The following is a 57671-nucleotide window of genomic DNA, read 5'->3' as shown; positions in this document are numbered from 1 at the left end:
GCTGGCCAGGCCCCTGGGGGCTGTGTTGCGATTCGGAAGGTGCACCCGTACGGCGGCAGAAGTTGCCACGAACGCGGCGGCCGGACTACTCCATCCGGACCGCCGGTTGCCTACGGTTGCCACATCGTCACTGCTCGTTATGGCGGCGGCCGGCCCCGTGTCGTCGCTGGAACACCGGCCCGGCGCGTCGGTTCCGCTCGCCGCCCACCCGCCCGGCGCCGTTGCCGGGGCGCGTGTGTTTCGCCGGGTGAGTGGTTCCCGGCCCACGCTCATCCCGTTCTCGACTGGCCACCGCGAAATGATCTTCATCGGCCCGATCGCCGATTTCACTTCGCTGACCGTCGCGCGGGAAGGCGCGCTCGGGACCATAGGCTGCGTGGTAGCAGGCTTCGTCTGGCATCAGGGGAGGTCGGCGGTCCCGAAGGAGGCGGTGGCATGACGGAAGATCAGTACTCGCGGTTGCGCATCGCGGCTTCCTCCTCGGGAGTGCGGATTGCTGAAAAATCAACGACCGGCGTGAGCGCCCCGGCCATTCGGCTCAGTACTCGCGGTTCCGCACGGGGGTACCTCTCTCTCGGGTCCGGGGGGATCGGACTCGGCCACGGTTACCTGGAACATATTCAGTTTCCCCTTTGCCGTGAAGGGGGACAATGCCCAGTCTGACAAGTCCCCGACCCGGCCGCCTCGTGGGCGTGCCCCTCGGCGAGCGGCTGCGGTCGCTCGACCTGTTCATGCACACCACCCGCGCGGGCATCGGGTGGATCCTCGCCAGCGAGATCGCGATCTTCGTCTGGGCCTGTGTCGGAGTCCTGGCAGGCGGATTTCCCGACGCCTTGTCGCTTCGGCTGTTCGCATTGCTGACCGGTTTCGCGATCTTGCACATGGAAGCCACCCGGCCCGCGGAAGAACGCCGCCGCGCCGCCCACTTGGCGGGCGAGCATATCGACCACACCGGAGTGTGGACATGCGCGGGCGCGTTCGTGCTTCCGGTGCCACTGGTGGTCGCGCTGGTGTTGATCATCCGATTGCGCCGCTATTTCATCGCGCGTAAGCCTCCTGGCCGCTATTTGTTCACCACATTCGCCATTACGTCCTCAGCGCTGGCCGCCCAAGCGCTGGCCACCGCGACTCCGGTGCACGACTGGATTCGCGGCGCGCCGATCGCCGCGGACCAAGTGCTCGGCGCGGCCTTGGCCGTGGGCGGCGCCTTCGCGGCGTACTACGCGGCGCAGACGATCGTCATCGGCGTGGCGCGCGGCCTGCGCGGCGACTGGTCGTGGGTGTCGATCCTGGGCAACCGCAAGGAGAACGTCGACCTCGCCATCACCCTGTGCCTCGGCCTGATCGCGGCGTGGGGCGCGGGCGTCGCTTACGGACTGCTGCTTGCCGCGCTGTCGGTAGTCGTCGTCGGCTACACCCGGCACACGCAGCGCATCGAGCAGTTGGAGCAGGAACGCGACCGGTTGGAAGTCGACGCGCTGCACGACCCGCTGACCGGGCTGGCCAACCAGCGCGCGTTCAACCCAGCCGCGACGCTCGCCCTGGTCGCCGACCAGGCGCGGCGGCGGCCGACCGCGGTGATGATGTTCGACCTGGACCGGTTCAAACAGGTCAACTCCCGCCTCGGCCACCTGGGCGCGAACGAGGTTCTCAAAGCGCTCGCGGGGGTCTTGCGCGCCTGTGTCCGACGCGACGACCTGGTGTGCCGGTGGGGCGGCGAGGAGTTCTCGGTGCTGCTGCCCAGCACGACCCGCGCCGACGCGTGGACGATCGCCGAGCGCATCCGGGTCGCCGTCGAGTCCATGACCGTCGAGTTGACCAAGGCCGCGGGCGGTCGCACGGAACTCGCGGGCGACTTCACCATCTCCGGCGGCATCGCGCTGTCGCCCGAGCACGGCACCGATCTGGCGACCCTGCAAGAGCACGCCGATCAGGCGCTGGCGCAAGCCAAAGACGGCGGTCGCAACCAGGTCAGGCTCACTCCGCCCGCCGCGGTTTCCGCGAGCAGGACCGTGCGGGAGCGGACCTACGACCCGAGTTAGGCGCGCAGTTTCCCGAGGAGCCGGTCGCGCACGGCAGGCCACTCCGGCGCGGTTACCGAGTAGCAGACAGTGTCGCGAAGAGTCCCGTCTGGACGGATTCGGTGCGCGCGGAGCACGCCCTCTTGTCGCGCGCCAAGGCGTTCGATCGCCCGCCGCGACCGTTCGTTGCGGACATCGGTGTGCCACCCGACCCGCAGCGCGCCGAACTCGTCGAACGCGCGCGCCATGAGCAGCAGCTTCGACTCCGTGTTGAGCGCCGTCCGCTGCCACCGGGTGCCGATCCACGTGTGTCCGATCCAGACAGCGCGATGGCGTTGGTCCACGTCGTAGTAAGAGGTGGTTCCCGCGATCTCACCGTTCGCGTCGAACTGGACAAAGGGGAACCGGGCGGGGTCGGCGAGCGCGGCGGCCACCTGGGCGCGCATGTCGGCGAGGCCGCGTGGCCTGCCCGCGCTGAGCCACGTCCAGACGTCCGGGTCCTTGCCCGCTTCGTGCAGCCCGGCCACGTGCTCCTCGGCCAGCGGCTCCAGCCGGACGAACCGGCCCTCCATCGTTCCCAGCGGCTTCCACTCGCTCACCCCGACGACGGTAAACCGAAAGTGGCCTTGCGTTGAGGGCCACTACTGAGCAGTTCGAGAAGGCCACTTCGCTGCCGGGTACTGTCCGCGAGGTGACCGATCCGCTGGCCCCGCTGCTCGACCTCCCCGGCGTCGGCGACGCCGTGGCCACCGCCCGGGACTCGGTGGCCGAGGTCCACCGGCATCCCACCAACCGCCGCGGCTGGCCCGCCACCTCGGCGGAGGCCTCGGTTCGCGCCGCCCGCGCCTCAGCCGTCCTCGACGGCGGCGACCCGGAGATTCCCGAGGTCGGCGAGGTCTCCGACCCGGTCCTCGCGGGCGCGCTGCGGGTCGCAGAAGCCCTCGGCCCGCTGCTGCCGACCTGGGAGCGCGCGCCCATGCAGGCCCTGGCCAAGCTGCACGTCCTGGCCGCCGCGGACCTGACCGACGAGGATTCCCTGGGCAGGCCCCGCGCCGGAACGGATGTCACCAGCAGGCTCGACCTGCTCGCGAGCCTGGTCGCGGGCGGCACCAAGGCGCCCGGTCCGGTGATCGCCGCCGTCGTCCACGGCGAACTGCTGGCCCTGGCTCCCTTCGGCACCGCGGACGGCGTCGTGGCCCGCGCGGCGGCCCGGCTCACCCTCATCGGCACCGGTCTGGACCCCAAGGGCCTCGCGGTCCCCGAGGTTTCCTTCATGCGCCGCCAGGACCAGTACCGCACCGCCGCGGCGGCCTTCGCCTCCGGCGACCGTGACGGCGTGACGGCGTGGATCATCTTCTGCTGCGAGGCCATCGAAGCGGGCGCTCGGGAAGCCGCCAGCATCGCCGACGCCGCCACCGCCTCTTAACTCTCTTAGGCCAAGAGCCGCGTAGTGCTCTTAGGACAAGACATGCTTAGACGGCGTGCACGTTGAGCAGTCCGAGCGCGCGCCGCACGTGTCCGCTGGTCTCGGCGAGCGCCTTCGCCGCGGCCCGGGCGTCCACCCCGGACAGCAGGTGCACCATGGCCACCTTGAGGTCGCCGTGCGCGTCCATCAGCGCCGCGGCGCACTCCTGGTGCCCCAGGCCGGTCGCCTCGCGCAGGATGCGCAGGCTGCGGCCGCGCAGCTTCGCGTTGGTCGCGCGCATGCTGACCATCAGGTTCGAGTACGTGCGGCCCATCTTGACCATCACGGCTGTCGAGAACGCGGTAAGCACGATCTTCTGGGCCGTGCCCGCCTTCATCCGGGTCGACCCGGAGATCACCTCCGGCCCGGTGTCGAGCGCGATGAGCAGGTCGACCCCGGGCGCGCGCGCCGCGTCGGGGTTGTTCGACACCAGCGCGGTGGTCGCGCCGAGGTCGTGCGCCGCGGCCAGCGCCCCCAGGACGTACGGGGTGCGGCCGGAGGCGGTCAGGCCGAGCACGAAGTCCCCGGACCGGGCGTCACGGGTCAGTTCGGCCGCGCCCGCCAGCCGGTCGTCCTCCGCGCCCTCCGCCGCGTTGCGCAGCGCGGCCGCGCCGCCAGCGTGGTGCACGAGGAACCAGTCGTCGGGCACGTTGTAGGTCGGGGACAACTCGGCCGCGTCGAGCGTGGCGAGCCTGCCGGAGGTGCCCGCGCCGACGTAGTGCACGCGGTGGCCGGTCCGCAGTGCCTCGGTCGCCACGTCCACGGCCCGGCTGAGCTGCGGCAACACGGCGGCCACCGCGCCGGGGACCACCTGGTCCTCAGTGTTGATCACGCGCAGGATGTCCAGGGTGGACATCCGGTCGATCTCCGTGGTGCGCGGATTCCGCCCTTCGGTGGGGGAGTCCACGTGTGCTGACTGTTGTGGCACGGTCATCCGATGTTCCCCTCCCTGGAGTGGCGGAACCGCGCACCCCTGGTCACTTCCCGGTCTCCCGAGGCTTGCGCCTGCCGTCGTGCCTGGTCTCCAGCCGGTGCGGGCCGACCGCGTCGCGGGTGGAGTCCAGTGCCCGGATCGACTGGTCGAGGTGCTGCTGCGCGACGCCGATGAACAGGCAGTCGACCACCGTGAGCTGCGCGATCCGGCTCGCCGTCGCCCCCGAGCGGAACGTGGTCTCCCTGGCCGCCGTGGTGAGCACGTGGTCGGCGACCTCCGCGATCGGCGAGGTCGGGTAGTTCGTCAGCGCCACCGTGGTCGCGCCGTGCTCGCGGGCGACGCGCAGGGCCTCGACGGTGTCCGCCGTGGCGCCGGTGTGCGAGATGCCGACCGCGACATCGCCGGGGTTGAGCACCGCGGCCGAGGTCAGCATGATGTGCGTGTCGTTCCACGCGAAGCTCACCCGGCCGATGCGGTGCAGCTTCTGCTGCAGGTCGGCGGCCACGAACGCGCTGGCGCCGACCCCGTAGACGTCGACCCGGCCCGCGGTGGCCACCGCCTCGACCACCTTGCCGAGCACCTCGATGTCGACCTGCTCGGCGGTCTCCTCGACGGCGCGGGCGTCGGCGAAGGTGACCTTGCCGACCACGGTCTTGAGGTCGTCCTCCGGGGCGATCTCGCCGCCGAGGTCCCGGTCGGCCCTGGCTTCGGAGCGCGCGGTGTCCGCGGCAAGCGCGATGCGCAGCTCGGGGTAGCCCCCGACGCCGATCGCCTTGCAGAACCTGGTCACCGTGGTCTCACTGGTGCCCGCGGCCTCGGCCACCTCGGTGATGCTGCGGCGGGCGACGGTATGCGGGCTCTCCAGGACGACCTTGGCGACCCGCTGCTCCGCGCGGGCCAGGCCCGGCAGGAGCGAGCGAATGCGGACCAACGGGCTTGACTCGCTGTGTTCTGCTGTCATTTGACTCGCACTCACGTGGGAAACTTACTAACAGTTAAGGGGTAGTACAAGGTGGCGCATCACATCCGGCAGCAACGCTACCCAAATGTGTCCGCGACCGCCGTCGCCCCTGGTGGGGGCTTGCTCACCGAATCGTCGCCCGACCGCACATTGTTAGCGTCTGATCGTCAACGAGTTCTGACTTCCCACCCTTGTGGTCGTAGCAGGTGGGGTTCTTTCTCACCGCTGAGCAACAAATGGCTACCGTCTGTAACCGTGATTCCGTCGAGGTAGATCCCTCTTCCGGCGTAGCGACTATCTGTAGTTGATCTCCACCGCAACGTGATTCGTCCGCTTGCCGGTACCCAAGCGTTGATCTTCCACCAACCACGGTGGCCAAACCCCGACAACAGCGGCTGTTCGCCCGCCGGAGCGCCGGGGCCGTGCGCCCGAACGGGCACGGTTCGCCACGTCGAGCCGTCGGCGCTCGCCTCCAGGACAAGCGGGTCGGTCGCCTCGGTGTCGATGAAGGCGTCGAAGTCGACCCGCAGCGTGCCCGAGCCCGCCAGCGGCGGCGTGCCCAGCGTCGCCGTCGCCCCGTTGCCGAACCCGGCGTGCCAGGCGTCGCCGCCGTGCCGCGGCCGGACGGCCAGGGACCGCGCCAGCCCGGTCGCCAGCGTCTCGCGCGCCACGTTGACCGAACCCCACGACCGCGACGGGTGCACCCTGTTGGTCAACAGGATCGCGATAGACCGGGACGCCGGGTCGAGGACAAGAGAGGTGCCGGTAAACCCCGTGTGTCCCGCTGTCCGCGGGCCGGTTAGCGCGCCCATGTACCAGCGTTGAGACAGCTCGAACCCGAGACCGTGGTCGTTGCCCGGGAACTCGGTGTTGTAGTTCGTCAGCATCTCGCGCACGGTGTCCGGCCGCAGGATGCGCGCGCGCCCGTAACCGCCGCCGTTGAGGATCGCCTGCCCCAGCACCGCGAGGTCCGCCGCGGTGGAGAAGACCCCCGCGTGCCCGGCGACGCCGCCGAGCGACCAGGCGTTCTCGTCGTGCACCTGCCCGCGCACCATGCCGCGCGCGGGCACGGCCTGGTACTCCGTGGCCGCGATCCGGTCGAGCTTGCTCGCGGGCGGGTTGTAGCCGGTGTCGCCCATGCCCAACGGCTTGGTTATGCGCTCGGCGGTAAACGCGTCTAACGGCTGACCGCTTAGCCGCTCTACCAGCACTCCGAGAGTGATCAGGTTGAGATCGGAGTAGACGTACTTCGTCCCCGGCGTGCTCACCGGGGCCCGGTCCATCACGGCCTTGACCCGCGCGGGCCGGTCCGGCCAGTCCCGCCATAGCGGGATGAACGGCTCCAGACCCGAGGTGTGGGTCAGCAGCTGCTCGACGGTGATGGCCGCTTTGCCGTTCACCCCGAACTCCGGCAGGTAGGCGGCCACCCGCTCCTCGACCCGGACCAGCCCGTCCTCGACCAGGCACATCACCGCCAGCGAGGTGAACAGCTTGCTGACCGACGCCAGGTCGAAGATCGTGTCCGCCCGCATCGGCGTCTGCTGGTCCTCGGGCAGTTCGGCCCCCGCCGCGTCCGCGTAGCGCACGGCCTGCCCCGCGACGCCCCGGTGGACCACCACGCCATCGTGCGCGAGCAGGCTGACCGCGCCCGCGAACAACGGCCTGCCCGTGGCCGGATCCGGCCGCGTCCACCGCGTGATCGCCTCGTCGGCGGCCTGGATCGGCGCGGCGTCCAGCCCCACGGACTCCGGGGCGCCGGGGCGCAGCACCGTCGTCGGCGGGGCGAACCCGACCCTCGGCCGGTCGAACCGACCTGAGGCGGACCCGTCTACCTGGGCCACGGCTACCGCGCTTCCCGCCACCGACACCGCGACGGCCAAGAGCGCGGCGGACAGTCGGACTCTCCTGGCCATCGTCCCCACCTCACCGGTACAGCAGATACGGCTGCCGCCGCCCGCGGAAGTCGCCCAGCTCCTGGGCCCACGCCCCGACCACCTCGGCCACACCGGCGCCCGCGTCCACCATGCGGCGCAGCCGGGCGGAGCCGGAGAGCTTGTCGATGAACAGGTCCGACCGCCAGCCGAACACCGCCGGATGCGTCCGCCGGACCGAGACGATCATCGCTACGGCCGTGCGGATCGCCTCGAACCGGCGCTCGTCGGTGATGTGCGCCTGCACCCCGCCGCAGGCCACACCCGCGAACTTCCCGAACGTCGGCACGACGTAGTGCTCCCGGAACCGCACGCCCGGCAGGCCGAGCCCGTTCAGCTCCTCGGCCCAGCGCCAGTCGACGCCGGGAGCGGCGACGATCTCGAACGGCCGCGTTGTGCCCCGCCCCTCCGAGAGGACTGTTCCCTCGAACAGGCACGTGCCGGGGTAAGCGAGTGCGGTCTGCGCTGTCGGCATGTTCGGGCTCGGCAGCACCCAGTGCAGACCGGTCTCGCTGAACAGCGCGTCGCGCCGCCAGCCGCGGACCTGGATCACCTCCAAGCTCGGCAAGCGCTTGCCCCCGGTGTCGGCGGGCAGGAACTCGGCGTCGAACAGCCTGGCCAGCTCGCCGACGGTCATGCCGTGCTGCTGCGCTATCGCCTTCCGCCCCACCCCGGACGCGTAAGCCGGGTCCAGCGTGGGGCCGAACGCCTCGCCGCCGACCGGGTTCGGCCGGTCCAGCACGACGAACGCCGCCCCGGTCAGGACGGCAGCGTGCATGGCCGTGTACATGGTCCAGATGTAGGTGTAAAACCGCGCGCCGACGTCGGCGATGTCGAACACCACCGTGTTCACGCCCGCCTTGGCCAGTTGCCCGGCCAGCTTCTCCGCTGTCGCGCCGTAGGCGTCATAGACCGGGAGTCGGGTGCGCGGGTCGAGGTAGTCGCCCTCGGAGCCGCCTGCCTGGGCCGTGCCCCGGAAGCCGTGTTCGGGCCCGAACACCGCGACCGGCGCCACCCCGGCCGCCACCATCGAGTCCACGATGTGCGTGCCGTCGCGCAGCACCCCGGTCGGGTTGGACACCACGCCCACCCTGCGGCCTGCCAGAACCTGCCAGCCCTGGCCAGCGAGCACGTCCGCCCCCGGCGTCACCGAACTTCGCCGTGTATCCGGCTGGGCGGCCACGGGAACCGCGGCCGCGGTGGTCAGCAGTGGGGCAGCCAGCGCCGACGCGGTGAGGAACCGTCTCCTGTCCATCGCTCTACCAGGTCAGGCCGTGGTCGAACGGGTACTGGATGGTGCTCGGGTCACTGCCCAGCGGCACGTCGACCGGCAGCTTGCCCTGGGGCGCGATCTCACCGAAGAGGACCTTGGTGAGCGATTCCAGCGAGACCGCCCGCCAGGAGTACGTGGCCACCCAGGTCGGCGCGTCCACGAATCCCGCGTCGTAGGGCACTTGGGCGGCGACCGCGACTACCGGTTTGCCGGTCTCCAGCAACCTGGTCAGCAGGGTCCGTTGGGCGGTGTTGGCGGAGAGGTTGTTGGTAAGCAGCACGACAAGATCCGTGTCCTGGGCTGCGGTCACCGCCTGCGCGATAGTCGCCTCGGTGGGCTTCAGGCCGGTCGGTAGCGCTGTCACGGTCGAACCGCGAGCCGTGATGCTTGCCGCGAGCGCGTTAGGCGAGTTGGCCTGCGTGACCGTGTCGCCAACCCCCGCGACCAGCACCTTCCCGGGGGTGGACGCCAACGGCAGGATGTTCGCGTCGTTGCGGAGGACGGTCACCGTGTGGTCGGTGAGGTTCTGGATCGCCTCTTTGTGCGCGGCCGTGCCGACTCGCGCGGGCACCGCTCGCTCATCGACGTACGGCCGCGTGAGGATGCCGCGCTTCCACTTCAACGCCAGGATTCGCCGGACGCTCTCATCTATCCGCTGCTCGGTAAGCCTGCCCGCGCGCACGGCCGCGAGGACCGACTCCTTCGCCAGGTTCAGGTCGGGCGGCATCAGCAGCTGGTCGACCCCCGCCTCCAGCGCCAGCACGGGGACCTCGGCGTCGCCGAACATCTCCCGCACACCCTGCATGCCCAGCGAGTCGGTCACGATCACGCCCTGGTAGCCGAGCTCCTCGCGCAGCAGCCCGGTCATGATCGGTTTGGAGACCGTGGCCGGAACGCCGGACGGGTCGAGGCTGGGGAACTGGATGTGCGCGGTCATGATCGAGTCGATGCCCGCGTCGATCGCCGCGGCGAACGGCGGCAGGTCTATGGCGCGCCACTGTTCGGCGGTGCGTGTGATCGCGGGCAGGCCGGTGTGGCTGTCGGTAGCCGCGTCACCGTGGCCCGGGAAGTGCTTCGCCGACGACGAGACAGTCTCGGTAGGCCTACCGCTTGCCTGGTAACCGCGCACCTCGGCGGCGACCAAGGAACTGACCAGGTCGGGCCGCGCGGAGAACGAGCGGGCGGCGATCACCGGGTTCAGCGGGTTGGAGTTCACGTCGGCGACCGGCGCGAAGTTCTGGTTGACGCCCATCGCGCGCAACTCGCGGCCGCTGATCGTGGCCAGCGTGCGGGCGTCGGTGGCGCTGCGGCTCGCGCCGACGGCCATGCTGCTCGGGTACTCGGTGGCGGGCGCCTCCACCCGGGTGACGTTGCCGCCCTCCTGGTCGATCGAGATCACCAGCGGCAGGTGCGGCGCCACGGCCTTGGCCGCGCGCTGCAACCCGTTGGAGAACGCGGCGAGCTGCGCGGGACTGTCCACATTGTCGGTGCCGCTGTTGTTGAAGTAGATCGCGCCGCCGACCTGGTAGCGCTGGATCACCTGGGCCGGGGTGTCGACGCCGTAGCGGAGGCGGTTGGTGGGGTGGGCCTTGTCGGCGGACTTGCCCCACACGGTGGCCACGAACAACTGGCCGACCTTCTGCTCAAGGGGCATCTCGCGCAGGACGCTCTCGGTCCAGGCCCGCAGAGCGGCGTCGACGCTGGGCGGCGCGGGCGCCGTGGCTTCCGGCCGGGCGAGAGCGGGCAGGGCCAGCGCGGCGATCGCCACGGTGGCGATGGTAGCCACCGTGACGGTCAACGTGCGGTGGATGGAGTGGAGAGCGGGCACCACGGCCTCCCTCGTTGACCAGGTGGGTTCTTCACCGAAAATCAGTGTCACTAGGGAAGTTACCCACGTCACTCTGCGCGGTCAACGCGGCCGGTCGGGGCTGTGGACAACCGCTGTGGACAAGTCCCGGACATGGATTGGGCGGTTCCGCTCCGAAGAGCTGAACCGCCCAAAACCATCGGCGCGAGTCACTCGGGTTACCAAGCGTGCAACTTGAGTCGTACCTACCTGGCCTCGGCGTCCGGCGTCCCGGTACGCAGTCCCTTGACGACAAGCCTCCCGCGGCGCGCTGCGCGTGGGTGCCCGGTGCTTCGCGCACGGAGTTCGCTCGGGGTGAACTGGAGCTTCTCTTCGCTCCGTCCCTGGCCGACTCGAAGTCCGCACCTCCTTTCTACTCAGTGATGAAGGTCACTTCAAGGGCACGTTCGGGTGCACCGTTCAAGTCCTCGGATGGGGGCGGTCGCGACGAGTAGTGAGCGTCCGGCGCGGCCGGTTACGCGAACCGGCCGGATCCCGGCACCACCCGTCAGGGCTACGCGCTCTTCCTTATGGGGTAAGAAGTCCCGGTCACTTACGGCGCTTGCGGTGCAGCCCGTACCAAGCCGCCCCCGCCGTCGCCACCGCGCCCAACCCGATGGCGGTGACCGCGACGGTGGTCCCGGACGGCGCGTTGAACCGCGACCGCAGCGACACCGGCTTGGAAAAGGTCAGCACCGGCCAGTCCCGCTCGGCCGCGAGCTTGCGCAGACTCTTGTCCGGGTTCACCACGGACGGCCTGCCCACGGCCTCCAGCATCGGCAGATCGGTGCTTGAGTCGGAGTAAGCGTGACTCGCCGTGAGGTCGTAGCCGTGCTGGTCGGCCAGTTCGCGGATCGCGACCGCCTTGTTCACCCCATAGCAGTAAAAGTCGATTTCACCCGTGTAGCGGCCCTCGACGGACACCATCCGGGTGCCGACGCTGCGCGTGGCGCCGATCATCTCCGCGATCGGGGCCACGATCTCCTCGCCGGACGCGGAGATGACCACCACGTCGTGCCCGTCGGCCTTGTGCTCGGCCACCAGCTCGGCGGCCTCGGCGTAGACCAGCGGGTCAACGATGTCGTGCAGGGTCTCCTCGACGATCGAGCGAACCTGCCCGACGTCCCATCCCGCGCAGAGCGAGGTCAGGTGCGCGCGCATCCGCTCCACCTGGTCGGCGTCGGCGCCGGAGGAGGCGAAGACGAACTGGGCGTAGGCGCTCTTGAGCACGCCACGCCGGTTGATCAGCCCGCTCTGGAAGAACGGCCTGCTGAACGCCAGCGTGCTGGACTTGGCGATGACCGTCTTGTCCAAGTCGAAGAAGGCCGCGACCCGACCGGGAGCGGCCGGGTCGATGGGTCTGCCAGAGTCGGTCACTCGGCCAGCATAGGAGCGTCGAGTGGACCGTATGGCGCAGGGCGGCGGCCGACGTACGGAGCACGGTAGAACTCGGCAGGGGTGTCTTCAGCTGTATGTAGCCAAGTAACCGCTCGGAGGGGATACAGTATCCATACCCGGCCTCGCGCCGGGACGGTTCAGTCCGACCCCCCGGGACTGAACCTCTGACGACCCCCGCCCCTCCCCCCTGGCGGGGGTCGTCCCTTTCCCGGGAAAGCGCAGCCCCCTCCAGCTTGCACCAGGGCACCGACAATCTCCGCGCCCCACCCGCGATCTGACCCCAAGTTGTCCACAATCGCCGGATTCATCCACAGTCTGACCAGCGCTCTTTCGGCGGCCCGCCCACCGGCAGATCCTGATCACAGCACCACTCGCTGCGATCCGAAGGAGCCCGCCCGCCATGCCCCGCCCGCTGATCTGCGTCCACGACGACGCCCTGCTCGATGACGTGCTCCGCCTCGCGGCCGCCGCGGGAGCCGAGGTCCACCGCGCCGCCGACGCGACCGAAATCCGCGCCCAACTGGCACGACGCCCCCTTGATCCTGCTCGACGCCCAGGCCGCCGCGGCCTGTCAGGCGGCGGCCCTGCCCCGCCGCGACTCGGTGGTCCTGGCCACCGCGGGCCCACCTCCGCCCGCCCTGTGGGAACGCGCCGTCGCCCTCGGCGCGGAACACGTTGTGGCCCTGCCCGACGCGGAAACCTGGTTGATCGGCGCCCTGGCCGACGCCACCGAAGCCCCCGCCACCACCACCGGCAACGTCCTCGCCGTCATCGGCGGCCGCGGCGGCGCGGGCGCGTCGATCTTCGCCGCGGCTGTGGCCCTGACCGCGCTGGACCTGGGCCACAACGCCCTGCTGGTCGACTGCGATCCCCTCAGCGGCGGCCTGGACCTTGTTCTCGGCGCGGAAGACCACCCCGGCCTCCGCTGGCCAGATCTGCGACTCAAGGCGGGCCGCGTCCCTATCTCCAGCCTCCACGCGTCCCTCCCGGGCCGCACCAAGGCCGCCACCCGCCTAACCCTGCTCTCCACCTCCCGCGACGGCGAAGGCCCAACCCCCGAGGCCGTCGCCGCCATCCTCGACGCGGGCAAACGAGCAGGCGAAACCGTCGTCTGCGACCTCCCCCGCACTCCCGACCCGGCCACCCGGGCCGCCCTGGACCGCGCCGACCTCACCGTCATCGTCGTCCCCGCCGAACTCCGAGCCGCCGCGGCCACGAAACGCGTGGCCACCCACCTCACCACCCGAGGCATCCGCACCGCCCTGGTGGTGCGCGGCCCTTCCCCGGCCCGCCTGCGCCCCCAGGACATCGCCGCCGCCGTAGGGCTCCCACTCGTGGCCACCCTCCGCTCCGACCCGTCCCTGGCCCAGGCCCTCGACCACGGCGCCTTCCACCTCCGCCCCCGCAGCCCCCTGACCCGCGCCGCCCGCACCGTCCTCCGCGCCTTGGCCCACCCCACCCTCCCCGAACCCGCACCGCCTGCTCGCCCACCCGCTCTTTCGCCTGCCCACTCCGCACCTCGACCTGCGCCGCCCGCTTCCCCGGACCCACAGCAGGCACTTCGACCCGCGCTGGCCGAGCTTCCACGCGCTGAGCAGGCGCCTCCGCCCGATTCGCTGCCCGCGCGATCCGCGTCTTCGCTCGGGCTGTTCGGTTCCCTGGTTCACCGGTCGACGCCCCCGCGCCCGTTGCTGCCCGCGCAGCGTGCTTCTTCACCTGCGCGGTCTGTTTTTTCGCATACCCGGCTAGCACTCGGGTCTGTGCGACTCAAATCCTCGCCCGCGCGGCCTGCTGCCCCCTGTCCTGGATGACAGCACGGTCTTCACATTCCGCATGACCGCGCCAGAGCCACCGCGCATCACTATCCCAATAGGACGTTCCTGGCTCGCAGACCACCCGCACATCCCTCTCATCCAAGGAGAGTCCAATGACAGCTGACTTGGTCGAGCGCGTCCGCAAGCGCCTCGCCGGTGGTGACGGTGAGATCACCGCCGCTCTTGTCGCCAATGCGGTTCGGGACGAGGCCGGTGGCGTCGTGGGTCACGCTGACGTGCTGTCCGCGCTGACGCTGCTGCGTCAGGAGTTCGTCGGCGCCGGTCCGCTCGATCCATTGCTTCGCGATCCCGGGACCACCGACGTGCTCGTGACCGCTCCAGACCAGGTTTGGGTCGACGGTGAGCGCGGGCTCAGCCGCACCGGCATCCGCTTCCCCGACGAGGACGCGGTGCGCCGCCTCGCCGCGCGCCTGGCCATGTCCGGTGGGCGACGGCTGGACGACGCCCAGCCCTATGTGGACGGTTGGCTGCCCGGCACGTCATCCGGCCGCGTCCGCTTGCACGCCGTTCTGCCGCCGCTGGTGGAGAACACATGCCTGTCCCTGCGGGTGCTGCGCCCGGCCGCCCATGGTCTGGACGACCTCCGCGCGCTGGAGACCTTCGATGACCGCGTCCACGACCTGCTGTCCGCGATCGTCAACGCCCGCTTGGCTTTCCTGGTCTCGGGAGGAACGGGTTCAGGCAAGACAACCCTCCTGGCCGCGTTGCTTGGCCAGGTCCCGCCCACCGAGCGCATCGTCTGCGTCGAGGACGCGGGCGAACTGCAACCCGACCATCCGCAGTTCGTGCGCCTGGTGGCCCGGCCGCCCAACATCGAGGGCGCGGGCGAGGTCACCCTGCGCGACCTGGTTCGCCAGGGGTTGCGGATGCGCCCTGACCGCATCGTGGTGGGTGAGGTCCGCGGCGCGGAGGTGTGCGAGCTGCTGTCGTCCCTCAACACCGGCCACGACGGTGGCGCGGGCACCGTCCACGCCAACTCGCCCGCGGAGGTCCCGGCGCGTCTGGAGGCACTGGCGGCCCTGGGCGGACTGGAGCGGGACGCGCTGCGGAGCCAGCTCGCCGCCGCCATCCACATTGTCCTGCACATGCGGCGCACGCCAACAGGTTCCCGCCGTCTTCACCAGGTAGCCGTGCTGACTGGCACGTCCAAGGACCTGGCGATAACCCCCGCCTGGATCGACGGCGAGTGGACCCCTGCCCAAACCGTCCTGTCCGACCTCATCCGAAGCCGAGGTGTCGAACCCCCATGTTGATTCCCTTCCTTCTCGCCGTCGCGGTGATCGCCCTCGTCCGGAAGGCATCGGCCCCAGGCGGTAAGCCACGACACCGAGCGAGCCCGGGCAGACACCGGCAGATCCACCACGCCACTCGCGCCGCTCGCAAGCGAGGTGTCCGGCCATGGTGACGCTGCTTGTTCTCGCCGCCGCACTGGTGGCCTGGCCCCAGGGAACCGCCGCCCGGCGGCTGCGCGTGCTGGGGAACGGCGGGCGACGCCGCATCCGGCCGCGCCTGCGGCCGCACACGGTCCTGGTGATCGTGGCCGCCGCGGTGCCGGGCTGGTTCACGCTCGGAATCGGCGGCGCTCTCGCCGCCGCGCTGGCGGCCGTCACCGCGTGGCGCCGCAGGCAATCCAGGCGCGAGCTACGGGACACCTTCACCGCGGTCGACGGACTCGTAGAGGCCCTGCGGTCCCTGGTCGCGGAATTGGCCGCGGGCGCCCACCCCGCCGACGCCGCCGAGCGCGCGGCGGCCGACGCCGACCCAGCGGCGGCCCGTGTCCTGCGCGCCGCGGCAGGCGCCGTTCGGCTGGGCGGTGACGTCGCCGCCACACTCAGCCGCGGCGGGCGGGCCCCAGCGCTGGCCGACGCCGCGCATCAATTGGGCCGGGCCTGGCAGTTGGCTGCGCGACACGGCCTTCCGCTGGCCGACGTCCTCGATGCCGTCGCCCACGACCTCGACCAGCGCTCCCGGTTCAGCCGCCGGGTCCTCGCCCGCATGGCAGGCCCCCGCGCCAGCGCCACGGTCCTGGCCGGTCTGCCGGCGCTCGGAATCCTGCTCGGCGAAGCCATGGGCGCGCACCCCCTGGCAGTGCTGTCCGACGGCATGGCAGGCCAGGCCCTATTGGTTCTTGGCGTCGCCCTCATCTGCGCGGGCCTAGCCTGGGCCGCCCGCCTGACCGGCCAAGCGGTGCTCCGATGACCCCACCCCGAACCGCCCGCCCGCCCAGCCACGATCGCGACGCGCCCCGCGCCCCCACTGCCCGCGAAAGCCGAACGGAGAGCCAAACCACCACCACAATCCTCGGCCTCCTGCGGCCCGGAAGCTCACTGACGGCCACCGCCAGCCGGGAGAGTGGCCAGTGCTCCCGCTGGAAGCTGGCCCTCCGGCAACCGCTCGACCATGCCCGACTCGCTCGGAAACCGGCAAAGCCTCCTGTCCGGGAACGTCTGCCGAGAGAACCAGACAACGCACCTGGCCATCAACGTTCAGCGGCCACGTTCGCACCGCTCGGGCATGCCCGACTCACAGGGAAAGTGAACGCCCTTGGCGGGGAGAGTCTGCTGGGAGGACCGGGCGCTTCACTTAGTGACCGGCGTGCTGTTGCCATGCCCGGGTATGCCGGACTGGCCTGGAAACTGGCGAAGGCTCCTGGCCATGGCAGCTCACCGGGAGGGGCAGACAGTCCACCTGATGATCGGTGTGCTGTGGTCGGGCTCGTATCGCTTGGGTGTGCCCGGCTTGCGTGGTTGCTGGCGAACGTTCCTGGCGGGGGGAGTCTGCTGGGAGGACTAGGCGTTCCACTTGGTGACCGGCGTGTTGTTGTCATGTTCGGGTGTGCCGGGCGTGCTTGGAAGCTGGCGAAGCCTCCTAGCCGGGGGAGTTCTCCACCTGGTGATCGGTGTGCTGTGGTCGCGCTCGTACCGCTTGGGCGTGCCCGGCTTGCGTGGTTACTGGCGGGCGTTCCCGGTGGGGAGAGTCTGCCGGGAGGACCGGGCGTTTCACTTGGTGACTGGCGTGCTGTTGTCATGCTCGGGCACGCCGGGCTTGCCAGAAAACTGGCGAAGGCTCCTGGCCAAAGGGGTTCGCTGGGACGAGCAGGCATTCCACTTGGTGGTGGGAGTGCCGTGGTCGGGCTTGTATCGCTTGGGTGTGCCGGGTCTGCTTGGTTGCTGGCGGGTGTTCCTGGCGGGGGGAGTCCGCTGGGAGGAGCAGGTGCTCCACTTGGTGGTGGGTGTGCAGTGGTTGCGCTCGTGCGGCCTCGGGGTGCTCGACTCGGTTGGCTGCTGGCGAAGGCGCCTGGTGGGGAGAGGCTGCCGAGAGAACCAGGCACTCCGCCCGGTGACTGGCGTCCGGCGGTCACGCGGGTGCGGCGGGCGGTGCTGCGATGACGGTGTCCCTGCTCTTGACCGCACTGGCGTTGGTGATCGGGTTTCCGCACCCTCGTGGACCGACTCGCCTGGCCAACCTGGTTGAGGTCGTGCCCACCACACGTCGTCGGGTTCGTTGTGCGCCGGTGTTGATCGCGTTGGCCGTCGCGGCGGTGGTCGGGGTTCTCGGGGGTGTTGTGGCCGGGGTGATGGTCGGTGGCGGGGCCTGGTGGGTGGCCACCAAAGGGGTTCGGCCTCGGCGGCCTGCGGTCGATCACCTGGGGCTCGCCGCGAGTTGGGATCTGCTCGCCGCCTGCTTGCAGTCCGGGATGCCGGTTCCGGACGCGATTCGGGCCGTGGCGGGTGATCTGCCCGACCGGGCAGGCGCGGCTCTGCGCGACACGGCTGACCTGTTGGCTCTAGGCAGCGATCCGGTGCAGGCGTGGAGTGTCGCACTGGACTGTCCTGAGACGGCTGGTCTCGCGCGTGGCGCCCGGCGGACCGCGCGCTCCGGGGCCGCGTTAGCCGGGGTGGCCAGGTCCCTGGCGGCAGGGGTGCGCGAGCGCGCCGAGGACGCCGCCGAGGTCAGGGCTCAGCGGGCCGCGGTGGTGATCGCCGGGCCGCTGGGGCTCTGTTTCCTGCCCGCCTTCCTCTGCTTGGGCGTCTTGCCGGTCGTCATCGGCATGGCGACCCGGATGGCCAGCCAATTTTGATCAATGACTACGAAATCCGGAGGCTCACATGTTCATCCACTCCAAGATCCACGACTTGGCCGACCGCGACGACGGTATGAGTACCGTCGAATACGCCCTCTGCACGATCGCCGCTGCCGCCTTTGCCGCGCTTCTGTACGCCATCGTGAACAGTCCAGCGGTAATGAACGCGCTTACGGCGCTTATTGAACGCGCGCTCTCCTCGGGTTCGTGATGCGGCCGCCACGTGATCGTGGGGCCGTGACCGTCGAGGCCGCCGTCGCGATCGGCGTGCTTGCCCTGGTGATCGCGATGGGAATCGCGGGCGTGGGGGCCGTGGCCGACCAGATCCGATGTGTCGACGCGGCGCGGGAAGCCGCTCGGCTCGCGGCGCGCGGCGAGTCGGAGCGCGGGCGGGCCGCGGCGGTGGCGATCGCGCCACGCGGTGCGGCCGTCGACATCCAGATGGCGGGAGACACCGTGTCGGTCGTGGTGCGTGCCGAGCCAGTCGGCGGGCTCTTACCCGGCATCGAGGTAAGCGCCGACGCCTACGCGGTGGCCGAACCCGGAGTCGTGCCTTGACCGGGAAGACCAGCACGGCGGTTGGAACAGCGACCAATACGGCAACCGGCATGGCGGTTGGAACAGCGACCAATACGGCAACCGGCATGGCGGTTGGAACAGCGACCAATACGGCAACCGGCATGGCGGTTGGGACGGCGGCCAATACGGCGATTGGGACGGCGGTCAGCGCGGCGGTTGGGACGGCGGCCGGCACAGCGATCAGCGCGGCGGTTGGGACGACGTTCAATACGGTGACCAGCACGGCAACCGGCGCGGCGGTTGGGACGGTGACCGATACGGCGACCAGTTCGACGGCTAGGACGACCGGGACCACCGGCGATAGTGGATTCGCCACGGTGTGGACCGCGGTCGCGATGGCCGCGTTGGTGGTCGTCGCTGGCCTGGTGATGGCGTTGGGCTCGGCGGTGGTGGCCAGGCACCGGGCGGAGAGCGCCGCCGACCTAGCGGCGCTCTCCGCCGCCGCGCACGCGTTGGCGGGCGAGGCGCACGCCTGCGGCCGGGCGCGGTGGGTGGCCGAGCGCATGCGCGTCGACCTCATCGCCTGCGCGCTCACGGGATGGGAAGTCACCGTGGCGGTCACCGGTCGTCCGCTGGTCACGGTGGCCGGTCTCGGCGTCGTACGGGCGACGGCACGCGCGGGGCCGGTCGTGGACGGTCCAGCGGTCGGCGTCGCACGGTGAACGGCATCACGCCTGCCGATCACCGCGACCGGGGGAATCGGTGGTCACGCTCTGTGGAACCGCCCGTTTCCGCAGGTAGTTACCCATGATTGGGGTTTGGAAAGGAGGTTTTGCGGCCGGTCGGAGTTGGCTTGGCGGGTACGGCGGTAGCCGGCGGTGACCGGTTCGTGTGGATTCGCCCCGCCGTCCAGTAGACCCGTCACTTGTCTCGCGGAATCGACCAGTTGTCGACAGCAAGTTACGAAGGACCGGGCTCATGCCGTTAAGTCTGTTGTAGGCCGCCGAACCCGGCGCCCGCTCAGCGAGGAGGCATTACCCGAGATGTTGGAAACCGAAAGGTCGGATAGCTGGCGACGAGCGTTCCGCGTCGAGCTTCGGGCCGAGGCGATCGGCCTCGCGTACCGCGGTTGGCCGGTTCTGCCTGGCACCTATCCGGCGGGCGCCCAGTGGGCAGGCCGCGACGGCATCGAGGACACCGGACCGGTTCCCGTGCACCAGGATTGGCGCGAGCGCGTCGGCACCAAGGCCGAGCAGGTCGCCACGTGGTGGACCGGTCGCCCCTACAGCCTGCTCCTCGCGACGGGCGCCGGGTACGACGCGATCGAGGTGGACGACGACCTCGGCCGCCGCACCGCCCGGGTGCTGCGCTCGGTCGGCATCCCCGTGCCGATCATCGCGACCCCGGACAGCCGCTGGCTTTTCCTTGTCCACTCGGGAACCCCGCTCGCCGCCGACCTCGCGGGCAACGCTGACGTCACCCTGCACGGCGAAGGCGGCTGGATCATCCTGCCGCCCAGCCCGTTCGGCCACGGCGTCGTGCACTGGCGGGTCAAGCCCGAGGTGTGCGGCTGGCACATTCCGCACTCCCACACCGTCCAGGACGCGATCCTCGACGCGGTGGAAACACCCGCGACCGACGAGCTGGTCAGCCAGCTGGTCGCTGCGGACTAACTGAAAATCCACTGTGGACGGCCGAGCCCGACGGGTCCGGCCACCACACAACCCGCCCGTCCCCGCGGCGCCGACACCGACCTCCCGCCCGAGAGGTGTCGCCCGCGAGGACAGGCAGCCAGCCGAGCATCGCTGGAGGCGTCGGTCTCCCGCAACCGCTCACGGACAGGGACAGCGGCCCGGCCGCAGTCGACGATTCCCGCCCCGGGATGACCACCCTGCCGACATCGGCCGCCTCCCCGGTGTCGACCAGCAGGTCGAGGTACTCCCCGTCGACTGGTCCCGGCAAGTCTCCGTGACGGCACAGCGGTAGCAGACCACGCCGCGAAAGCTCGGCGGCCAGCAGCGCGCCGGGATGCGCGCCGGCACTCCACCGGCGCCCCCGGCGCGCTGCCACATACGCACCCCTTGCCCCGCGCGGCTGGACGAGTGAATCACCGTCAGCGCACGGCTGGAGGAGAGTCGCCGACGCACCGGGGTTGGAAGAGTGAGTCGCTGGTGCACCGGGGTTGGAGGAGAGAGTCGCTGGTGCACCGGGGTTGGAGGAGAGAGTCGCTGGTGCACCGGGGTTGGAGGAGAGAGTCGCTGGTGCACCGGGGTTGAAGGGGAGAGTCGCTGGTGCACCGGGGTTGAAGGAGTGAGTCGCTGGCGCAGCGGAGTTGGAGGAGTGAGTCACCGACGCGGCGCGCTTGGACGAGTAAGTGACCGACTCAGCACGACGTTGACGCCACCGCGTTTGTGCCCGGCCCACCCACCCGCGGAGGCAGCCCGCCAGGAATCGGCCAACACCGCCAACCGTCTTGGCCAATGTGCGGGGTGGGGTTGCGGGCGGCATTGGTGTTCCACCGGGGTCGGGGCATGGCGCCGCGTTGTCGAACACCTTGGTGTTGAACCAGCCCGGGGTGAAGAACCCGAGCACCCGGCCCAACGCTGCCACCGAAGTCGGGAAATCCGCCACCGACAACCGGCCCGCCCACCGGTCCTCAGCGGCCGCGGCTCACCCATCGGGTCCAGCCCCGGGTCGACGCTGGAACGGGTCGAGATCGAACGTCAACTCGGCGGCGAATCACTGACCGGGCCTGTGGCCAGATTGCGGTGACAGCCAAGGGAAAGCGCCGGGCAGGAACCGCAGCGGGCGCGCCGCGAAGTGGACACCGAGCAGGGGCTGAGCCAGCGTGGTTCGGCGTCGGTCAGCTTGGCCGGTGTCCAAGACGGACGGCTCGTCTGGAGAAGTGGATCTCTGCCGGAGTGCGTTGAGATCCATGTGCCGTGGCGGCTCGACGTGGCGAGTGTCAGGTTCGCAGGGTGTTCAGGACCGTGGTCAGGACCGCCACCGCGCCCACCTTGTCCAGTGGGTCGTTTCCGTTGCCGCACTTGGGGGACTGCACACACGAGGGGCAGCCCGCCGGGCACTCGCAGGCGGCGATCGCGCGGCGGGTGGCGCGCAGCCAGGGGACCAGGGCCGCGTGGCCGCGGTCGGCGAAGCCCGCGCCGCCGGGGTGGCCGTCGTGGACGAACACGGTGGGGTGGCCGGTGTCGGGGTGGTTCGCGGTGGACACGCCGCCGATGTCCCAGCGGTCGCAGGTGGCGAACAGCGGCAGCAGGCCGATCGCGGCGTGCTCGGCGGCGTGCAGGGCGCCGGGGAGGGCGGCGGGGTCCAAGCCCGCGCGGTCGAGGCCGCGGCCGGTCAGCAGGGTCTCGGTGACGGTGTACCAGACCGCGCGGGTGCGGAGCGTCTGTTCGGGGAGGTCCAGCGGGATCTGGTCCAGCACCTCGCCCGAGGGCAGGCGGCGCAGGTAGCCGACGACCTGGGACGTCACCGCCACCTCGCCGAGGCAGACCGTCACCTCGCCGCCGCCGCGCGCCGGGTAGGTCTCTGCGGAAACCGTGTCCAGGATGGCGATGTCCACGACTTCGCGCGGTGTGGTCGTCCAGTCGGGAGTTTCGGCGTGCACCAAGGCCAGCCCGGAATCCAGGTCCAGCTCATCCACCACATAGGACTGTCCTTGGTGCAGGTACAGCGCGCCTTGGTGCACGGTCGCGCACGCGTTGCCCGGGTTCACCGTGCCGAGCATCCGCCCGGAGTCGGCCTCGACCACCGCGATCTGGTCGCCGCCCGAGCCGCGGATGTCGACGGCGCTGTGCGGGCGGTCGCGGGAGGTCCAGTACCACCCGGTGGGGCGTTTGCGCAGGACGCCTTCCGCCACCAAGTCCGCTATGACGGCGCTGGCTGTCTCACCGAAAGCCGGTAGGCAGTCCGGGGTCAACGGCAACTCGGCGGCGGCGCAGGCCAGTTGCGGCGCCAGGACATACGGGTTGCCGGGGTCGGTGACCGTGGCCTCGATCGGCTTGTCCAGCACCGCCGACGGGTTGTGCACCAGGTAGGTGTCCAACGGGTCGTCACGGGCGACGAAGACCACCAGCGCGCCGTCGCCCGCCCGGCCCGCGCGGCCCGCCTGCTGCCAGAACGACGCCAGCGTCCCCGGGAACCCGGCGACGACCACGGCGTCCAGGCCCGCGATGTCCACGCCCAACTCCAGCGCGTTGGTGCTGGCCACGCCGAGCAGGTCCCCCGCGGCCAGCGCGTTTTCCAGCGCCCGCCGCTCCTCTGGCAGGAAGCCCGCCCGGTACGCGGCGACCCGGTCGACCAGGTCGCCGTCGACCTCGGCCAGGATCCGCTTCGCGCCCATCGCGGTCAGTTCCGCGCCGCGGCGGGAGCGGACGAACGCCAAGGTCCGTGCGCCCTCGATCACCAGGTCGGCCAGGATGCGGGCTGTCTCAGCGCCCGCTGAGCGACGGACCGGCGCGCCGTTCTCGCCCGCGAGGTCGGCCAGCAGCGGCGGCTCCCACAGGGCGATCGTGCGCGCGCCGCGCGGGGAGGCGTCCTCGGTGACCGCCGCACAGTCCACTCCGGACAGTCGGGACGCGGAGGCGGCCGGGTCGGACACCGTGGCCGAGGCCAGCACGAACACCGGGTCGGACCCGTAGCGCCGGGCGACGCGCCGCAGCCTGCGCAGCAGCAGCGCGACGTGGGAGCCGAACACCCCGCGGTAGGAGTGGCACTCGTCGACCACGACATACCGCAGTTTGCGGAAGAAGGTGGTCCACCGCTCGTGCGCGGGCAGCACGCCGCGGTGGAGCATGTCCGGGTTGGTGAACACCCAGCGGGCGTGCGCGCGCACCCAGTCGCGCTCGGCGAGCGGTGTGTCGCCGTCGAAGCTCGCGGCGCGCAGGTCGGGCAGGTCCAGCGCACGCACGGCGCGCAGTTGGTCGGCGCCGAGCGCTTTGGTGGGGGACAGGTAAAGCGCGGTGGCCCGACTGTCCTCAGTCAACGCGGTGATTACCGGAAGCTGGTAAGCCAGCGACTTTCCGGACGCGGTGCCGGTCGCGATCACCACGCTGCGGCCAGCGACCGCGTGCTCGGCGGCCTCGATCTGGTGCGCCCAGGGCTCGGGAATGCCGCACCGGGCGTACGCCGCGCGGACCGGGGGCGGTGTCCAAGCGGGCCAGGGCACGGTTTTCGCGGCCCGCTCGGGCAGTTCGGCGACGTGCGTCAGCGGGTTCTCACCGGAGGGCACCCCGGCCAGCACCCGCCCGAGCAGCAGGCCGCCGCGCTCGGTCGCCGCCTCCACACTCACCTGTCGAGCTTCGCACACCCCACCGACCTTCTTGCCGGGTCGGCGGTCGCACCAGAGATGATCATGAGACGTTGGTCACAGTCTGCCCGCTCTGTGTCACGTACCGTGCACGGTAAGGGACAGCTCGCGTATGTGAATCGCCTTACCAATAGACTCCGCCGACATCCCACCGATTGTGGTGGCGGACACGTGAAAACGGGGTCGGTGGACGTCGTGTGGTACTGGCGGATGTCGGCGCTGTAACAGGCAGATCATCAGGAGGACGGATGTCCGGGCAGTTCCTCGCGGCGGATCTGACGCTCACCGGCGGCGACCGCGGTGTCGTCGTCGTGGTCGCCGTGATCGCCCTCGCGGCTCTCGCCGTCGGCTATGTCTTGCTCAAAGAGGTTCTGGCCTCCGGCCAAGGCACTCTCAAGATGCAGGAGATAGCCAAAGCGGTCCAAGAGGGCGCGGCGGCGTACCTCAAACGGCAGCGAAACACGCTTCTCATCTTCGGCACAGCCGTGTTCCTGCTGCTGTTCCTGCTACCCGCCGACAGTGCCGGTGAACGGATAGGACGGTCACTGTTCTTCCTGGTGGGGGCGGTCTTCTCGTTCTCCATCGGCTACCTCGGCATGTGGCTGGCGACGCAGGCCAACCTGCGCGTCGCCGCCGCGGCCAACGAGGCGGGCGGCCGGGAGAAGGCGACCAAGATCGCGTTCCGCACCGGCGGCGTGGTCGGCATGGCGACGGTCGGCCTCGGCCTGTTCGGCGCGTCGGTCGTCGTGCTCGTCTACACCGGAACGGCGCCCAAGGTGCTGGAGGGCTTCGGCTTCGGCGCGGCGCTGATCGCGATGTTCATGCGGGTCGGCGGCGGCATCTTCACCAAGGCCGCCGACGTCGGCGCCGACCTGGTCGGCAAGGTCGAGCAGGGCATCCCCGAGGACGACCCGCGCAACGCCGCGACCATCGCCGACAACGTGGGCGACAACGTCGGCGACTGCGCGGGCATGGCGGCGGACCTGTTCGAGTCCTACGCGGTCACCCTGGTCGCCGCGCTGATCCTGGGCAGCACCGCGTTCGGCGCGTCCGGCCTGCTGTTCCCGCTGATCGTCCCGGCGATCGGCGTGCTCACCGCGATGCTCGGCGTCTACATCACCCGGGCCAGGACCGGCGAAAGCGGCCTGACCGCGATCAACCGCTCGTTCTACATCTCCGCGCTCGTCTCGGCGGTGCTGTGCACGGCGGCGGCGTTCATCTTCCTGCCGAACTCGTTCTCCGACCTCGGCGCGGCGGAGACCCAGAACATCGCAGGCAGCCCGGCGCTGATCGCGGCCGTCGCGGTGATCATCGGCATCGTCCTCGCGGGCGCGATCCTCTGGCTTACCGGCTACTACACCGGCACCGACCACAAACCGACCAAGGACGTCGGTAAGACCTCTCTTACCGGCGCCGCGACAGTCATCTTGTCCGGCATCTCGGTTGGCTTCGAGTCCGCCGTCTACACCGCCCTGGTTATCGGCGCCGCGGTCTACGGCGCTTTCCTGCTCTCCGGCTCGATTCTGGTGGCCCTCTTCGCGATCGCGCTCGCGGGCTGCGGCCTGCTGACCACCGTCGGCGTCATCGTCGCGATGGACACCTTCGGCCCGGTCTCGGACAACGCCCAAGGCATCGCGGAGATGTCCGGGGACGTGCACGGCGAGGGCGCGCAGATCCTCACCGAACTCGACGCGGTCGGCAACACCACCAAGGCCATCACCAAGGGCATCGCGATCGCCACCGCGGTGCTTGCCGCGACGGCGTTGTTCGGCTCTTACCAGGACGCGATCAGCAAGGCGCTGGCGAAGGTCGGGTCGAGCATCGGCGAGGTGCCGAGCAGCGCGTTCTCCTTCATCGTGTTCAGCCCGAACGTGCTGGTCGGCATCGGCATCGGCGCGGCCGTCGTGTTCATGTTCTCCGGTCTGGCGATCAACGCCGTGACCCGGGCGGCGGGCGCGATCGTGTTCGAGGTGCGCCGCCAGTTCCGCGACATCCCCGGGATCATGGAGGGCACCACCAAGCCGGAGTACGGCAAGGTCGTGGACATCTGCACCCGTGACTCGCTGCGCGAGCTGGCCACCCCCGGCCTGCTCGCGGTGCTCGCCCCGATCGCGGTCGGCTTCGGCCTCGGCGTCGGCCCGCTCGCCGGGTACCTCGGCGGCGCCATCGCCACCGGCACGCTCATGGCGGTGTTCCTGGCCAACTCCGGTGGCGCGTGGGACAACGCGAAGAAGATCGTGGAGGACGGCAACCACGGCGGCAAGGGCTCCGAGGCGCACGCCGCCACCGTCATCGGCGACACCGTGGGCGACCCGTTCAAGGACACCGCTGGCCCGGCGATCAACCCGCTGATCAAGGTCATGAACCTGGTCTCGCTGTTGATCGCGCCCGCCATCGTCACCTTCTCCGTCGGCTCGGAGGCCTCGACGGGGCTGCGCGTCACCATCGCGCTGGTGGCGGTCGTGCTGATCGTCGCGGCGATCGTGGTGTCCAAGCGGCGCGGCACGGCGATCGCCGACACGCCTGCGGAAACCACCGCGAGCGTGTAGATCACTCTGTCGAACGAGGCCGGTTCCCACACGGAGGGAACCGGCCTTTTTCGACGTGCGGGCTGATCATCGGCCTGCGAGCATCGGGGCGTCGCCGGGGCGGGTCCCGGATCATTGATGCAAGGAGAACGTGACATGGTGCGTCGTCTCGTCGCGGCAACCGCGACGGCCGCTGCCTTCGGACTCGGCCTCGCCGGGTGCGGTTCCGACCCCGGCACCGCCCCGGGCGCCACCTCCGGCGCCCCCGCCGCCACGACCACGAGTGGGACCGCGGGCAATGGCGACGCGGTCGCGTGGGCCGAGAAGCTGTGCTCGTCGGTCGCCCCGGATGTCGAGACGCTGGAAGAGGGCCCGCAGGGCATCGATGGGAACGACCCGAACAAGGCCAAGACGGGCATGGTCGCGTACCTGGGCAAGCTGTCGAACTCGCTCGACTCGATGACCACGAGTTTCAAGGACGCGGGCGCCCCGCCGGTCGCCAACGGCGACCAGTTGGCCGCGAAGTCCTCGGACTCGCTGGACGAGGCCAAGAAGATCGTGGAGGGCGCCAAGACCAAGTTCGAGGGCGTCAACACCGCGGACCCGGAAGCGTTCAAGGCGGGCTTCCTCGCGGCCGCTCAGGACCTGCAGAAGCTCGGCGACCTGGACCCGACCAAGGGCCTGCGCGAGAACAAGGAGCTGGAGTCGGCGTTCAAGTCGGCGCCGTCCTGCAAGAAGCTGGACGACACCGAGCCCGAGTCGGAGGCGGCCTCGGAGACGGCGTCCGCGCCCGCGAGGCCGACCTCCTGAGCCAGGGCAGCCCGATCAGGACAGCGTGATCAGGACAGCGTGATCAGGACAGCGGTGACGGCCGCCGCGACGAGCCTCGTGCTCGTCGCGGCGGCCTGCACGTCCGCGCCCGCCCCCGACCCGGCGGCCAAGACGGCGTGGGCCGACCGGCTGTGCGCCGCGGTGGCCGACGCGAACGCCGTTCTCGCGACCGCGCCGCCGCCGATCGACACCGGGGACCCGGCGGCGGTCAAGAACACGCTCAGCGCTTACCTGGGGGCTCTTACCGATGGTCTGGGGCGCGCTGTCGAAGCGGTAAGAGGGCTCGGACAGTCACCTATAGATGGTGGCGACCGGCTTTCCCGTGCCGCGGGTGACGCCTATGAGGGTCTGCGGCAGCCGCTTACCGAGGCGAAGACAGTCCTGGACGGCGCCCAGGACGCCGACACCGTGGCGCGCGTGGTGAGCGAAGTCGCCCCCCGACTGGAGGCGGTCGCCACCGCCGATCCGCTCGCCGTCGACGGTGATTCTGACTTCACCCATTGGGCCGAACAGGCTCCGCGCTGTGCCGAAGTGCCCGCGCTGCGTCGCTGAACCGATTCCGCGCCGCTTTACCGTGATCGAACTATTGTTCTATTCTGGCCGCCGTGGCACGGCAGATGTCGTTCTTCTCCGCCGAGGCGACCGCTCCCCGGGTCGCCGATTTGGCAGGTCTGCTGTGCGGTCCCGGCCGCACGATCGTCTTCGCCAAGGCGACCGCCCGGCTCTCCCTCGCCGTTGACGACCCCTGGCGGGCGAACGCCCTGGTCAGGGCCTGCGCCGAGCGCGGTGTCGCCGCCGAGGTCAAGGTGTGCGAAGAGGTCGGGCGGCCGTTGCTGCGCACCGCGTTCCGGTCCGATCTCGCCCCGCTGGCCGCGGCGTGGAGCACCGGTTCGGCCAAGTCGGTTCCCCGCGATTTCGGGCTGGATGGCGCGATCTTGCGCATGTGGGTTCTGGCGGCGGGCCGGTGGACAGAAGGCTCTTACCTTCTCCCGTTGGACCCGGAAGCGCCCGAGACCCACGAGCCTCTTGTCGCGGTGTTAGCCCAATGCGGTCTACCTGCGGCAATGCACTCGATGGGGGACGAGGGCCCGGCCCTGCGCGTCACCGGCCGCAGGCGGCTGGGCAGGCTGCTCGAACTGGTCGGCCCACCCGCCGACCCGGGCTGCGCGGACCAGTGGCCGGCGGTTTCCCGGATGCGCGTCGTGTCTTGACCGTGCTAGAGGTGGTAAAGGTTCATACTTCGTCGGCCGATCTCCAGCGCAGGGCAACCTGGAATAGGGCATTCTCCGCCCGGCGTGCACACTGACTGGCTGACGCAGGCTTGATACGGGGTTACAGAGAGCGGGACAGCGTGGCTGGGTCGACAGGGACGAAGAGAAGCGGCGGCGGCGCCGACGGCGCCGCACCCCGGCGTTTGGTGATTGTCGAGTCGCCCGCGAAGGCCCGCAAGATCGCCTCCTACCTCGGCCGCAACTTCGTCGTGGAGTCCTCCCGCGGGCACATCCGCGACCTGCCGCGCAAGGCGGCCGAGGTCCCGGAGAAGTACAAGGGCGAGGCCTGGTCCAACCTCGGCGTCAACGTCGACAACGGCTTCGAGCCCATCTACATCGTGACCCCGGACAAGAAGTCCACGGTCACCGAGCTCAAGGGCCTGCTCAAGGACGCCGACGAGCTCTACCTGGCCACGGACGGCGACCGCGAGGGCGAGGCCATCGCCTGGCACCTGCTCGAAGCGCTCAAGCCCAAGGTCCCGGTGCGCCGGATGGTGTTCCACGAGATCACCGAGCCCGCGATCCGCGCCGCGGCCGAGAACACCCGCGAACTCGACCGCGACCTGGTCGACGCCCAGGAGACCCGCCGCATCCTCGACCGGCTCTACGGCTACGAGGTCAGCCCGGTCCTGTGGAAGAAGGTCATGCCGAGGCTGTCGGCTGGCCGCGTGCAGTCCGTGGCGACCCGGATCGTGGTCCAGCGCGAGCGCGAGCGGATGGCGTTCGTCGCGGCCAACTACTGGGACATCTCGGCGACCATGGACGCCGGGAAGACCGCCGAGCCGCCCACGTTCGGCGCGCGCCTGCTCTCCGTCGACGGCACCCGCCTGGCCACCGGCCGCGACTTCGGCCAGGACGGCAAGCTCAAGGCGGGCGCCGAGGTCCTCTTGCTCGAAGAGGCCGAGGCACGCCGACTTACCGAGGCGCTGGCAGGCGCGGCTCTCACCGTCTCTAGTGTCGAAGAGAAGCCGTATACCCGTAAGCCGTACGCGCCGTTCATGACCTCGACTCTGCAGCAGGAGGCGGGCCGCAAGCTGCGGTTCGGCTCCGACCGCACCATGCGCACCGCGCAGCGGCTGTACGAGAACGGCTACATCACCTACATGCGAACCGACTCCACGACGCTGTCGGAGACGGCGATCGAGGCGGCGCGCGCGCAGGCCACCGACCTCTACGGCGCGCAGTTCGTGCACCCGACCCCGCGCCAGTACACCCGCAAGGTCAAAAACGCCCAGGAGGCGCACGAGGCCATCCGCCCCGCCGGTGAGGTCTTCCGCACCCCGGGGCAGGTCGCCGGTGAGCTGGAGGCGGACGAGTTCCGCCTGTACGAGCTGATCTGGCAGCGCACCATCGCGTCCCAGATGGCCGACGTGCGCGGGACGACCATGACCGTGCGCATCGCGGGCGCCGCGGCCAGCGGCGAGCAGTGCGTGTTCTCGTCGTCGGGCCGCACCATCACCTTCCCCGGCTTCCTCCGCGCGTACGTCGAGGCGGTCGACACCGAGGCGGGCGGCGAGGCCGACGACGCCGAGCGCAGGCTGCCGCTGCTCACCAAGGGCCAGCCGGTCACCGCGCGGGACCTGGCCGCGGACGGGCACACCACCAGCCCGCCGCCCCGCTACACCGAGCCCAGCCTGGTCAAGGCCCTCGAAGACCTGGGCATCGGCCGCCCATCCACCTACGCCTCGATCATCAACACGATCCAGGACCGCGGCTACGTGTGGAAGAAGGGCTCCGCGCTGGTCCCGTCGTGGATCGCGTTCTCGGTCATCGGCCTGCTCGAACAGCACTTCGAGCGCTTGGTCGATTACGACTTCACCGCCGCCATGGAAGAGGAGCTCGACGGCATCGCCGCGGGCACCCAGCAGCGCACCGACTGGCTTTCCGGCTTCTACTTCGGCGGCTCGGTCGGCCCGGAGGGCTCCATCGGGCGCTCCGGCGGGCTCAAGAAGCTGGTCGGCTCCGGGGTCGAGCACATCGACGCGAAGGAGGTGAACTCCATCCAGGTGTTCACCGACGCCGAGGACCGCCCGGTCGTCGTGCGCGTCGGCCGGTACGGGCCGTACCTGGAACGCGAGGTCGACGGCGCGGCGCAGCGGGCGAACCTGCCCGAGGACCTGCCGCCGGACGAGCTCACCGTCGAAGTCGCCGAGAAGCTGTTCGCCACCCCGATGGAGGGCCGCTCGCTGGGTGTTGACCCGGTCACCGGGCACGAGATCGTGGCCAAGGAGGGCCGGTTCGGGCCGTACGTGACCGAGGTCCTGCCCGAGCCCGAGGAGCCCCCGGCGCCTGCGGAGGGCGCGAAGAAGACCCGCGCGAAGGCTCCCGCCAAGCCCAAGCCGCGCACCGGCTCGCTGTTCAAGTCGATGTCGCTGGACACGGTGACGCTCGACGACGCGCTCAAGCTGCTCTCGCTGCCGCGTGTCGTGGGCGTCGACCCGGCCTCCAATGAGGAGATCACCGCGCAGAACGGGCGCTACGGGCCGTACCTGAAGAAGGGCGCCGACTCGCGCTCGCTGACCAGCGAAGACCAGATCTTCACCATCGGTCTGGACGAGGCGCTCAAGATCTACGCCGAGCCCAAGAAGCGCGGCAGGCAGGCCGCCGCGGCCGCGCCGCCGCTGCGGGAGATCGGCAACGACCCGGTGTCCGGCAAGCCGATGGTGATCAAGGACGGGCGTTTCGGCCCGTACGTCACCGACGGCGAGACGAACGCCTCTCTGCGCAAGGCGGACAGCGTGGAGACGCTGACCGACGAGCGCGCCGCAGAACTGCTCGCCGAGAAGCGCGCCAAGGGCCCCGCCCCCAAGCGCGCGCCCGCCAAGCGCAAGGCCCCCGCGAAGAAGACCCCGGCCAAGTCGAAGTCCTGATCCCGCTGCGGGGATCACTCAGCGAGATCACGTGATGTGACCCCCTTCGCCCACCGCGGATGGTTAGCTGTCGGCGATGCCGGGAATCCACCCGATCCAGTGATGGGGTCGGCGGTGGTGCTTGCTGAGCGTCACCGGGCGCCCACCGGTTCTGGGCCACCCGGATGACCAGGCAGGACGCGTCTCCCGGCTACGCTGGAAGCGGCGACGGCGTGGAAAGTGGGTGGCGGGCATCAGCGGCGGCCTGAGCGAGGACGAGAAGACGGGCGCTGGCGCGTCCATGGCGCACCGCGCCCGCAGCGTGCTGGCCATCCGCCCGTTCCGCAGGCTGTGGGGTGTCACGTACCTGTGCAGCGTCGGTGACTGGCTGTCGCTGCTCGCGCTGGCGGGCTTCGCCGCGCAGATGACCCAGGACTACAAGGCCCAGAGCTTCGCGTTCGCGGGCGTCGTCCTCACCCAGCTGCTGCCCGGGCTGCTGTTCGCGCCGCTCGGCGGGATCTTCGCCGACCGGTTCGACCGCCGCAAGGTCATGGCCCTCGCCGACATCGGGCGGTGCGGGCTGCTCCTGTCGATCGCCATCGCGGGCTCGCCGGTGTGGCTGTTCGTGGGCAACTTCCTGGTCGGCTGCTGCGCGCTGCTGTGGATCCCGTCCAAGGAGGCCGCGGTCCCCAACCTGCTGCGCAGGCCCGACCAGGTCGAGACGGCCAACCAGCTCGGCATGGTGATGACCTACGGCATCTCGGTCATCAGCGGCGCGGGCCTCTACGCGGCCATCACCGGCGTCAGCACCAACCTCAACATCCAGCCCGACGCCAGCGGGATGGGCATCGGCAGAGTCATCCTGATCATCACCGGTCTGCTCTACCTGGCCAGCGCCGTCCTCATCGCCACCCGCATCCCGGAGCTGTCCCGCCGCGTCGTGGCCCCTACCGCCTCCGACGACGAGCAGGCCGAGAAGTCCGGGATCATGGCCATGGTCCGCGACGCGGCCCGGTTCGTCCGCACGACCCCGATCGTGCGCGGCCTGCTCATCGGCATGATCGGCGCGTTCGCGGCGGCCGGGGCGCTGGTCGGGTCGGCGCAGCTCTACGCCAACAGCCTGCTCGGCGGCCTGTCGTCGTTCGGCCTGCTGTTCGTCGCGCTGTTCATCGGACTCGCCAGCGGCATGACCGGCTCGCCGAAGCTGGCCCGCCGCCTGCCGCACAACCGGCTGTTCGGCATCGCGATCGTGTTCGCCGGACTGGCGCTGGTCCTGGTGGCGCTGTCGCCGCACCTCGCCGTCTCGCTGATCACCGTCGCCATCCTCGGCGCGTGCGCTGGCGCGGCCTTCCTGACCGGCGTCACGATCATCGGCACCCAGGTCGAGGACGCCATCCGCGGCCGGATCAACGCCATCTACCAGTCGCTGATGAAGCTCATCCTGGCGGGCGCGATGGCGCTGACGCCGGTCCTGGTTGGCTTGGTGCGACCGCACAGCATCACCCTGTTCGGCCGCGAGATGGTCGTCGACGGCACCCGCCCGGTGCTGCTCGGCGCCGCGGTCCTCGCGGTCCTGGCCGGGGTCGTGGCCTACCGGCAGATGGACGACCGGCGCTCCGAGACGATCCTGGCCGACCTGCTCGCCGCGATCCGCCGCAAGCCGCGCCGCAGCGCCGGGATGCTCATCGCGGTCGAGGGCGACACCCACCTCGACACCGCCACCCAGGCGCACCTGCTCGCCGACTGGCTGCGCGGGCCGGGCACCAAGGAAGTCCTGCTCGCCACCGACCCCGCTTTAGACGACGCCCGCCTGCACGCCGTCCTCATGGGCGCGCGGCTCACCAGCCCCCGCGCGCAGGCCCTCGCCGCCGCCGCGGTCCGCGCCGACCTGGTGGAGCGCGAGATCCAGCCCGCCCTCGACCGCGGCGCCCTGGTCGTCATGGAACGGTTTGTCGACAGCCCCCTCGCGCACCTGTCCGCCGCGGCCGGACTCGACCCGGCCGAGCTGGAAGGACTCGCCGACTGGGCCACGTCCCGGCTGCGCCCCGACATCACGGTGCTGCTCGACCGCGACCCGGCGACCCTGCGTCCGCGCTCGGGGAACTCGGAGCATCATTGGCACGTGCAGAGCGTGCTGACCGACATGGCCGCGGCCGATCCGGACCGCTATGTGGTGGTCGACGGCGACGGGTCCCCCGAGGACGTCGCCGACCGGGTCCGCCTGGCCGTCCAGACCACCGTCGCCGGGCGCAAGCTGGCCCGGCTCGTCCCCGACGCCCCGACCCCGGTCGAGACTGGCTGATGGTGGGCGTCTGGTCACAGCTGGTCGGCCAGCCCGAGGCCGTGGACATCCTCAGCACGGCGGCGACGGCCGCGGCCGGGCTGGTGGACGGCACCGGCACCGCGGCGGGCATGACACACGCCTGGCTCTTCACCGGACCACCTGGCTCCGGTAGGTCTGTCGCCGCCCGTGCGTTCGCCGCCGCTCTTCAGTGCACAGCAGGCCAAGAGGTGCCCGGCTGCGGCGAGTGCCAGGGCTGCCACACCAGCCTGTCCGGCACCCACGCCGACGTGCGGCTGGTGGTGCCCGAGGGCCTGTCGATCTCGGTCGCCGAGATGCGGGCCTTGGTGCAGACCTCCGCGCGCAGGCCGACCAGCGGGCGCTGGCAGGTCGTCATCATCACCGACGCGGACCGGCTTACCGAGGGCGCGGCAAACGCGCTGCTCAAGGCCGTCGAGGAACCTCCCCCGCGTACCGTGTTCCTCTTGGCGGCGCCTTCCGACCACCCGGAAGACGTGTCGGTCACCATCCGGTCCCGCTGCCGGTCGATCGCGCTCCGCACTCCCGCCCCCGACGCCATCGCCGAGGTCCTGCGCCACCGCGACGGCGTTGACGCGGACACCGCCATCTGGGCGGCGTCGGTCTGCGGCGGCCACGTCGGCCGAGCCCGCCGCCTGGCCACGGACACCGCCGCCCGCGACCGCCGCGCCAAGGTCCTGCGCATCCCGTTGAACCTGCGCAGGCTCTCCGACGTCTTCGACTGCGCCGACGACTTGGTCAAGGCCGCCGAGACTGACGCCAGCGAGGTAAGCGGCTCCCGCGACGAGGCGGAGAAGGAAGCCCTCAAGATGGCCATGGGCCACGGCGGCACCGGCAAGGGCGCCGCCTCCGCGACCCGGGGCAGCGCGGGCGCGATCAAGGAGCTGGAGAAACGGCAGAAGTCGCGCGCCACCCGCACCCAGCGCGACGCTCTCGACCTCGCCCTGGTCGACCTGGCGGGCTTCTATCGGGATGTTCTCGTCACGTCGTCGGGGTCGTCGGCCGCGCTGAACCACCCGGATCACGCAGAGGGCAGCGCCCAGGCGGCGGCCAAGTGGACCCCGGAGTCGACGCTGCGGCGGCTGGAAGCGGTGTTGCACTGCCGAGAGGCGCTAGAGATGAACGTCAAACCGAGGATCGCTATCGAGGCGATGGTGACCGCCCTCTATTTCGGGTAGCGCGTCAGTCGGTCTTACGTCGCCCAGGCAGCGCGGCCACCAGCACCACGCCCACCAGCAGCAGAGCCGTGCCGGTCCAGAACAGCGGCACCGAGTGGTAGGCGGCGGTCGTGTAGGCCAGCGGCGGCGCGGCCATGCCCTGCGGGGCGGGCACGGGCGGATTCCGCGGCATCTGCGTCGCGGTCCCGCACACCACCCCGCCGGTCGGAGCGAACGCCCGCGCGACCTGCTCGCCCAGCGAGACCTGTGCGAGCGCGGACGGCAGGTTCGGCAGCCCGAGCGCGTCGGTCGGCAGCACCTGCAAGTCCAGCATCCGCGCGGTGGCGCCGAGCTGGTGACCGTCGAACGGCTGGGTCGCCTGCTCGCGCTTCTCGGTCAACCCCGCGACCGACAGCCGCAGCACACCGAGATCCAGCTTCTTGAGCCCGTTGGCCAGCGCGTCCTGGACGCCCTGGCCGTCGGCTAGCAGGGCGCCCACGATCGGCAGGCCGTCCAGCCCCGGCAGGGTGCCCGGCAGCGGGATGCCGACCGGGATGTCCAGCTTCGGATTGGCCGCGTCCAGCCTGCCCAGGCTCTTGCCGCCCTGAACGACCTCCAACACCGGCGCCGTGTACGCCACCGAGGACGTGGCCGCGTCTCCCGTGGACGTCACCCGCAGCGTCGGCTGGCTGACCACGTTCACCGACAACTCAAACGGCGTCCCGGCAAGCACCTTCACTGACGCCGCCTGCAACGTGGATGTCGACTGGACAGCCTTATTGGCAGACCCCGGGATATCCACCAACTCCACGACAGACCTAGCCGACAGGGTGTTGGGCAGACTGAGCAGCGCGCTGTCATCGCCCAGCACGCCGCCGAGCGTGCTCAACGGCCCCGCCAGCTTCTTGAGCCCGGCCACGACCGCCTGATCGCCCGCGGCGTCCAACCCCGGCGCGTCGAACACCCCGGTCAGATCGGCGACCCCTGGCAGAGTCGGGATCGTGGTCAACGCCGACAGGCTCGCCAACTCGGTAGACGAATCCGCGATAGTCCCCACACACGGCCCGAGAGTGTCACTCCACTGGGCCCGCACGCTCCCGTTGAGCGCCCCAGCCTTGACCAACGGTGTGGCGGGAGGATTGATCCCCCCGGTCCTCGGTTCCTGCCCACCCGGCGGCGCCGTCTGCGCCAACGCCCCCGGCGCCTGCGGACTGGCCCCCGCCACCGCCACCCCACCCGGCGCGGCCTGCGCCACCGCCTTCTCGTACGACAGGTAAGCCTCCGAGTTGGCCTGCGCGCTGGCCAGCCCGAACCCCACCTCGACCGCGGGCTGCCGAGGCAGCTTGTCCCCAGCCCCCGGCATGATCGTCTTGGTGGGAGCGGAGTTCGGCAACACCCGGACCACCGCCAACCCCGTCCCCGCGTCCCCCACCGCCCGCCCCAACGGCCGCGGCCCCACGGGAGCGGACGCGGGCGGCGCACTCGGATTCGCGGGCGGCGGCACCGGCGTCGTCGCCACCTGAGCGGCCGCCGGAGCCACCCACAACCCCAACACCGACCCGGTGACCAACACCACAGGCAGTCGTCTCAGCATGACCCCGCCCCTCCCACCCACATCCGCACCCGCGGCACCTACCCACCCAACGACGGTGGCCCTTGCCGGTGACGCCCAGCGGCCCGCTACACTTGTCCACGGCCACGCCGCCTTAGCTCAGTCGGCCAGAGCGATTCACTCGTAATGAATAGGTCAAGGGTTCGATTCCCTTAGGCGGCTCGCAGGTCAGAGGGGTCGGCCCGTTCGCGGGCCGACCCCTCGTGGCCCCAAACGTGGCCCAAGTCGGCCTACCGTGGCTTATGGCGAACTCATCAAAGCCCCGGAAGCGGCCCGTCCACTCTGGTGGGCGGGGCCTGATTGTCTCTCTGGGCGACTCCGTTCCCGCATGGCCCACCGCGGTGTGGCTCCCGGGGCGTCCACTGGCCGCAGTGAGCCCCCGCCTATGAAGAAGGACCGTTCCGTGCAGGCGGGGTGGAAGCCTTCGTTTTGCACGCACGTGGCCAGCTTGGCGGTCTTTCTCTCCCCCAGAAACATCGGTATTGGCGCTGGTATCGCCTTGTGATGAGAGGGGTTCGATTTCCTAAGGCGGCTCGCGCTTAACCCCGGTGGTGGAAAGCGTAGGTGGCGCCGGGGTATTGGCGCGCCCAGCGGGGGAGGGCCGAGAAGGTGGTGCGGATGCGGTCGGACTGGCGGGCGAAGCGGAGGGCGTCCAACGAGGTCCAGGGGATTCCCAGCTTCTCGCGTAGTGGGTGGGGGAGGGTGCCCAGGGTCAGGCGGGTCAGGTGCGAGCCCAGGCGGGGCAGCAGGCGGTTCCAGAGGGGGAACCGCGGGAGCGGGGGTGGGATGTCGCCGGTCAGGGCGTGGAGGACGTCTTGGGCTGACTGGGTGTTGGTGAGGGCTGTCGCGGTCATGTCGTCGATGTAGGCGCGGAAGTCGGTGTAGGTCGCGGGGGTGGTGCGGGGCGGGATGCCCAAGCGGGCGCCGAGGGAGCGCCATTCGGCGTAGAGGTGTTCCTCGTCGGGGATGGGGGTGGCGAAGTGGCGCCAGGCCGCGATAGCCGAGTCGAGCAGGGTGGCATGGACCCAGAAGTAATTCTCCGGGTTCAGCGCGTGGTAGCGGCGGCCAGCGGCGTCGACACCGTGGATGCGGCGGTGGAGGGCGCGGAGGCGGACCGCCTCTTGGTCCGACTGCGGGCCGCCGAAGGTCAGGATGAAGGCTGAGTTCACCGTGCCCCACAGGCGCGGCCAGGGGTTTGTCCGGAAGTCGGAGAACTGGGCGACGGCGGCGCCCACAGCGGGGTGGGACACCTGCATCACCAGCGCGCGGCCCCCGCACAGGGCGGTGCGGACATCCGCCATCACCCGCCAGGTCACGGAGTCCGGGCCTAAGGAATCCATGCCGTTTCGTAGCACGGATCGGTAGGTTTCGGGAGTGGACCGGGTGGATGTGGTGTCGCGCTTCGAATCGCGGGCGGGTTTCACCGAGCCCACTGGTGCCCTCTTGGAGTGAGGGGTACGACTCCGCCACAGGCGGGCGGCGGACGGGTGGTGGTGTGTTATCCACGGGTGGTCGAGCGGGTGCACGGCGACCAGTGCCAAATTTTCGGCATCCGGTTGGAGACCGCGACCGGCGCGCACAGTGAGGCCGCGCACATCCGGGGGCTGGGGCGGCCGCACGACGGTCCGGACGAGATGGCGAACGTGCTCTGCCTCTGCCCCAACTGCCACACGCTGTTCGACCTGTTGGCGATCTACATCGACCCCGACTGGACCGTGCGGCGGGTGAAGGACAGGACTGCCGTGGCGACGTTGACGCGGCGGCCAGAGCACCGCATCGACGTGCGGCACCTCGAATATCAGCGGATTCTCTGCGGTGTGCGGCGGTAGCGTCGGCCGGTGACCAACGACCTCTTCGCCGACGCCGTCGGCTCTGTGGACGAGTTGCGGGCGATCTATCCCGAGCAGTCGGCCATCGCCAAGGGCAAGCAGATCGATGTGGTGGACGACCTGGCCCGGGAGTTTGTGGCGTGTTCGCCGATTGTGTTCGTGGCCAGCGCGGATGCCGAGGGGCGGTGTGACGTGACGCCGCGGGGTGGGCCGCCGGGGTTTGTGTCGGTGTTGGCCGAGGGGACCGTGGTCGTGCCGGACGCCACCGGGAATCGGCGGATCGACACGTTTCAGAACGTGGTGGCCACCGGGCGGGCGGGGTTGATCTTCCTGATTCCGGGGCGGGGGCAGACGCTGCGGGTGAATGGGCGCGCGTGCGTGTCCACGCGCCCGGAGTTGCTCGCGTCGTTGACGGCGGTGGGCAAGCCGCCGCGGGCCGCGTTGGTGGTGGAGCCGGAAGAGGTGTTCACGCACTGCCCCAAGGCGTTCGTCCGGTCCAAGGTGTGGCAGCCGGAGACCTGGTTGGACGCGGCCGCCCAGCCGGACCCCGCCGAGATCGTGCACGCGCACATCGGCGACCCGGCGATCACCCTGGAGCGGATCCGGCAAGACCAGATCGACAGCCTGCGCTACCGGCTGGCCTAGTTGTCGCAGGCCACGCCGTCGTCGTCGCGGTCGAGTTCGGGGCGGTAGCCGGGGGAGCCGCGGTGGAGCGGGGCGGCGCCCGCCGCTTTGGCCTGGGCGCAGTTCTTGTAGTACGGCGACGCCGGTGTGGTTTTGGGTGGGGGATCGTCCGAGGTGGGGTGGGACGCAGGCGGGGTTGTCGTGGTCACGGCCGTCGTCCGGGGCGGTGGGGTGGACGAGGTTGTGGTTGTCGCGGTTGCGCAGGAGATGCCCCAGAGGCCGCGGCTGGCGGCTTTCGCCGCTCTCTGGGCCTCGGTTAGGGCTGTCGGGGCTGACGGGGCGGTCTTGGCCATGCCGCTGCTCAGGGCGAGCACGGCGAAGTCGGAGCCGTCGGTCAGGCTTACCGCGCCGGGGTTCGCGAGCACGATCTCTTGGCCCGCCAACGTCTTGCGGGTGAACGCCACCGCCGCCGATCGCCAGCACTCTTCGGCGGGCGCCAAGCCCGCCAGGACGATTCGCTCGCCTGTCGAGAGCACGACCGTTCTGGCGTCGACGACCTCGGCCACGGTGATCGCCGCCGTGCCCGCGGGCGTGGCGAACAGGCTTTTCTGGGCCGATTGCGTCGGCAGCACGGCGAACTCCGGCCCACCCGACGATGGGGGGCCGGTCCCGCCGCCGATGAGGACGGCTGCCGCGATCACCGCGGCGCCGCCGCCCACCCCGGTGATCCGCTGCCACCGGGGCGTGGCGCGCCACCGGTCGCCAAGCTGGGACCAGGTCACCGAAATCCTCTCTAACGGCGGGCGGACCACGCTGTCGCGAGCACGAGGCAGCTTGCCGCGATCGCGCCGACCACGGCGCAGCCCACCGCGTAGGTCGCTGACGGCTCGGTGGTTGTGAGCGCCGAGATCAGCAGCCAGGTCGCCGCCCCGAACAGCGCGCCCAGCGGCATGGCCGTGATCGGCGCGGCGGGCCGCCGGTGGCCGCGGCGCAGCGTGCGCATGACCGATTCGAGGTAGGCCAGGGCGAACAGGCCGAGCAGCAGGCTGCCGGTGCCCATCACGCTGGCCATCGGGTGCTGCGGCGAGACCAGGGTGAACCGCTGCGCCGGACCGTCGCCGACCCGCACCTCACCGGTGGCCGCGCCGCCTACCAGCCAACGCATTAGCGCCTGGGGCTTAACGCTGGCCTGAAAAGCGCCGTCTTTCGGGATCACGTTTTCCAGTAAGACGGTGCCCAGCGGCACATCGGCCGCGGTCACCGCGAAGTGGACAACCGTCGGTCCCTGGCTCGCGCTGGCCCCGGAAATGGCGATCGGCTCGCTCAGATCGACCTCAATGGGCTTGGCGTTGGCGACTCGCTGTCCGTTGACGGTGAGGTCTGTCGGATCGTGGTCCAGCGTCTTGGGCGCGGTGAACGGCACGACCACCAGCACGATCAGCGCCAGCGCCGCCACCAGGCCGGGCCACAGCGGTGACGGGCCCGTGCGCAGCAACTCGCTCGCGGGCCGCAGCGCCTTCCCGCGCAGGTCGTCGGCCCGGAACGTGCGGGTCGGCTCCGGGACCAGGCCGCGCACGGGCGGGGAGACCACGGTGGGCGCGTCCGGCTGCCTGCTGGCCTGCTGGGCGATCGCGCCGGTCACCCGAGGAGCCAGGTGGACCGGCACCCCCGAGCGCTCCAGCCAGCCGGGCCCGAACACCGCGGTCGCGGCGGCGCTGAGGTCGACGGCGAACGCCTCGGCGTCGCGGTAGCGCTGCTGCGGGTCCCGGGCCAGGCTGCGCATGACCACAGTGGACAGTGGTTGGGGAACGCGGGGCAGTGGCTGCGGGTCGGTGAAGATGCGTTGGCGCATCATGCTTACCGCGCCGCGTGTGCGGTCGTACGGGAGGTCTCCGCACAAGAGTTCATAGAGCACTGTCCCGGCCGCATAGACATCCGCGGCCGGTGAGAGCGGGTTGCCCATCGCCTGTTCTGGCGCGATGTAGGCGGGTGTGCCCAGCACCTCGCCCGCGTGCGTGACCATCGTCGCGCCCTCGCTGACCACCTGCGCGATGCCGAAGTCGGCCACCTTCATGACCCCGGCGGAGGTGAACAGCAGGTTCTTCGGCTTGACGTCCAGGTGCAGGACACCGGCCACGTGCGCGGCGTGCAGCCCGCCCAACATCGCCAGCGCGATCGCGCACGACTGCTCACCGGTCAGACCCGCGCCGTGGAAAGCGTCGTAGACCGTGCCGCCGTCTAGCTTCTCCATCACCAGCAGGTTGTCCTGACCGGTCTGCACATAGTCGTAGACCGGCACGATGTGCGGGTGGTCGAGGCTGGCCAGCACCCGCGCCTCCCGGTCGAACCGGGCGTTGACCTCCGGGTCGCCGACCAGGTTCGCGGGCAGTTGCTTGATCGCCACGGCGCGCCCGAGCGAGCGGTGGGTGCCCTCGAACACGACCCCCATTCCGCCCGAGCCGATCTTCTGGCCGACGACGTACTGCGGCAGCGCCGCGGCGAGCCCGGTGGGCGTGGTCATCCGGCCGACCCGTGGGCGCTGAAGTGCCGGGTAGACACGTCCACGGTCTCCTCGGCCCGGTCGCCCTCGCCCTCGGGCGGTCCGGCCGGTGTCGGGTGCGGGGTTAGGAAGCCGAGCAGCAGCGCGATCACCGCGGCGCCCAGCACGATCGGGATCTCCACGGCGGGCTCCGGCGGCACGAGCCGCAGCACCGACAGCGTCACGACCGCGACCAGGCCCGTGCCCACGCCCGCGGGCAGGAACCGCAGCGCGCGGCGGAACCGGTTGGGCGAGAGCCGGTGGCGCGCGAGGGCGAGCAGAGCACTTGCCCACGTGATCGCGGTAAGCACGATTAACGCCAGTCCGAACACGCCGTAGACCGACCAGTAAGAGCCGCGCACGTCGGCCACGGTGCTCGCCCCGCCCAGTGCTGTCCGGTCCTCGGAAAGCAGCTCGACCGACGTCGGCAGCAGCCCGATGGCCTGGCCGTCGAGGTCGCGCACGTCCAACGGGAACGTCCGGACGGTCTGCCCGCGCGCGGGCACCTCGAACGGCAGCGTCGTGTCGTAGGCGTAGAAGGTGAGCGCCAACGCGACCCCGGAGACCCGGACCAGGCGCACCTTCACCGGCGTCGAGCCCGGGTTGACCGCCGTGATGGACAGCTCGGCGGGCTTGCCCGGGTCCAGCTCGACCGTGCGGCCGACGATGTCCTGACCGTCCACGGTGACGGTGACTCTGAGTGGTTCGTCGGACTCCTGCGCCGCGGCAGGCGTCGCGCCGAGCACCAGGACGGTGGCCACTAGGGCAACCGCCGCGGCGATAAGACGTCCCATGGGAGAACTCCCGAGTGAAGCGGGCCCGATCGAAGCGGAATGCTACAGCGAGTCGATACTTGCCGGAGCGTTCCATCGGACGAGGGAAGTGACTGTGCGCACTGTTGGACGCATCGGAGGCAGTGGCGTTGCGGGCGTCGCCGCGCTGTTCGCACTGTTCGCGCTGTTATCGGTGACCCCCGCTTCGGCGCAGTCGCTCACCTTGAGCCCCAACAAGGGGCCGACAGGCAGCGCGTTCACCGCGACCTGGCCCAAGGGAGCGCCCTGCCGGGTGGTCCAGCTGCGCTGGTCGGGCGCCGCGATCGCGTCGGCGACCGGCACGTCGGCCACCGGGACGGTCCCGGCCTCGGCCAAGCCGGGCGTCTACGCCGTGGACGTGGCCTGCGACAACGACCCGTTCTTGCGCGCGACCTTCGAGGTCACCCCGCCGCCCACCTCGGTCACGAGGCCGCCGGTCAGCACTACCAGCAAGCCGGTAGTCACCCCGGGCACGCCGGTGGTCACCCCGCCGCCCGTGACCACGACCACGACCCGCTCGCGGCCCTCGACCACCTCATCGACCAGCACGACGACGACCACCACCACGTCCACGACCACGGAGAGCACGTCCTCGACCACGTCGGAGACGCCGCCGCCGTCCACTTCCACCGCGCCGACCACCGCCGAGCCCGAGGGCGACCTCGAACTCGACCGCGAGAGCCTCCAGCCCGGCGACTCGCTCTCGGCCACCGGCGAGGGCTGCGCGCCCAACCGCCCGGTCCTGCTCACCTCGGGTGGCGAGAAGGTCGGTGAGGCCGTGTCCGACGGCACCGGCCGGTTCACCGCGCGGGTCGAGTTCGCCCGGGTCGAGCCCGGCAGGCACGTGGTGACCGCCGAGTGCGGCATCGTGCTGACCGGCGCCGTCGACCAGATCGTCACCAGTTCGACCAGCGGCAGCTCCAGCACGCTTGTCGTGCTCGTCTTCTTCGTGCTTGCCGGGGCGGCGTTAATCCGCTTCACATAGCTATAGAGACGGCCGGTGAACGACGCGGGGGAACCGGTTGCCGATCACGCGGACCTCGCCCATAGCCACGGTCTTGTCACAGCCGGTATCAACTGCCCCTATGGCTGAACTTGAGCTTCGCCACCTGCGAGCGATCTGCGCGATCGCCGACGAGGGAAGCGTGTCCAAGGCGGCTGGCAGGCTTGGCGTCACCCAGCCCGCTCTCACCGCGCAGCTGAGGTCTATAGAGCGCCTCTTGGGCGGGGAGCTGTTCCGCCGCTCGTCCAACGGGAGCCTGCCGACCGAGCTGGGCCGCAGCGTCGTGCGCTCGGCGCGGGTCGTGCTGGACGACATGGCGGCCCTGGTCGCCTCGGCGCGCACGCACACCCGCAACCCGCCCGGGGCGCCGCTGGTGATCGCGGCGAGCCCGATGCTGTTCGCCAGCGCCCTGATCGCCGAGGTGCGGGCGTGGGTGCGGTGCACGGGGGTGCGCACCGAGATCGACACCTCCGGGCCCGCGCTGCTGGACCTGATCGTGTCCAGGCAGGCCGACCTGGCGGTGTTCGAGCGGTTCGACGGCATGGAGCACCGGCCGCTGGGCGAGGTCGAGGTCCGCACGATCGTGGAGGAGCCGCAGTTCGTCGCGCTCAGCTCCGACAGCCCGCTGGCGGCCAAGCCGGAGGTGGACCTCGCCGACCTGGCCGACCTGGACTGGGTCGTCCCGCCGCCCGACCAGGACTCGATGCGGCTGCGGCTGCGGGCGGCCTGCGAGAAGGTCGGCTTCACGCCGAGGGTCACCCACCACGTCACCGAGAGCCGCACCGCCATGGCGTTGGCCGCGGCGGGGGCGGTCTGCCTGGCGCAGCCCGCGTCCCTGGGCGGTCCCGGCTTCGTCATCCGGCCCTTACGCGGGGCCGTCTTACGCTTACCGGTCGTTCTGGTGACGCGTCTCGACGGCGTTCTCCGCGGCCGCACGCATGAGGTCTTCGCGTGTGTCGCCCATGCTTACCGGTCGATCGTTGACCGGAACCCCACCTACGCCCGGTGGTGGGCCGAGCACCCCGAGGCGCACGTGGAAGTCGACGCGGCGTTGGCGCTACCGCGTCCAGCCCGGCGCTCTTAGGCTTTCTTGTTCGGCCGCAGCGTCCAGACGACGGTCATCTCGGCGGTGGTCACGCCTTGGGCGTCGCGGATCGTGCACTCCACGGCGAACTCCGGGCGGGTGCCCGCGTCGAGTTCGGCGATGACCTCGGCGGCGGGCCGGGTCAGCACCGCCTCCGCGGTCAGCGGGCCAAGGGCGAGCTTGCGGTAGCGGATCTCGGAGGTGACCACCAGCGGCGTCGCCCGGCCAAGCTCCGCGGAGAACGAGGCCAGGCCCACCGCCCCGGACGCGGTCTCCGCCAGTCCGAACATCACCGCGGCGTGCGGCCCGCCGACGTGGTTGCGCTGGCCTTCGACGTCGGGCAGCCAGCACACCACGCGGTCCGCCGCCACCTCGGTGAACTCGACGCCCGCCGTCGCCACCCAGGGGACGGTCTTCTTCATCGTGTCGGCGACCCAGCCGTAGTCAGTGCTCATGCCACGCACATTACTTGCCAGTAACTTATTCTGGTCAAGATGATGTTATGCTGTCGCCGAGTCGTGACTGGCGTGTTCGGGTGGGCATAACCACCGGGGAGCGGCGAGAGCGGATGAGGCACCGGACGCCTGGGTGCTCCCGGCCGATGGACGCCGCACGCTCCCGAGGAGACCGCCATGCACCAGCCAGCCGTCCCGCACCTCGCGGCCAGCGACCCCGAGGTCGCCGCCCTGGTCGAGGGTGAGGCCCGCCGCCAGTTCGACACGGTCCGCCTGATCGCCTCCGAGAACTACGTCTCCACCGCCGTGCTGGAGGCCACCGGCACGGTCCTGACCAACAAGTACTCCGAGGGGTACGCGGGCAAGCGCTACTACGAGGGCCAGCAGGTCGTCGACCAGGTGGAGACGCTGGCCGTCGAGCGCGCCAAGGCCCTCTTCGGCGTCGACCACGCCAACGTGCAGCCGTACTCGGGCTCGCCCGCCAACCTCGCCGTCTACCTGGCGCTGGCCAACCCGGGCGACACCGTCATGGGGATGGCGCTGCCCGCGGGCGGGCACCTCACGCACGGCTGGAGCGTGTCCGCGACCGGCAAGTGGTTCCGCTCCGTGCAGTACGGCGTGCGCAAGGACACCGGCCGGATCGACCTGGACGAGGTGCGCGACCTCGCGCGCGCCGAGCGGCCCAAGCTGATCTTCTGCGGTGGCACCGCCATCCCGCGCACGATCGACTTCGCCGGGTTCGCCGAGATCGCCCGCGAGGTCGACGCGGTGCTCGTCGCCGACATCGCGCACATCGCGGGCCTGGTCGCGGGCGGGGCGCACCCGTCGCCGGTCGGGCACGCGCGGATCATCTCCACCACGACCCACAAGACCCTGCGCGGCCCGCGCGGCGCGATGCTGATGTCCGACGCCGAGTTCGCCAAGCCGCTGGACAAGGCCGTCTTCCCCGGCCTGCAGGGCGGCCCGCACAACCACACCACCGCCGCCATCGCGGTCGCGCTCGGCGAGGCCGCCCGGCCCGACTTCCGCGAGTACGCCGCGAACATCGTCGCCAACGCCAAGGCGCTGGCGGCGGCGCTGTCCGAGCGCGGGTTCGACTTGGTTACCGGCGGCACGGATAACCATCTCGTCCTGGTCGACGTGACCAGTAAGGGCGTTGGCGGTAAGCCCGCCGCGCAGGCGCTGGACCGCGCGGGCATCGAGGTCAACTACAACACCGTGCCGTTCGACCCGCGCAAGCCGTTCGACCCGTCGGGCATCCGCCTGGGCACCGGCGCGATCACGACCCGGGGCCTGGGGGTTGAGCAGATGCCGCAGATCGCCGGGTGGATCGACCGCGTGGTGAGCGCGGTGGACGACGAGGCCGAGATCGAGAAGGTGGCCGCGGAGGTGCGCGAGCTGCTGGCCGCTTACCCGATGCCTGGCTGGGCCTGACCCTCCGGATTGACCAACGCGGACAGTGCCCCGGCGCTCGGTGAGTGCCGGGGCACTGTCCGTGGTGGAAGCCGGGTCACAGGTAAATCGGTTGCGGCGGGACCCCCAAAAAGAGCATGCTTGTATCGACCAACTAATTGGATGATGCACGCAACTCGGAGGTCGCATGGTCGTGCCGCACTTGGCGCCGTCCGGTGACGCGCCCGCCGTCGATCTCAGCCAGGAAGACATCGAGAAGGGCAGGCGCCTCGCCTCGGTCCTGTTCGCCTTCGGCAAGCAACAGGCCACCGTCGCCGCCCGGATGAGCAAAGCGGGCGTGGACCGGTCCTCGATCGTCCTCCTCAAAAACCTCGTCGCGCTGGGCCCGAGCCGCTCCAGCGCGCTCGCGGGCGCCATCCACTCCGACCCGTCCACCGTCAGCCGCCAAGTGGCGGCCATGGTCAAGGACGGGCTCATCGAACGCCGCGCCGACCCCGAGGACGGCCGCGCCAGCCTGCTCGCCGTCACCCCGGCGGGCATGGCACTCCTTGAGGAGCAACGCGCCCGGTTCGCGCTCTCGCTCGCCCGCATGGTCAGCCACTGGGACCCCGCCGACCTCGACACCTTCGTCGGCCTGTTCGAGCGGTTCCTCGCCGACCACGAGAAACACATGCCAACGCTGATCACCGAATGCGCCAGATCGGCGCGTTCCGAAGGGGGACATTGATGTCAGAACCGGTTTCGGATGCCGCACCAGGGCAGCTGAGCCACCGGCAGATCATGACCGTCCTATCCGGCCTGCTGCTGGGGATGCTGCTGGCCGCGCTGGACCAGACGATCATGGCCTCGGCGATGAAGACCATCGCCGACCAGCTCAACGGCCAGACCATCCAGGCCTGGGCCACCACGGCCTACCTGATCACCGCGACGATCTCCACCCCGCTCTACGGCAAGCTGTCCGACATCTTCGGGCGCAAGCCGATGTACCTGACCGCGATCTCGTTCTTCCTCGCGGGCTCGGTGCTCTCCGGTATAGCGAACACGATGTACGAGCTCGCCGCCTACCGCGCGGTGCAGGGTCTCGGCGCTGGCGGCCTGATGTCGCTGGCGCTGGCGATCATCGCCGACCTGGTCTCGCCAAGGGAGCGCAGCAAGTACCAGGGCTACTTCATGGGCGTCTGGGGGCTGTCCAGCGTGGCCGGACCGGTCGTCGGCGGGTTCTTCGCAGGCCTGAGCGACTTCGCGGGCATCGAGGGCTGGCGCTGGGTGTTCCTGCTGAACGTGCCGATCGCGCTGGTCGCGCTGGTCGTCGTCGCCCGCTACCTCAACGTCCCGCACCGCAGGGTCCCGCAGAAGGTCGACTACTGGGGCGCCATCTCGCTCACCGTCGGCCTGGTCCCGCTGCTGATCGTGGCCGAACAGGGCCGGGAATGGGGCTGGGGCTCCCCGCGCGCGCTCACCATGTACGCCGTCGGGGTCGTCGGGCTCGCGGTCTTCGTCTTCGTGCAGAAGCGGATGGGCGACGCGGCGCTGCTGCCGCTGCGGCTGTTCCGCCGCTCCACCTTCGCCCTGACGAACGTCGTCAACTTCATCATGGGCGTGGGCATGTTCGGCATGATGATGTCGCTGCCGCTGTACCTGCAGATCGTCAAGGGCGCCTCGCCGACCGAGTCCGGCCTGATGACCCTGCCGCTCACCTTCGGCATCCTCGCCGCGGCCATGGGCAGCGGGGCGCTGATCTCCAAGACCGGCCGCTACCGGATCTACCCGATCATCGGGCTGGCCGCGATGGCCACCGCGCTGTTCCTGTTCGCCCAGATCGGCGTCGACACCCCGGTGTGGTCGACCATGCTGGTCATGGTGCTGGCGGGCGCGGGTCTCGGCCTGTGCATGCAGACCCTGATCCTGGCCATCCAGAACGACGTGCCGGTCAAGGACATGGGCGTGGCGACCTCGTCGGCGACCTTCTTCCGGTCCATTGGCGGCACGGTCGGCACGGCGGTGTTCCTGTCGATCCTGTTCACCGTGGTCGGCGACCGCATCAACGACGCGATCGCCACCGCCCGCGGCGACGCGGCGTTCACCGCGGCGCTCGCGCGAAACCCGGAGTTCGCCCAGAGCCTCACCGGCGGGGTCGACCTGAACAACACCTCGTTCCTCAACACCATCGACCCGGCGCTGGCCCGGCCGATCCTCACCGGGTTCTCCAGCTCGCTCGACACCGTGTTCATGGTCGGCGGGTTCGTGACCCTGGTCGCGTTCGGGCTGATCTGGCTGCTCAAGGAGGTGCCGCTCTCGACCAAGTCCGGCATCGAGCGCGTCGCGGCCGAGGCCGCCGAAGCCGAGCAGGCTCCCGAGCCCGCTCTCCGCTGACCGGTCAGGCGAATGGCCCCGTGCTCACCAGCGCGGGGCCATTCGCCCGCGCCGTCTGTCATCCTTGAGGCCGAACACTCGGGGGTGACGCGTGCGTGTCGTGCTGGCGATCTTCGTCGTGGGCGGTCTCGTGATCGCCCTGGCGCTGTCGATCGGCATCGTCCGGGACCGCGACGCCGCGCGGCCGACCCCCACCGCCGAGGCGCCCACCGGCGCAGCGGGCTGCGAGGGGCCGGTCACCCTGACCCAGCCGCCGCCCGCCGTCGCCGCCCGCCTCACCCTCGCCTGGGAACGCGTCGACGGCTGGCTGCTGCGCAACGCCCCGGCCACCGCCGCCGCCTGGAACCGCGCCGCCACCGAAGCCGACCTGGTGACCCTGCAACGCGACATCGGCGTCATGCTGCCGCCGGAACTCGTCGCCACCCTCAAGCGGCACAACGGCACCCGCTCCGGCGGGTTCACCCTGCCGCCGTCCTACGACCTGCTCTCTGTCCGCGACATCCTCGCCACCGTCGGCACCGCGTGCGACACCGCGCAGGGCCGGTACGTCCCGGTCGCCCGCGATGCCACCGCACTGCTCTTCCTCGATGAGCGGGGCCTCGGCCAGTACCCGGAGGAAGGCCCCCTCGAACCGCTCCCCGCGACCCTGACCGACCTAGTCGAGCAAACCGCTGACCTGCTCGACGGTAAGGGCCCCCTGGTGGCGCGCTACCGGGCCGACGTAGACGCTGTCGGCGTCCTACGGTGGACCCGGAGATAAACCAAACGCCCCACACCATGCCGGTGTGGGGCGTTCGCCGTGCCTTGACTCAGTGCAGGGTGAGACCCGACTCCTTGAGCCGGTCGTAAGACCGCTGGATCTCGGCCTCGGCCTCGACCCGACCCACCCAGCTCGCGCCCTCGACGCTCTTGCCGGGCTCCAGGTCCTTGTAGACCTCGAAGAAGTGCTGGATCTCCAGGCGGTGGTACTCCGCCAGGTGGTGGATGTCGCGCAGGTGCTCGGTGCGCGGGTCGTGCGACGGGACACAGAGGACCTTGTCGTCGCCGCCCTTCTCGTCGGTCATCCGGAACATGCCGATGGCGCGCGAGCGGATCAGGCAGCCCGGGAACGTCGGCTCCATCACCAGGACCAGCGCGTCGAGCGGGTCGCCGTCCTCGCCGAGGGTGTTGTCCACGAAGCCGTAGTCGGCCGGGTACTGGGTCGCCGTGAAGAGGGTGCGGTCGAGTTTGATGCGCCCCGTCTCGTGATCCATTTCGTACTTGTTGCGATTCCCCTTGGGGATCTCGATGGTGACGTCGAACTCCACGCCGTCCCTCGCTCCTCTCGGCTGTCCTCGTTACGGCACTAGTGTGGACCACGGCATTGCGGAACCCCGCACCGATACCGACGGCGACGGGTGTGACGTTCGACCGCTGCCAGGGGAGGAAGGCGCGTGCCCGAGCAGGACCAGCCCGTCGGGCATGATCAGGACGCTTCCCTGCGGCAACCTGGTGACCAGCACAAACGTCCACCTGCCGTGGACGACGCGACCCCAGCCTGGCCCGCCGCCGACGAGGCCCTCTGGCCCGCCCAGGACGACGACGAATCCGCGCCGTCCGACCCGGATGCCCCGGAGACACCGCCAGCGCGGCCGATACGTGACGAGTCCCACGTCGCCGAGGCCCGCGACACGCCCGAAACCGCCACCACTCAGCCGGGTGAACCTGCCGACCCACCCTGGCCCACCACCGAAGCCGACGACCCAGCCGCCGCGGATTCCGCCGACGCTTCCGAGACAACGCAGGCCACGGCCGCGGAAGATCCGCCGCCCACCAAGCCGGACTCCGCTGGGCCGGACTCCACCGAGCCGGGCTCTGGGCCGGTGTCCGCCGAGTCGACCTCCGCTGGGCCGGACGCTGCTGAGTCGGTGTCCGCTGACGCCGACACCGAGTCAGCTTCTGCTGGGGCGGGCTCCGCCGAGCCGGTGTCCGCTGGGTCGGGCTTCGCTGGGCCAGGTTCCGCTGGGTCGGATGCTGCTGGGTCGGTGTCCGCCGACTCCGGCACCGAGTCGGATTCTGTTGGGTCGGGTTCCGCTGGGCCGGGCTTCGCCGGGTCGGGTTCCGCTGGGTCGGACGCTGCTGGGTCGGTGTCCGCCGACTCCGGCACCGAGTCAGCTTCTGCTGGGTCGGGCTCTGCCGAGCCGGTATCCGCTGGGCCAGGCTTCGCTGGGTCGGACGTTGCTGGGTGGGTGTTCGCCGACTCCGATACCGAGTCGGATTCTGTTGGGATGGGCTCTGCGGAGCCGGTGTCCGCTGGGCCGGGCTCCGCTGGGTCGGGTACTGCTGGGTCGGGTACTGCTGGGTCGGTGTCCGTTGACTCGGACACCGAGTCGGATTCTGTTGGGGCGGGCTCTGCCGGGCCGGTGTCCGCTGGGTCAGGCTTCGCTGGGTCGAACGTTGCTGGGTGGGTGTCCGCCGACTCGGGCACCGAGCCGGAATCTGCTGGGCTGGTGTCCGCCGAGTCGGGCTCCGAGCGAGTGTCCACTGAGTCGGGCTTTGCCGACTCGGACTCCGTTGGGCCGGTGTCCGTCGAATCGGACGCCGGGTTGGATTCTGCTGGGGCGGGCTCCGATGAGCGGGTGCCTGCTGAATCGGTGTCTGATGGGGCTGCGGCGCCGGTGTCCGCTGATTCTGTGGAACCTGCGTCTGTCGAGTCGGCGCGTGGCGACTCGACCGAGGGGGCGCCTGTCGAGTCAGGCGCAGCGGAGCTGACGTCTGCCGAGTCGGTGGGTGCTGAGCGCGCGTCGGCCGAGTCGGTGGCCGCTGAATCTGGGGAGCAGGTGCCCGCCGATTCTGCGGAACTGGCGTCTGCCGAGTTGGCGCGTGCTGAGCGGGTGCCTGCCGAGTCCGGTGCGGTGGAGTCGGTGGCCAGTGAGCGGGTGTCTGCCGAGCCAGGCCCAGCGGAGCTGGAGTCCGTTGAGCGGGCGTCGGCCGAGTCGGTGACCGCTGGGGCCGCGGAGCAGGTGGCCGCCGACTCTGCTGGGCGGGGGCCTGCTGAGTCAGGCGAAGCGGCGCTGGAGCCTGCGGAGCCGGAGGCCGGTGCGAGGGCGCCTGGTGAGCCGGTGACCACGGAGTCCCCTGAGCGGGTGCCCGAGGAGTCTGTCGAGCGGGTTTCCGCTGAGTCGGTGTCCGCCGAGGCGGACCTGGGTGAGCAAGGCGCCGAGCGGGAGCCTGCTGAGGCGTCCACGGCGCAGTCGGTGGCAGGTGAGCCGGGGACGCCCGCCGATGGTGGTGAGCCGATTGAACCCGTGTCGGTCGAGGGTGATCGCGTTGAGTCCGAACTGGAGGCAGCCGGTCACGAGCCCTCGACTGAGCTTGAGGTTTCGCTCAATGACGAGGACAGCGCCGAACCAGCAGATTCTTCGCCGGAACCAGAGCCCGAGCGGGCGAGCGAGCCCGCCGAATCGGTAGACAGCGCTGTCGAACCGCTGACCCTCTTCGCGCCACCGGTCGACAGCGGCGCCGACACACCCGACTCCGATGCCGGGTCGACCGACGAGTTCGCCCGACCCGCCCAGGGCGCCGACGCCGACGACGCGCTGACGCTTTTCCCCGAGCCCGTCGAGCAGCCGACCCGCTTCACGGACGCGGTCGCTGATCACGCCGACTCGCCTGCCCGGTTCGCCGAACCGGTCGAGGAGGCCACCGACTGGCGCGCGAGCCACGACGAGTCCTCGGCTTCGACCGCTGCGTTCGCCGCGCCGAGTGACGAGCCTGCCGACTCGTCAGAGGACGCGGCCGATGCGCCGACGCGGTTCGCCGAGGAGCCCGCCGGGCTTGTCAAGCCGGATGACGACGGTCTTGAACCGCGGTTCGCCGACGCGCCTGTCGGTCTTGTCGAGCCGGACGGCGACTTCGATCCGCCGACGCGTTTCGTGGAAGCGCCTTCTGGGCTTGTCGAGCCAGGCGACGATTTTGATCCGCCGACGCGTTTCGTGGGGGCCCCTTCTGGGCTTGTCGAGTCGGGCGATGACTTTGATCCGCCGACGCGTTTCGTGGGGGCCCCTTCTGGGCTTGTCGAGTCGGGCGACGATTTTGATCCGCCGACGCGTTTCGCGGAACCAGTCGGTTCTGTCGCGGACTCGACTTCCGAGCCTGCCGACGACGGGTTCGATTCCCCGACGCGGTTCGCCGTGCCCGTTGATCCGTTCGGTGACTCGGGGCTCGCCGAGCCCGCGGACGACGACCTTGACCCGCCGACGCGGTTCGCGGAGCCTGTCGACCCGCCCACCCGCTACACCGCGCCGGTCGACCGGCTCGCCGACACTCCCACCCGCTTCACCGAGCGGCCCTTCGACGACGACGCGGGCACCACCGTCCCCGCGCCCAAACCGCCCGTGCCGCGCAGGCCGGACGCCGGTGGACGCCCGCCCGGCGCCCTGCGCCCGCCGACGATCCGACCCGGCTCTCCCGGCCGCCCGCCCCTCGCCCCTCGACCCCACGGCCTGCCCCCGAACGCCCCGCGCCCCGGCGCCCCGGCCGACCGCCCGCGGCCCGTGGGCTTCGTCGGGCCAAGCGAAGGCGGACCGGGTGGCCCCGGCAATTCCGGGGTTCCCCCGGTCGCCGACAGCCCTACCGGGCCGGGCGCCGACAGCCAGTCGACTACCCGTCGGCTTCCTGGGCCGGATTCGGGCGCGGGGTCGCCCGCTGATGGTCGGAGCAACGGCCATGCCGCCACTCGCCGGGACGTGCCGACGCCCGGGCGGGGCTCGGACAACGGGTCCGGTGCGCTGCCCGACAGCCGGAGCAACGGTCACTCGACCATCCGCCGGGACGCGCCGGACACCGGGTTGGACGGGCGGGGCAACGGCCATGCGGGCAACGGCGCCGCCACGGCCGAGCGGGGCGCGGAGCGCACCCAGATCATCAGCCTGCCCGCCATCCCCCGGGAGCCCGCCGACGAGGCGGACGAGCGGGCCATGCCGGAGCGGGTCGAGCCGAGGGAGCGGATCGAGGAGCCCCGGCGCAAGGGGCGGCTGGTCGCGGTGGCGATCGTGGCCGTGATCGCCGTCGCCGCGGCGGCGGTGTTCCTGGTGCCGGGCCTCGCGGCCAAGCTCGGGCTGGGCGGCGAGTCCTCGGTGGCCACCGCGCCGCCGGGGGCTCCGGTGCAGTTCATGCCCGCGCTGCGCGGTCCCGGAGCCAACGCCCCGGCGCCGACCGCGGCCGGGGTCCGGGCGGCGCTTGCCGGGCCCGCGAGCGACCCGGCTCTCGGCACGCTTACCGGTTCGGTGGTAGACCCGATTACCGGTGAGGTCTTGTTCGCACAGAACGCGGAGACCACCTTGGTTCCCGCGTCTACCACGAAGATCTTGACCTCCGCCGCCGCGCTGTTGGTCTTGCCGCACGCCAGTCAGTTGACGACCCGGGTCGTGGCGGGTGACAAACCCGGCACCGTCGTGATCATCGGCGGTGGCGACCCGACGCTCTCGTCGTTGCCCGCCGGGAAGAACACCGTCTTCCCGGGCGCCGCCCACCTGGACGACCTGGTGGCCCAGGTCAAGGCGTCCGGGCCGGTCGACACCGTGCTGCTCGACCTCGACCGCTACACCGGTGACAGCTCCGCCCAGGGTTGGGACCCGCTCGACGTCGCCGCCGGGCACATCGCGCCGATGGTGCCCGCGATGCTCGACGGCGGGCGGGCGGACCCGACCAAGGCGGTGTCGCCGCGCTCGGCCAACCCGGCCCGCACCCTCGCCGAGGAGTTCGCCAAGCGGATCGGCGCGACGGTTCCGGCGAAGGCGACAGTGCGGGCCAAGCCGGACGCGAAGGTGCTCGGCGAGGTGCGGTCGGCGCCGATCGTGGAGCTGGTCGACACGACGTTGCAGCGCTCGGACAACGTGCTCGCCGAGGCGTTGATCCGCGAGGTCGCGCGGGCCACCGGGCAGGAGCCCTCGTTCGCGGGCGGCACCAGGGCCGTGGCGGACACGTTGCGCGCCAACGGCTTCGACGTGGGCAGCCTGGAGTTGAGCGACGGCAGCGGGATGTCCGTGCTGAACAAGGTCTCGGCCGCGCTGCTCGCCGACGTGCTGCGGGTTGCCGCGGCTCCGGACGGGAAGGACCCGCGCACGGCGAAGCTGCGGCCGCTGCTGGGCGGGCTGCCGGTCGCCGGGGGCAGCGGGACGCTCGCCGGGCGCTACCAGGGGCCGGGCGCCGCGGGCGGCAAGGGCTGGGTCCGGGCCAAGACCGGCACCCTGTCCGGCGTCAACTCCCTGGCGGGCGTCGTCCTCGACACCGACGGCAGGCTGCTGGTGTTCGCGCTGATGTCCAACGGCTCGCAGTCCGGCACCGCGCAGCCCGCGCTGGACACCATCGCGGCGACGCTGCGCCAGTGCGGCTGTCGGTGAGGTTCACTCGGCTCCGGTAGCGTCGCGGATGTGAACGGGGCGACGAGCGCGGAAGTGGCCACACCGGGCGGGGTCTCGCCGGTCGACTGGGACCTCGCGGTCTCGACCGCGCGCCGCCTGGTCCGGCCGGGGCCGTCGGTGCCCCGGCAGGAGGCCGAGCACACCGTGGCCAGGCTGCGCGAGGTCACCGCGGAAGCCGAGGCGCACGTGCGCGGTCTCACCGGGCTCGGCGCGGGGCTGCCGCTGCTCGGTGGCGACGTCGTGGACCGGGACGGCTGGATCGGCGCGGCGGCGCACAGCATCGCCACGCTCACCTCCGGCGCGCTGCCCACCAGGCCCGACAAGGTCGTCAGCGGCGTCCTCGCGGGCACCGCGGGCGTGCAGGCGGGCATGGTCCTGGCGTACCTGGGCAGCCGGGTGCTCGGCCAGTACGACCCCTTCGGTGACGGCGAGGCGGGCAGGCTGCTGCTGGTCGCGCCCAACATCGTCGCGGCGCACCAGGCCCTCGACGTGCCGCCGGAGGATTTCCGCATGTGGGTGTGCCTGCACGAGTGCACCCACCGGTTGCAGTTCACCGCCGTGCCGTGGCTGCGCGAGTACTTCCAGAACCAGGTCTCGACGTTCATCTCCGGTCTCGACGACAGCGCCAACAGCGCGCTCAGCAGGCTTCCCGAGCTGGTGCGGGCCGCGCGCGCCAAGCCGGACCCGACCGCGTCCTCCGGGCCGATGGGTGTGATGGAGCTGCTCCAGTCGCCCGCCCAGCGCGCGGTGTTCGACCGGCTGATCGCGCTTTCCACGCTGCTGGAAGGCCACGCCGACCACGTGATGGACGCTGTCGGCCCGATGGTGGTGCCCACCGTCGCGACTATCCGCGAGCGCTTCACCGTGCGCCGACGCGGCGGCGGGCTGCTCGACAGGATTCTGCGCAGCCTCTTGGGCGTGGACGCGAAGATGAAGCAGTACGCGGTCGGCGCGAAGTTCACCGCGCACGTGGTGGGCGAGATCGGCATGGAGCGGTTCAACACGATCTGGACCTCGCCGGAGACCCTGCCGCTGCGCTCGGAGCTGAGCGACCCGCAGGCGTGGGTGCGCCGCGTCTCGCCCTCGTGAGTGGGGGCAAACCTCATCCCGCGGTCGCCGAGATCCGTGTGGCCGTACGCGCGCTCTTGGCGAAAGCCTGCCCGGTAGACCGAATCGCGGTAGCCGTGTCCGGCGGCGCTGACTCCCTCGCGTTAGCGGCGGCCGCACAGCACGTCGGGGCCAAGAGCGGCCTCAGAGTCGACGGGTTGATCGTGGACCACAACCTGCAACCCGGGTCGGCCGAGGTCGCCGCGCGCGCCGCGGACCAGCTCACCGCGCTCGGATTGGCCGACGTCCGCGTCCTCCCGGTCGTGGTCGGCGGCGCGGGCGGGCTGGAGGCGGCCGCCCGCCGCGCCCGCTACGCGGCCCTGCGCGCGGCCGCGGGCCCGCACCTGGTCCTGCTCGGCCACACTCTGGACGACCAGGCCGAGACCGTGCTGCTCGGCCTTGGCCGGGGATCGGGCCCGCGGTCCATCGCCGGTATGCGCCCCATCGACCCGCCCTGGGCCCGGCCGCTGCTCACCGTCACCCGCGCCACCACCGAAGCCGCCTGCGCCGCCCTCGGCCTGGCCCCCTGGCGCGACCCGCACAACGAAGACCCGCGCTTCACCCGCGTCCGCCTCCGCCGCGAAGTGCTGCCCCTGCTCGAAGACGTCCTCCAGGGCGGTGTCGCCCAAGCCCTGGCCAGGACCGGCGCCCAGCTCCAGGACGACCTCGCCGCCCTCGACCACCTCGCCGCCGACCTGCGCGCCCGCGCGGGCGACGGCGCGGCCCTGCGCGTCGCCGACCTCGCCGACGCCCCGCCCGCGCTGCGCAGACGCGTCCTGCGCCGCTGGCTCACCGAGGCGGGCGTGCCCGAACTCACCGACGCCCACCTGCGCGCCGCCGACGACCTCGTCGGCCGCTGGCGGGGCCAGCGCGGGGTGGCCCTGCCGGGCGGCTTGGTGGCACGCCGCGCGCATGGCAGGCTCACCTGCGAAGGTCCGGAAACCTGAGAGGGGAACCGTGTACGACGGCGACATCGCCTCCGTGCTCATCACCGAGCAGCAGATCGATGAGAAGATCGCGGACCTTGCCAAGCAGGTCGCGGACGACTACCCCGACAACGGAGCCGACCTGGTGCTGGTCGGCGTCCTCAAGGGCGCGGTCATGTTCATGACGGACTTCGCCCGCGCGCTGCCCGTCCCGGTCCAGCTGGAGTTCATGGCGGTCAGCTCCTACGGCTCGGCCACGTCCTCCTCCGGCGTGGTGCGCATCCTCAAGGACCTCGACCGCGACATCGCGGGCCGCGACGTCCTCATCGTCGAGGACATCATCGACTCCGGCCTCACCCTGTCCTGGCTGCTCAAGAACCTCGCCTCGCGCAACCCGCGCTCCCTGGAGGTGTGCACGCTGCTGCGCAAGCCGGACGCGGTCAAGGTCGAGGTCCCGGTCAAGTACGTCGGCTTCGAGATCCCCAACGAGTTCGTCGTCGGCTACGGCCTCGACTTCGCCGAGCGCTACCGCGACCTGCCCTACATCGGCACCCTGGAACCCCGGGTCTACACGTCCTGAGACCGAGTTATCCACAGGTTGCGCCGATCTCTGCCCGGGGCGTGGTCGAGTGCGTTAGCCTCGGAGCAAGGTCAGGAGTCCTGGCCAGGGGTTGTCGGGGAACTCGTTGGGGAACTCGCTGGGGAACGTAGGGGAGACGAACGTGTACGACGCCAGTGGTGGGATCGGCGCCGCCGTCAGCGCCTTCGCGGGCGCCGCGGCCAGCGGCATGGTCTCGATCGACCCGGACGCCGCCCAGGCCGCCCTCACCGAGATCGGCAGCGTCCGCGACGAACTGACGATGGTGGCCCAGAACATGGGCATTGGATACCCGGTCGTGGAGTTGGGCGCGAATCCGGTCGGCGAGGCCATGGCGCGC

48 protein-coding genes, 1 tRNA gene and 1 riboswitch (1 of these 50 only partly in view) are annotated in these 57671 nt (G+C 70.9%); of the genes, 33 read left to right on the top strand and 16 right to left on the bottom strand.

Going from position 1 to position 57671, the window contains the following annotated elements; all coding sequences use genetic code 11:
• The first annotated feature begins 139 nt into the window (after positions 1–139).
• Together ACZ6SD_RS06525 and ACZ6SD_RS06520 are read left to right on the top strand one after the other, a co-directional pair.
• Positions 140–439, top strand: coding sequence for a hypothetical protein (locus ACZ6SD_RS06525; RefSeq protein ID WP_465315884.1), 300 nt, complete (start codon positions 140–142; stop codon positions 437–439).
• Positions 440–650: 211 nt separating this feature from the next.
• Positions 651–2042 carry a GGDEF domain-containing protein gene (locus ACZ6SD_RS06520; protein WP_465315883.1) on the top strand — a complete coding sequence of 464 codons (1392 nt, stop codon included), beginning with the start codon at positions 651–653 and terminating at the stop codon, positions 2040–2042.
• Here ACZ6SD_RS06520 and ACZ6SD_RS06515 read toward each other — a convergent pair.
• The gene (locus ACZ6SD_RS06515; RefSeq protein ID WP_465315882.1) at positions 2039–2620 is read right to left on the bottom strand and encodes a GNAT family N-acetyltransferase; all 582 of its coding nucleotides are present in this window, start codon (positions 2618–2620) and stop codon (positions 2039–2041) included. The two genes, ACZ6SD_RS06520 and ACZ6SD_RS06515, sit on opposite strands and share 4 nt — an antisense overlap.
• A 92-nt stretch (positions 2621–2712) precedes the next feature.
• On the opposite strand from ACZ6SD_RS06515, the gene ACZ6SD_RS06510 reads away from it, so the two are divergent.
• The gene (locus tag ACZ6SD_RS06510) at positions 2713–3447 is read left to right on the top strand and encodes a Fic family protein (RefSeq protein WP_465315881.1); all 735 of its coding nucleotides are present in this window, start codon (positions 2713–2715) and stop codon (positions 3445–3447) included.
• Positions 3448–3493: 46 nt separating this feature from the next.
• Here the strand turns inward: ACZ6SD_RS06510 and murQ are convergent, their stop codons facing one another.
• The 6 genes from murQ to ACZ6SD_RS06480 all read right to left on the bottom strand — a co-directional run bounded on the left by murQ (position 3494) and on the right by ACZ6SD_RS06480 (position 11808).
• Positions 3494–4420: an N-acetylmuramic acid 6-phosphate etherase gene (gene murQ / locus ACZ6SD_RS06505; protein WP_465315880.1), complete on the bottom strand. Its 927-nt coding sequence runs from the start codon at positions 4418–4420 to the stop codon at positions 3494–3496.
• 43 nt (positions 4421–4463) lie between these two features.
• The gene (locus ACZ6SD_RS06500; RefSeq protein ID WP_465315897.1) at positions 4464–5381 is read right to left on the bottom strand and encodes a MurR/RpiR family transcriptional regulator; all 918 of its coding nucleotides are present in this window, start codon (positions 5379–5381) and stop codon (positions 4464–4466) included.
• Between the two features lie 167 nt (positions 5382–5548).
• Positions 5549–7294: a serine hydrolase domain-containing protein gene (locus ACZ6SD_RS06495; protein ID WP_465315879.1), complete on the bottom strand. Its 1746-nt coding sequence runs from the start codon at positions 7292–7294 to the stop codon at positions 5549–5551.
• 10 nt (positions 7295–7304) lie between these two features.
• On the bottom strand, positions 7305–8567 hold the full coding sequence (locus ACZ6SD_RS06490; RefSeq protein WP_465315878.1) for an exo-beta-N-acetylmuramidase NamZ family protein: 1263 nt from the start codon (positions 8565–8567) through the stop codon (positions 7305–7307).
• Positions 8568–8571: 4 nt separating this feature from the next.
• Entirely contained in the window at positions 8572–10413 is a 1842-nt protein-coding gene (locus ACZ6SD_RS06485) for a glycoside hydrolase family 3 protein (protein WP_465315877.1), read from the bottom strand.
• Between the two features lie 567 nt (positions 10414–10980).
• Positions 10981–11808, bottom strand: coding sequence for an HAD-IB family hydrolase (locus tag ACZ6SD_RS06480; RefSeq protein WP_465315876.1), 828 nt, complete (start codon positions 11806–11808; stop codon positions 10981–10983).
• A gap of 464 nt (positions 11809–12272) precedes the next feature.
• Here ACZ6SD_RS06480 and ssd point away from each other — a divergent pair, with 464 nt between their 5' ends.
• From ssd to ACZ6SD_RS06440, 8 genes are all read left to right on the top strand, one after another.
• Positions 12273–13640, top strand: a complete 1368-nt coding sequence (gene ssd, locus ACZ6SD_RS06475; RefSeq protein ID WP_465315875.1) for a septum site-determining protein Ssd — start codon at positions 12273–12275, stop codon at positions 13638–13640.
• 116 nt (positions 13641–13756) lie between these two features.
• Positions 13757–14917: a TadA family conjugal transfer-associated ATPase gene (locus ACZ6SD_RS06470; protein WP_465315874.1), complete on the top strand. Its 1161-nt coding sequence runs from the start codon at positions 13757–13759 to the stop codon at positions 14915–14917.
• Between the two features lie 145 nt (positions 14918–15062).
• Positions 15063–15863 carry a type II secretion system F family protein gene (locus ACZ6SD_RS06465; RefSeq protein WP_465315873.1) on the top strand — a complete coding sequence of 267 codons (801 nt, stop codon included), beginning with the start codon at positions 15063–15065 and terminating at the stop codon, positions 15861–15863.
• Between the two features lie 1186 nt (positions 15864–17049).
• The gene (locus tag ACZ6SD_RS06460) at positions 17050–17745 is read left to right on the top strand and encodes a type II secretion system F family protein (RefSeq protein ID WP_465315872.1); all 696 of its coding nucleotides are present in this window, start codon (positions 17050–17052) and stop codon (positions 17743–17745) included.
• 28 nt (positions 17746–17773) lie between these two features.
• Positions 17774–17959, top strand: coding sequence for a DUF4244 domain-containing protein (locus tag ACZ6SD_RS06455; RefSeq protein ID WP_465315871.1), 186 nt, complete (start codon positions 17774–17776; stop codon positions 17957–17959).
• A gap of 26 nt (positions 17960–17985) precedes the next feature.
• Positions 17986–18306: a TadE family type IV pilus minor pilin gene (locus ACZ6SD_RS06450; protein WP_465315870.1), complete on the top strand. Its 321-nt coding sequence runs from the start codon at positions 17986–17988 to the stop codon at positions 18304–18306.
• A 233-nt stretch (positions 18307–18539) separates the two neighbouring features.
• Entirely contained in the window at positions 18540–18989 is a 450-nt protein-coding gene (locus ACZ6SD_RS06445; RefSeq protein ID WP_465315869.1) for an Rv3654c family TadE-like protein, read from the top strand.
• Positions 18990–19310: 321 nt separating this feature from the next.
• Entirely contained in the window at positions 19311–19940 is a 630-nt protein-coding gene (locus ACZ6SD_RS06440; RefSeq protein ID WP_465315868.1) for a bifunctional DNA primase/polymerase, read from the top strand.
• Positions 19941–21232: 1292 nt separating this feature from the next.
• On the opposite strand, the gene ACZ6SD_RS06435 is transcribed toward ACZ6SD_RS06440, so the two are convergent.
• Positions 21233–23578, bottom strand: coding sequence for a DEAD/DEAH box helicase (locus ACZ6SD_RS06435; RefSeq protein WP_465315867.1), 2346 nt, complete (start codon positions 23576–23578; stop codon positions 21233–21235).
• 266 nt (positions 23579–23844) lie between these two features.
• Between ACZ6SD_RS06435 and ACZ6SD_RS06430 the strand changes: the two genes are divergently transcribed.
• The 7 genes from ACZ6SD_RS06430 to ACZ6SD_RS06400 all read left to right on the top strand — a co-directional run bounded on the left by ACZ6SD_RS06430 (position 23845) and on the right by ACZ6SD_RS06400 (position 34573).
• Positions 23845–26145 carry a sodium-translocating pyrophosphatase gene (locus ACZ6SD_RS06430; RefSeq protein WP_465315866.1) on the top strand — a complete coding sequence of 767 codons (2301 nt, stop codon included), beginning with the start codon at positions 23845–23847 and terminating at the stop codon, positions 26143–26145.
• Between the two features lie 135 nt (positions 26146–26280).
• Positions 26281–26934: a hypothetical protein gene (locus ACZ6SD_RS06425; RefSeq protein WP_465315865.1), complete on the top strand. Its 654-nt coding sequence runs from the start codon at positions 26281–26283 to the stop codon at positions 26932–26934.
• A gap of 39 nt (positions 26935–26973) precedes the next feature.
• The gene (locus tag ACZ6SD_RS06420) at positions 26974–27507 is read left to right on the top strand and encodes a hypothetical protein (protein ID WP_465315864.1); all 534 of its coding nucleotides are present in this window, start codon (positions 26974–26976) and stop codon (positions 27505–27507) included.
• A 65-nt stretch (positions 27508–27572) separates the two neighbouring features.
• On the top strand, positions 27573–28166 hold the full coding sequence (locus ACZ6SD_RS06415) for a hypothetical protein (RefSeq protein ID WP_465315896.1): 594 nt from the start codon (positions 27573–27575) through the stop codon (positions 28164–28166).
• A 140-nt stretch (positions 28167–28306) separates the two neighbouring features.
• On the top strand, positions 28307–31096 hold the full coding sequence (topA, locus tag ACZ6SD_RS06410; protein ID WP_465315863.1) for a type I DNA topoisomerase: 2790 nt from the start codon (positions 28307–28309) through the stop codon (positions 31094–31096).
• A gap of 280 nt (positions 31097–31376) precedes the next feature.
• Positions 31377–33377, top strand: coding sequence for a bifunctional MFS transporter/dTMP kinase (locus ACZ6SD_RS06405; protein WP_465315895.1), 2001 nt, complete (start codon positions 31377–31379; stop codon positions 33375–33377).
• Complete coding sequence (locus tag ACZ6SD_RS06400; RefSeq protein WP_465315862.1) at positions 33377–34573, top strand: DNA polymerase III subunit delta'; 1197 nt, start codon at positions 33377–33379, stop codon at positions 34571–34573. Before ACZ6SD_RS06405 ends, ACZ6SD_RS06400 begins: the two co-directional genes overlap by 1 nt.
• 4 nt (positions 34574–34577) lie before the next feature.
• On the opposite strand, the gene ACZ6SD_RS06395 is transcribed toward ACZ6SD_RS06400, so the two are convergent.
• Entirely contained in the window at positions 34578–35915 is a 1338-nt protein-coding gene (locus ACZ6SD_RS06395; protein ID WP_465315861.1) for a hypothetical protein, read from the bottom strand.
• A 10-nt stretch (positions 35916–35925) separates the two neighbouring features.
• Here ACZ6SD_RS06395 and ACZ6SD_RS06390 point away from each other — a divergent pair, with 10 nt between their 5' ends.
• Positions 35926–36075, top strand: a complete 150-nt coding sequence (locus ACZ6SD_RS06390; protein WP_465315860.1) for a hypothetical protein — start codon at positions 35926–35928, stop codon at positions 36073–36075.
• A gap of 177 nt (positions 36076–36252) precedes the next feature.
• A tRNA-Thr gene (locus tag ACZ6SD_RS06385) sits at positions 36253–36326 on the top strand.
• Positions 36327–36703: 377 nt separating this feature from the next.
• Here the strand turns inward: ACZ6SD_RS06385 and ACZ6SD_RS06380 are convergent.
• Complete coding sequence (locus ACZ6SD_RS06380; protein WP_465315859.1) at positions 36704–37504, bottom strand: oxygenase MpaB family protein; 801 nt, start codon at positions 37502–37504, stop codon at positions 36704–36706.
• A 168-nt stretch (positions 37505–37672) separates the two neighbouring features.
• On the opposite strand from ACZ6SD_RS06380, the gene ACZ6SD_RS06375 reads away from it, so the two are divergent.
• Positions 37673–37993, top strand: a complete 321-nt coding sequence (locus tag ACZ6SD_RS06375; RefSeq protein WP_465315858.1) for an HNH endonuclease — start codon at positions 37673–37675, stop codon at positions 37991–37993.
• Positions 37994–38002: 9 nt separating this feature from the next.
• Positions 38003–38638 carry an MSMEG_1061 family FMN-dependent PPOX-type flavoprotein gene (locus ACZ6SD_RS06370; RefSeq protein WP_465315857.1) on the top strand — a complete coding sequence of 212 codons (636 nt, stop codon included), beginning with the start codon at positions 38003–38005 and terminating at the stop codon, positions 38636–38638.
• On the opposite strand, the gene ACZ6SD_RS06365 is transcribed toward ACZ6SD_RS06370, so the two are convergent.
• Genes ACZ6SD_RS06365 through ACZ6SD_RS06355 form a run of 3 tightly spaced genes read right to left on the bottom strand, consistent with a single transcriptional unit; the run spans position 38635 to position 41950 of the window.
• Positions 38635–39399 (bottom strand): thermonuclease family protein, encoded by a 765-nt coding sequence (locus tag ACZ6SD_RS06365; protein WP_465315856.1) that lies wholly within the window; start codon positions 39397–39399, stop codon positions 38635–38637. The genes ACZ6SD_RS06370 and ACZ6SD_RS06365 overlap by 4 nt on opposite strands.
• Positions 39400–39410: 11 nt before the next feature.
• Positions 39411–41138 carry a serine/threonine-protein kinase gene (locus tag ACZ6SD_RS06360; protein WP_465315855.1) on the bottom strand — a complete coding sequence of 576 codons (1728 nt, stop codon included), beginning with the start codon at positions 41136–41138 and terminating at the stop codon, positions 39411–39413.
• Positions 41135–41950, bottom strand: coding sequence for an AzlD domain-containing protein (locus ACZ6SD_RS06355; RefSeq protein ID WP_465315854.1), 816 nt, complete (start codon positions 41948–41950; stop codon positions 41135–41137). The genes ACZ6SD_RS06360 and ACZ6SD_RS06355 overlap by 4 nt, the downstream gene beginning before the upstream one ends.
• Positions 41951–42044: 94 nt before the next feature.
• Between ACZ6SD_RS06355 and ACZ6SD_RS06350 the strand changes: the two genes are divergently transcribed.
• The gene (locus tag ACZ6SD_RS06350) at positions 42045–42953 is read left to right on the top strand and encodes a hypothetical protein (protein WP_465315853.1); all 909 of its coding nucleotides are present in this window, start codon (positions 42045–42047) and stop codon (positions 42951–42953) included.
• A gap of 100 nt (positions 42954–43053) precedes the next feature.
• A complete protein-coding gene (locus tag ACZ6SD_RS06345) occupies positions 43054–44055 on the top strand; it encodes a LysR family transcriptional regulator (protein WP_465315852.1) in 1002 nt (333 codons plus the stop codon).
• Here the strand turns inward: ACZ6SD_RS06345 and ACZ6SD_RS06340 are convergent.
• Entirely contained in the window at positions 44052–44510 is a 459-nt protein-coding gene (locus ACZ6SD_RS06340; RefSeq protein ID WP_465315851.1) for a DUF4442 domain-containing protein, read from the bottom strand. The two genes, ACZ6SD_RS06345 and ACZ6SD_RS06340, sit on opposite strands and share 4 nt — an antisense overlap.
• Before the next feature lie 53 nt (positions 44511–44563).
• A riboswitch (ZMP/ZTP riboswitch) is annotated at positions 44564–44652 on the top strand.
• A 35-nt stretch (positions 44653–44687) separates the two neighbouring features.
• Between ACZ6SD_RS06340 and ACZ6SD_RS06335 the strand changes: the two genes are divergently transcribed.
• The 4 genes from ACZ6SD_RS06335 (at position 44688) to ACZ6SD_RS06320 (ending at position 49056) form a co-directional block, all read left to right on the top strand.
• Positions 44688–45944: a serine hydroxymethyltransferase gene (locus ACZ6SD_RS06335; protein WP_465315850.1), complete on the top strand. Its 1257-nt coding sequence runs from the start codon at positions 44688–44690 to the stop codon at positions 45942–45944.
• Between the two features lie 166 nt (positions 45945–46110).
• Complete coding sequence (locus tag ACZ6SD_RS06330) at positions 46111–46650, top strand: MarR family winged helix-turn-helix transcriptional regulator (protein WP_465315849.1); 540 nt, start codon at positions 46111–46113, stop codon at positions 46648–46650.
• Positions 46650–48296, top strand: a complete 1647-nt coding sequence (locus tag ACZ6SD_RS06325; protein ID WP_465315848.1) for an MDR family MFS transporter — start codon at positions 46650–46652, stop codon at positions 48294–48296. Before ACZ6SD_RS06330 ends, ACZ6SD_RS06325 begins: the two co-directional genes overlap by 1 nt.
• A gap of 91 nt (positions 48297–48387) precedes the next feature.
• Positions 48388–49056: an SMI1/KNR4 family protein gene (locus ACZ6SD_RS06320; RefSeq protein WP_465315847.1), complete on the top strand. Its 669-nt coding sequence runs from the start codon at positions 48388–48390 to the stop codon at positions 49054–49056.
• 49 nt (positions 49057–49105) lie between these two features.
• Here ACZ6SD_RS06320 and ACZ6SD_RS06315 read toward each other — a convergent pair whose 3' ends face one another.
• Positions 49106–49603, bottom strand: a complete 498-nt coding sequence (locus ACZ6SD_RS06315; protein ID WP_091456636.1) for an inorganic diphosphatase — start codon at positions 49601–49603, stop codon at positions 49106–49108.
• Positions 49604–49986: 383 nt separating this feature from the next.
• Positions 49987–50442, bottom strand: coding sequence for a hypothetical protein (locus ACZ6SD_RS06310; RefSeq protein WP_465315846.1), 456 nt, complete (start codon positions 50440–50442; stop codon positions 49987–49989).
• A gap of 673 nt (positions 50443–51115) precedes the next feature.
• Between ACZ6SD_RS06310 and dacB the strand changes: the two genes are divergently transcribed.
• The 5 genes from dacB to ACZ6SD_RS06285 all read left to right on the top strand — a co-directional run.
• The gene (dacB, locus tag ACZ6SD_RS06305) at positions 51116–54679 is read left to right on the top strand and encodes a D-alanyl-D-alanine carboxypeptidase/D-alanyl-D-alanine endopeptidase (protein ID WP_465315845.1); all 3564 of its coding nucleotides are present in this window, start codon (positions 51116–51118) and stop codon (positions 54677–54679) included.
• Between the two features lie 30 nt (positions 54680–54709).
• On the top strand, positions 54710–55789 hold the full coding sequence (locus ACZ6SD_RS06300; protein ID WP_465315844.1) for a zinc-dependent metalloprotease: 1080 nt from the start codon (positions 54710–54712) through the stop codon (positions 55787–55789).
• On the top strand, positions 55786–56754 hold the full coding sequence (gene tilS, locus ACZ6SD_RS06295) for a tRNA lysidine(34) synthetase TilS (protein WP_465315843.1): 969 nt from the start codon (positions 55786–55788) through the stop codon (positions 56752–56754). Before ACZ6SD_RS06300 ends, tilS begins: the two co-directional genes overlap by 4 nt.
• Positions 56755–56764: 10 nt before the next feature.
• A complete protein-coding gene (gene hpt / locus ACZ6SD_RS06290) occupies positions 56765–57313 on the top strand; it encodes a hypoxanthine phosphoribosyltransferase (protein ID WP_465315842.1) in 549 nt (182 codons plus the stop codon).
• A 142-nt stretch (positions 57314–57455) separates the two neighbouring features.
• A protein-coding gene (locus ACZ6SD_RS06285) for a hypothetical protein (RefSeq protein WP_465315841.1) crosses the window boundary here: on the top strand, positions 57456–57671 show its 5' portion. 153 nt of this gene lie beyond the right edge of the window; only the first 216 of its 369 coding nucleotides appear in the window; the start codon lies at positions 57456–57458; the stop codon falls past the right edge of the window.

The sequence above is a fragment of the Actinokineospora sp. NPDC051303 genome (genome assembly GCF_055586285.1).
Note: the sequence above shows the minus strand (reverse complement) of the source record. Positions and strands in the feature narration are given on the sequence as shown.

Excerpts from the sequence above, each read along its gene's own strand:
- ACZ6SD_RS06465 (WP_465315873.1), top strand. The coding sequence starts at position 15,063 with ATGGTGACGCTGCTTGTTCTCGCCGCCGCACTGGTGGCCTGGCCCCAG.
- ACZ6SD_RS06455 (WP_465315871.1), top strand. The coding sequence starts at position 17,774 with ATGTTCATCCACTCCAAGATCCACGACTTGGCCGACCGCGACGACGGT.
- ACZ6SD_RS06395 (WP_465315861.1), bottom strand. The coding sequence starts at position 35,915 with ATGCCGGGGGCTGGGGACAAGCTGCCTCGGCAGCCCGCGGTCGAGGTG.
- ACZ6SD_RS06440 (WP_465315868.1), top strand. The coding sequence starts at position 19,311 with ATGTTGGAAACCGAAAGGTCGGATAGCTGGCGACGAGCGTTCCGCGTC.
- ACZ6SD_RS06360 (WP_465315855.1), bottom strand. The coding sequence starts at position 41,138 with ATGACCACGCCCACCGGGCTCGCCGCGGCGCTGCCGCAGTACGTCGTC.
- ACZ6SD_RS06380 (WP_465315859.1), bottom strand. The coding sequence starts at position 37,504 with ATGGATTCCTTAGGCCCGGACTCCGTGACCTGGCGGGTGATGGCGGAT.
- ACZ6SD_RS06330 (WP_465315849.1), top strand. The coding sequence starts at position 46,111 with ATGGTCGTGCCGCACTTGGCGCCGTCCGGTGACGCGCCCGCCGTCGAT.
- ssd (WP_465315875.1), top strand. The coding sequence starts at position 12,273 with ATGACGTGCTCCGCCTCGCGGCCGCCGCGGGAGCCGAGGTCCACCGCG.
- ACZ6SD_RS06345 (WP_465315852.1), top strand. The coding sequence starts at position 43,054 with ATGGCTGAACTTGAGCTTCGCCACCTGCGAGCGATCTGCGCGATCGCC.
- murQ (WP_465315880.1), bottom strand. The coding sequence starts at position 4,420 with ATGACCGTGCCACAACAGTCAGCACACGTGGACTCCCCCACCGAAGGG.
- ACZ6SD_RS06405 (WP_465315895.1), top strand. The coding sequence starts at position 31,377 with ATGGCGCACCGCGCCCGCAGCGTGCTGGCCATCCGCCCGTTCCGCAGG.
- ACZ6SD_RS06520 (WP_465315883.1), top strand. The coding sequence starts at position 651 with ATGCCCAGTCTGACAAGTCCCCGACCCGGCCGCCTCGTGGGCGTGCCC.
- ACZ6SD_RS06400 (WP_465315862.1), top strand. The coding sequence starts at position 33,377 with ATGGTGGGCGTCTGGTCACAGCTGGTCGGCCAGCCCGAGGCCGTGGAC.
- ACZ6SD_RS06340 (WP_465315851.1), bottom strand. The coding sequence starts at position 44,510 with ATGAGCACTGACTACGGCTGGGTCGCCGACACGATGAAGAAGACCGTC.
- ACZ6SD_RS06425 (WP_465315865.1), top strand. The coding sequence starts at position 26,281 with ATGGTGCGTCGTCTCGTCGCGGCAACCGCGACGGCCGCTGCCTTCGGA.
- ACZ6SD_RS06335 (WP_465315850.1), top strand. The coding sequence starts at position 44,688 with ATGCACCAGCCAGCCGTCCCGCACCTCGCGGCCAGCGACCCCGAGGTC.
- ACZ6SD_RS06500 (WP_465315897.1), bottom strand. The coding sequence starts at position 5,381 with ATGACAGCAGAACACAGCGAGTCAAGCCCGTTGGTCCGCATTCGCTCG.
- ACZ6SD_RS06355 (WP_465315854.1), bottom strand. The coding sequence starts at position 41,950 with ATGGGACGTCTTATCGCCGCGGCGGTTGCCCTAGTGGCCACCGTCCTG.
- ACZ6SD_RS06460 (WP_465315872.1), top strand. The coding sequence starts at position 17,050 with ATGACGGTGTCCCTGCTCTTGACCGCACTGGCGTTGGTGATCGGGTTT.
- ACZ6SD_RS06525 (WP_465315884.1), top strand. The coding sequence starts at position 140 with ATGGCGGCGGCCGGCCCCGTGTCGTCGCTGGAACACCGGCCCGGCGCG.
- ACZ6SD_RS06430 (WP_465315866.1), top strand. The coding sequence starts at position 23,845 with ATGTCCGGGCAGTTCCTCGCGGCGGATCTGACGCTCACCGGCGGCGAC.
- ACZ6SD_RS06490 (WP_465315878.1), bottom strand. The coding sequence starts at position 8,567 with ATGGACAGGAGACGGTTCCTCACCGCGTCGGCGCTGGCTGCCCCACTG.
- ACZ6SD_RS06325 (WP_465315848.1), top strand. The coding sequence starts at position 46,650 with ATGTCAGAACCGGTTTCGGATGCCGCACCAGGGCAGCTGAGCCACCGG.
- ACZ6SD_RS06470 (WP_465315874.1), top strand. The coding sequence starts at position 13,757 with ATGACAGCTGACTTGGTCGAGCGCGTCCGCAAGCGCCTCGCCGGTGGT.
- ACZ6SD_RS06495 (WP_465315879.1), bottom strand. The coding sequence starts at position 7,294 with ATGGCCAGGAGAGTCCGACTGTCCGCCGCGCTCTTGGCCGTCGCGGTG.
- ACZ6SD_RS06415 (WP_465315896.1), top strand. The coding sequence starts at position 27,573 with ATGTCGTTCTTCTCCGCCGAGGCGACCGCTCCCCGGGTCGCCGATTTG.